Source organism: Pseudomonas sp. Pseusp10, assembly GCF_059492225.1.
This window is the reverse complement of record NZ_CP168528.1, coordinates 5,917,239-5,972,066: the sequence shown is the minus strand read 5'-3', so window position 1 is coordinate 5,972,066 and position 54,828 is coordinate 5,917,239. Positions and strand designations below refer to the sequence as shown.

Genomic DNA, 54,828 nt, shown 5'->3' with positions numbered 1-54,828 from the left:
GCCGATCTGCACACTGGCAGCACTCGTCCGCGTTGAGCCCTGTGCCTGCGCGGGGGTAAACTGCCCGCCCCGTGTAATGTCTGCGAGCTGGAGTCGGCAATGCGTAAAGATAAAAAACAAGTGATTGGTGACGAGATCGGCGATGAGCAGATCAAGTTGTTCCTCGATTTCGAGCCGGTCGATGCGACTTCTCCGTCCCTGCACAAACTGGTCAAGGCCTACCGTGGCCTGCGTATCGACGATTTTGAGCGTTTCCTGACGTTCTTTGTCGAAGCGGGTTACGACGTGAATGGCAAGGATGAGCACGGCAATGACTTCGTTGCCCTGATCAAGGATCAGCGCAACGCGCCGGATTACATCGAGCTGATCGAAAAAATTCGCGGTTAAGATCAAGAGATCGCAGCCTCGCTTCGCTCGACAGCTCCTACATTGGACCGCGTGTTCCTGTAGGAGCTGTCGAGCGAAGCGAGGCTGCGATCTTTCAAATGCATAAAAAAACGCCCCGCTCTCAGTAAGAACGGGGCGTTTTTCATGGCGCCGAATCAAGCGTAGCTTTCGGTCTCGCTGCTGGCTTCAACCAGTTCCAGGGCTACGTTGTTCTGCGTGTTGATCTTGCGATACAACACAGCGTCGGTTTCCAGAACCTTTTCTCGGGCCGGGAAGATTTCGGCCAGTTTGCTAGCCCATTCGCCTTTGGCTTTGCCCGGGAAGCATTTCTCGATCAGTTCCAGCATGATCGAAACGGTCACCGAGGCACCAGGCGAAGCGCCGAGCAGTGCCGCCAGGGAACCGTCCTTGGCCGCGACCAGTTCGGTACCAAATTGCAGGATGCCGCCTTTTTTCGGGTCTTTCTTGATGATCTGCACCCGTTGGCCGGCCACTTCCAGGCGCCAGTCTTCGGCTTTCGCCTCAGGATAGAAGCGACGCAGGGATTCCAGGCGCTGCTCCATCGACTGCATCACTTCGCTGACCAGGTACTTGGTCAGGTCCATGTTGTTTTTCGCCACGGCCAGCATCGGACCGATGTTGCCGGCACGAACCGACATCGGAAGGTCCATGAAGGAACCGTGCTTGAGGAACTTGGTGGTGAAGCCGGCGTAAGGTCCGAACAGCAGGGACTTCTTGCCATCGACCACGCGGGTGTCCAGGTGCGGCACGGACATTGGCGGCGAACCTACGGCAGCCTGGCTGTACACCTTGGCCTGGTGGTGCTTGACCACTTCCGGGTTGTCGCAGCGCAGCCACTGGCCGCTGATCGGGAAACCGCCGAAGCCTTTGCTCTCTTCGATGCCCGAGGCCTGCAGCAGCGGCAGCGCCGCGCCGCCAGCGCCCAGGAAGACAAACTTGGCGTCGACTTCACGGGTGTTGCCGCTGTTGACGTCTTTGATGCTGACGGTCCAGCCGCCATTGCTGCGCTTGAGGCCGGTCACGCGCTTGCAGTACTTGACCTGGGCATCGGGTGCGCTGGTCAGGTGCTTGAGCAACTGGTTGGTCAGGGCGCCGAAGTTGACGTCGGTGCCATTGATCACGCGGGTCGCGGCGAGGGTTTCGCCAGGATCGCGGCCAGGCATCATCAGCGGCATCCACTCGGCCATTTTGGCCTTGTCTTCGGTGTATTCCATGTCGGCGAAGGCGTGGTGCTTGCTCAGCACCTTGAAGCGTTCCTTGAGGAAGGACACGCCGCTGTCGCCCTGCACGAAACTCAGGTGTGGCACCGGGCTGATAAACGATTTGCACGAGCCGAATGTGCCTTTTTTGGTCAGGTACGACCAGAACTGCTTCGACACCTCAAACTGGGTGTTGATGTGCACGGCTTTCTTGATGTCGACGGTGCCATCGGCTGCCTGCGGCGTGTAGTTGAGCTCACACAGCCCGGCGTGACCGGTACCGGCGTTGTTCCACGGGTTGGAACTCTCCGCGGCACCGGAATCCATCAGCTCGACGACTTCCAGCTTGATCGCGGGGTCGAGCTCTTTGAGCAGTACCGCCAGGGTGGCACTCATGATGCCGGCCCCAACCAGTACTACGTCGACTGCTTCGTTATGCGCCATTTAACGCGTCTCCAAAATCTGCAGCACCAAATTGTCGGTATGGCTGCCAGGCGTTCCGGGGCGTGTCAGTGTTGCCCCAGGTACCCATGGCAGGATCGCCATGTCCGAATCTTCGCAATTTATCGCAACTTCGACGGACGCTACCTGCCGGGCCTATGAGCCATATGAACTCATTTCAGCTCGCGGGAGGCAATTCGACTTATGGTCGATACATCCGTTTGTGCAACCAAATCCGTAGCGGACAGGCTTCAGGCTCCGGTGTTCGAGGAATACTCGGTCCTGTGTCGTTGGGCTGTTGTAGACGCTAATGGTGCATGTTCAGACGCAAAACTATTCATTTGCTCGCCACACTCTTGTGAAGTTGTGAAAACCCGTTTTTTTCACGCTCTTTTGAAGACGTGAACCTCAAAAAGGGCTGTCCCAGCCTGGCACCGTGCCCGGATGGATTGCCGCCATGGGGATACAGGGCAGGCAAAACGGGCAAACAGCTCAGTGACCGAGCGTAATGACAGCTCTGCAGATTCGCGAAAAGTGGAGGTTTTGCTCAACAAAACAGCAAGCGCGCCAGCTTCACTCGATCTGTGTGGGCGGCTCTCTGTGGGCGGTGCGGGGTGTCAACACAAGCGCATTGACGATGCTGCGAGGCCCGATCAGGAGACGTCCTTATAATCGGGGGGAGATTGTATCTAAGAAACGCAGGGAAATGGTCGTGTTTAATGACTTTTATTAGGTGTTTGGTCAGGTCGTCATCATTTGCTGTGCACGCGAGCGTGGCTGATGCTGTTGCGAAACGATGCGGGCGTCGGCAGGCAACGGCTGATTCAGCCAGTTCAGGCGGATCTCTTCGATTTCAACCCAGCCATCGCCCATGGGCTGGAGGCTGCACTGCTTGAAGGCCTGGCAGTGGCCGTTGCAGTCGAGCAGGGCGAAGCAGCGATGCAGCGGGCGTGGCGCGAACAGAGAGATCAGATGGCGCATGGTGGAGTACCTTGTTGGTTTTCTGAAGAAAACGATAATCGCAAGCCATTACGTGCAAGTGTATGAGCGGTGACATCTGTGTGACAAGAACCTCCTTCCCGGGGGGCTTGTCAGATATTTCATCGTTCACTGTGCGGTGCTGGTTCCCCGCAGTAACGCACCGCTATACTGCCAGCCTGATTGTGCCTGATTCTGGAGAGAAGAGCATGTTGCAACGCCTGTTGTTCGGTTTGATTACTGTGACCAGTTTGACCCTGGTTGGCTGCGCCCACAGCCCGCAACAACTGAGCCCGGAACCCAAGCTGACCGCCCAGTTGGCCCCGGTCGGCCATGGCCAGCCTGTCGTGGTGCGTGTCGTGGACGGTCGTCCGTCGCCGACACTGGGCACCCGTGGTGGTCTGTATCCGGAGACCAGCGCGATTACCGTGCAGGGCGCGCAGATCCTGCCGAAGCTGCAGGCCCAGGCTGAAGCCGCCGTGCGTCTGTTGGGCTTTACCCCGACGAACAATGCCATGAATGCACCGCAACTGACCGTGACCCTGACAGAGTTGAAGTACCAGTCGCCCAAGGAAGGCCTGTACGTGACCGAAGCCACCATCGGCGCGACGTTCCGCTCCGATGTACAGAACGCCAACCGTCGCTACAGCGGCCGTTATGGTTCGTCCCTGGACCAGCGCTTCGGTATGGCGCCGAACCAGGAAACCAACACCAAGCTGGTCAGCGATGTGCTGAGCGATGCGTTGACCCGCCTGTTCAAGGACCCGACCGTGGGTCAGATTCTCGGCGAGTAATGCGAGCCCACTGTAGGAGCGAGCTTGCTCGCGATGGTCGTTAACGATTACGCGGGAAATCTGATTCCCCGCGGCGCCCTCAAGTCCATCGCGAGCAAGCTCGCTCCTACAGATCGGTATCAGGCGGCTTGCGAGTAAAAATCCAGCACGCTCACGCCCGTCAGCAAGTCCGCCTCCGGCAAATCCGCATGCTGGTGGCCACCGAGTGCGCAATACACCAGCCAATGGCGGTCCTGAACATTGAAGGCGAGGCTGCCGACGAGGGCTTGTTGTTCTTCGCTGGGGGTGATGAGGTAAAGACGATCCTGGTTTTCGGCGTGGAGCATGACGTAGTCCGTGTCGGTTTCGAGGTGCGCATGGTCGCCGATACAGATGACGAAGCCGTGACTCAGGACAGCCATTGATCAATTGCTTCGTTATTTGTCGGAAACTGAGGGCAGGCGCGAAAGCTTTCGGTAGAATCCGCGCCGCGGTCGCCGGTCCGGCACCTGCCACCTGTTTTACTTGAGGTATGTGATGTCGCTGCACTTGATGACGCTGTTTACCGCCCATCCCGCCAAATTGATCAATCTGCTGGCCTTGCTCTTTACCTTCCCGGGCGGCTGGTTGCTGCACTCCACCCGTCGTCGTGAACTGCGTGCGATGGCCAGTTTGCAGGCGCAGCGCCAGAGTAGCCCCAACGTAGAGCCTACCCTGGATTGGGCGACCTTGCGCATGAACCGGTTTTTCTACATCTTCGGTTTTGCCTGCTTGGGGATGGCGCTGCTGGTGTCGTGGATCAGCACTCAGGTTTGAATCTGAAGTAAACCCTGTGGCGAGGGGGCTTGCCCCCGTTCGGCTGCGTAGCAGTCGCAAGCTTATCAGGGCCGCTTCGCAGCCCAACGGGGGCAAGCCCCCTCGCCACAAGTCGGCGCCGTTTTTGCATTTGGTTGAAACCGCTTAAAGCGGTAAGCCAGCCTTCACCCGGTACTGATTGCGCACCGGCGTCGCATATTGCAACACCAGGAATGGACGATGCTCTTCCGGGCAGGCATCCAGGCGGCGTTGCCATTCTTCCTGGGCCTTGGCCAGCTCCTCGGCCGGGAACACGTCGGCGGCCTTCGGCACCTGCAACGCTGGATCAGCATCTTTCCACTGCGCGTAAGCCAGGTAGTGCACCGGGAACAAGCGGTATCCGCTGAGGATTTGCCTGTCCATCTCGACCGCCAATTGCTTGGTGTCTTCGAACAGTTCGGTGATCGGCGCGGCAAAGTTCACGTGCACCCGGCCCTTGTAGCCGGTGATGCCCTTGGCGATGCTCACGTCATCCTCGCCCGGTACCTTGGTGTAGCTGCCGGTAGTGGCGCGGATGTACAGCTCGCGGGCCTTGGCCTGATCGCACGGGTCGTATTCGTAGCTGATCGACACCGGTGTCAGGTTCAGCGACTGAATGACCTCGCCGAACGGCTCGTCCTTGCGGCTCATGTGGAACATCTTGAGGATCGCCGATTCGGTACGGTCGTCACCGTCCTTGGCGCGGCCCTCGGCCTGGGCAATCCAGATCGAGGCGCAATCGTTGCGGATCGAATGGTTGATGTACGCCGAAAGCAATTGATAGGCCGCCATTTTCTCCCGGCGACCGCTGATCGAGCGGTGCACGATGAAGCTCTTGTTCAGCCGCATCAGGTCGCTGACGAAAGGCTTTTGCAACAGGTTGTCGCCAATCGCGATGCGCGGGGTCGGCAGGCCGGCGTGGTACACGGCGTAGTTGACGAAGGCTGGGTCCATCACGATGTCGCGGTGGTTGGCGATGAACAGGTAGGCACTGCCGGACTTGAATTGCTCCACACCGGTATAAGTAACACCGTCGGTGGCGCGCTCAATGGTATGGTCGACGTAATGCTCGACTTTGTCTTGCAGCGTGGCCACGGAGTTAATGCCGGCAAACTCACGGCGCAGCCGATGGGCTATAAGAGGTTTGAGTGCCCAGCCTAAAGCGCCGGCGAAACGCGGGAAGCGGAAGTGGGTGAGGATATCTAGAAACGCCTTGTCGCCGAGCAGTCGTGCCAGCACTGCCGGGACTTCACTGTCGTCGTAAGGTCGGATGGCATCGAATTCGCCCATCATGCTCTCTTGTTAGAAACGGCTAGGGTAAGTAAAGGTTTTGATCGTAAACCGGCGGGGCACGGTCTGAAAAAGTAGCCAGACAAAAATAGCCCTGCAAATAGACCGGCGATTATACGCACAAGTCACTTGGGAGACCGCGATGCTGGAAAACGCACTGTATGAATGTCCGTATTGTGGTGAGGAAGTCGAGACGACGCTGGATTTGTCCGGTGGCGATCAGACCTACATTGAAGACTGCCAGGTGTGCTGCCGGCCAATAACCTTCGTATTGCAGGTTCATGGAGAGGAATGGCATCTCGAAGTGTTCAGTGAAAACGAATGAGGGGCGTGTATGCAGCGCATCTACGATCCGGAAAACCTGATGGAAGGCGAGTTGCTGCAAGGCATGCTCGCCAGCGAAGGTATCGAGGCGCATCTGGTGGGCCGTGATTTGCTCGGTGGCAGCGGCGAGTTGCCGATCTATGGCCTGCTCGGGCTGTCGGTCGATAACGACCAGGCCGAATACGCCCGCGAGCTGATCACCGCGTACAATGCCGCGCTGCCGCTGTCCGGTGATGAACCGGACAGCTTTCCCGGCACGCTGGTCTGTTAGGCTGGCGTTCGTTTGATCAAGAGCCGTGTTGCCCCATGTGTGGACGTTATGCCCTGTTTCGCTGGAATCCCGCCTTCGCGGCGCTGCCCGGTTTTCCCGCCGACCAGCAGGCGCAGTGGAACATTTCCCCCAATGATTCGGTGTTGATGCTGCGGGCCGGGCCTGACGGTCAACGCACGCTGGCCCGCGCCCGCTGGGGCCTGACGCCACCCTGGCTGACCGATCTGTCCCGCACCCCAGCCCATGCCCGCGCCGAAACCGTTGCCGAACAACCGATGTTCCGTGAAGCCCTGCGCTTGCGCCGCTGCCTGTTGCCGGCCAATGGTTTCTATGAATGGCGCGGCACGACGCGCAAGCGCCCGTACTGGCTGACACCGGGGGAGGGCTCGTCATTGTTTTTTGCGGCGATCTGGGAGGCCTATCCGGTTCAGGAGCAGGTTTGGCTGAGTACCGCCGTGATTACCCAGCCGGCGGCAAGCCAGCGGCGGCCGTTGATTCTTGATGAGGCGGGGCAGGCCGCGTGGCTGGACCCCGAGACGCCGTTGCATGCTTTGCAGGCATTGCTGGCCAGTGAACCTGCCGCGTTGCGCGAACGGGTGCTGGCCAACATGGTGAATGATCCGAAGCTCAATGGGCTGGAGTGTCTGACTCCGGGTTGAGTTATTGGGTGGCTGAACCGGCCCTATCGTCGGAGCGCCGCCCGGAGCAAGCTCGCTCCCACACTGGAACTCTGTCGTACACATATTCTGTGTTCACTGAAGATCAAATGTGGGAGCGAGCTTGCTCCGGGCGGCGCTCCGACGATGGGGGCTTCGGATCAGACCCTGAACTGATTGATCAACCGCCGCTGCTGTTCGGCCAGCTTGGTCAGATCTGCACTCGCCGCACTCGACTCATCCGCGCCGCCTGCCACTTCATTGGCCACCTGGCCGATATTGATCACATTACGGTTGATGTCGTCCGCCACCGCACTTTGTTCCTCGGCCGCGCTGGCAATCTGGGTGTTCATGTCGTTGATCACCGACACCGCCTGAGTGATGGTTTCCAGCGCTTCGGCAGCCTTGGCCGCGTGCTGCACGCTTTCATCCGTGCGGTTCTGGCTGTCTTCCATGACTCGCACCACATCCCGCGTGCCTTGCTGCAATTGCTGGATCATGGTCTGGATTTCTTCGGTGGCCTTTTGCGTTTTCTGCGCCAGGTTACGCACCTCGTCGGCCACCACGGCAAAACCACGGCCCTGCTCGCCGGCACGGGCAGCTTCGATGGCCGCGTTCAGGGCCAGCAGGTTGGTCTGCTCGGCGATTCCGCGGATGGCGGTGAGGATCGCGTTAATGTTTTCGCTGTCCTTGGCCAGGGTTTGCACCACACCGACGGCCCGGCCGATTTCCACGGCGAGGGCGCCAATCGAGTTCGACGTATCACGCACGATCTGCATGCCCTGGCTGGCGGCCTGATCGGCATGGCTGGCGGCCTGTGCGGCCTGAGTCGCGTTGCGTGCCACGTCCTGGGCGGTGGCGGTCATTTCCTGCACGGCGGTGGCCACTTGATCGATCTCGGCCATTTGTTTGTGTACACCGGTGTTGGTGCGGATGGCGATGTCGGCGGTGTGTTCCGACGAATCGCTGACGCTCTGCACCGATGTCACCACCTGGGTGATCATCGCCTGCAACTTGGCCAGGAAGGTGTTGAAGCCTTTGGCGATCGAACCCAGTTCATCGGCACGGTCGCTGGTCAGGCGCCGGGTCAGGTCACCTTCGCCCTGGGCGATATCGTCGAGCATGGCCACCATCTGCTTGAGCGGACGGGCGATACCGTGGCCCACCAGCCAGATCACCAGCAAACCGATACCGGCAATCACCAGGCCGACCATCGCCATGCCGAAGGTGTCGGATTTTCGCTGTGCGTTCAGGTCGGCCTGAAGTTTTTGCAGGTCGGCCATGACCGCATTCAGCGGCAATTGCAGCATCAGGGTCCAGCGGGCGTCGGTCTGGCCGATGCCGAAAGGCAGGTACAACTCGATCCGGCCCTGGGCCTTGTCGACGGTGTAGGTGACTTCGCCGCGCTTGAGGTTGGCCATGTTGGCAATCTGCTTGCTGTCGAGGATGTCGCTGACCTTCTCGCCGAATTTGCTCGGGTCCTTGGTATAGGCGACGATCCGGCCATTGCCACCGATCAGGGCCATTTCACCTGCGCCACCGTAGAGCTTCTGGTTGGCGCCCAGGAGCATTTCCTGAATGAAGTTGACCGACAGGTCGGCGCCGACGATGCCCTGGAAGGTGCCATTGAGCATGATCGGTTCAATAAAGGAGGCGAGCATGACGATTTTGTCGCCGACCTTATAGGGCGCCGGATCGATCACACAGGATTTTTTGGTTTCTTTCGAGCACAGGTAGTACTCGCTGGCGCGCACGCCGGTGGACAGGACTTTCTGGTCGTCGACGTCCACCAGTTTATCCAGGCCGAGACTGCCGTCTTCGTTGCGGAACCACCAGGGCAGGAAACGCCCGTTGCTGGCGTCGATGCCGACCACCTGGGTGCCGACGTAGGCCGCATCGTTGTGATCCAGTGCGTTTTTTTCCCAACCGATGTAGGTGCCGAGAATTTTCGGGTTCTTGACCACGTTTTCCTTGATCAGGCCGATCAATTGCTCGCGGCTGAGGCTCAGCGCAGGCTGGCCACCGGTACTCGGTGTGCCGATCAGGGCGTTGACCCGCACCAGTGCGCCGGCTATCAGCAGCGGTGCTTCGAGTTCACGCTGGATCTGGCTGACCTGGGTTTGCGCCAGGGACGTCAGGCGTTGTTCGATGACTTGTTCGAACTGCGCCTGGGTCCGTTCCTGGACCATGTCTTGCGTCCGGGCGCCGGAAAACAGCGCGTACACCACCAGCGCTGCCACGACACTGAGGACGATGGCGCCGGCGAGGGCCGCCACGGAAAACTGGATCGACTTGAATTTCATGGTGGCTCCGCACGCAAAAGGACGACTGCCCAGGTGTATCGGCAGGGTGTCGGGCAGGCATGAGCTCGGGTCGCTGAAATGATTGTTTTTGCGTGCCGGATGTCGCAAATGAATCAATGTGCGGCGTGATGGACTGCGGCTCGTCGCGAATTGTGAATTTTTTCCTGCATCGATGAGAGCTTTGTCCGAATTGTGCGTCTTACGTTTGTTGTATCTGGCGCCGATACATTTCCACGCCTAGGATACGCGGCATGTTTTCAGGGGTTTTTTTGATGAACAAGATTTTGGTTGTCAGTTCACTGAGCGCAGCGCTGCTGCTCACCGGTTGTCAGTCGGTCAACACCACCAGTGGTGGCGCTGTAGGCGTTGAGCGCAAGCAGTACATGTTCAGCATGTTGTCCTCGCAAGAGGTCGACCAGATGTACGCCCAGTCCTATCAGAAGACAGTGGGCGAAGCCTCCAGCAAAGGTGTGCTGGACAAGACCAGCAATGAAGCCCGGCGGGTTCAGGTGATTGCCGACCGGCTGATTGCCCAGGCGCCGACGTTTCGTCCGGACGCGGCTCAGTGGAAGTGGGAAGTCAACCTGATCAAGAGTGATGAACTCAACGCCAACTGCGGCCCAGGCGGCAAGATCATCTTTTACACCGGGCTGATCGACACCCTGAAACTGACCGACGATGAAATCGCCGCGATCATGGGCCATGAAATCGCCCACGCGCTGCGCGAGCACGGTCGTGAAGCGATGTCCAAGGCTTACGGCATCGAAATGGCCAAGCAGGGCGCCGGTGCCTTGTTGGGATTGGGGCAGGACACCATGGCCCTGGCCGATACCGTGGCCAACTACGGCATGACCTTGCCCAACAGTCGCGCCAATGAAAACGAAGCGGACCTGATCGGCCTGGAGCTGGCGGCCCGTGCTGGCTACAACCCGAATGCCGCAATCACCCTGTGGAACAAGATGAGCAAGGTCTCGGAAGGTGCGCCACCGGAGTTCATGAGCACTCACCCGGCATCGTCGAGTCGTATTGCGGCGCTGCAGGCGGCGATTCCGAAGGTCATGCCTTTGTACGAGCAGGCCAGGAAGTCCTGACTTCCATGCGGTGAGGCCGCTACTGCCATCGCGGGCAAGCTCGCTCCCACAGGGTTCGGCGTCGAGCACAAAACCAATGTGGGGGCGAGCTTGCTCGCGATGAACGATAACGCGGTCTATCGACCTAAACCGTCAAACCCACCCACTGCTCTGCATCGCCTTATACACCGCCACAATCGCCAGGATGAAGAACGCCGACGCCGCCAGTCGACGGATCAGGGTCAATGGCAATTTGTCTGCGGCAAAGTTACCGGCCAGAACTACCGGTACGTTGGCAATCAGCATGCCGGCCGTGGTGCCGATGATCACCAGCCACAACTCCGGATATTGTGCAGCCAGCATCACGGTCGCGATTTGCGTCTTGTCGCCGATTTCCGCCAGGAAGAACGCGATCAGCGTGGTCAGGAACGGCCCGAACTTGCGGGCGGTGCTGGCTTCGTCGTCATCCATCTTGTCCGGCACCAGGGTCCACAGTGCGGTCGCGGCGAAGCTCGCGGCGAGGATCCAGTGCAGCATCGTATCGGAGAAGAAACTGCCGACCCAGGCACCGACTGCACCGGCGGCCGCGTGGTTGGCCAGGGTCGCAGCGACGATACCGGCGATGATCGGCCAGGGCTTGCGGAAACGGGCAGCGAGAATGAGCGCGAGCAGTTGCGTCTTGTCGCCGATTTCGGCCAAGGCAACGATTGCGGTAGGTACGAGTAGTGAATCCAGCATCAGGGGTTTTCCTAAGGGGCGGGTCGACACGGCTATGACACGTACAGCCTTCCCGCCCCGGGTAAGGTGTGCGTGTCATAGGTCTTGTCAAACCCTGCGATCCATCTGATGTGGATGCTTGGGTCGCATGCGCCATGGTCTTTTGACCAAGTATGTTGACGCATGCCGGACGAGCGTGGCGCTCGTGGGAGACTACTCCCCTAGGACGGAGCGGATTCTGCCTAGGCAAAATCCTTTCGGCAAGCCTTCTTTTTCAAAGAGGTTTTAGCCGCGTTTTGCCCGATAGATTCTGAAACCCTGTCCTTCGGCCTTGATCGCACACACGCCAAGGTGCTCTTCGATCAGTGGCTGATACTTCAGGAAGCTATTCGCTACCAGGCGAAGTTCGCCGCCGTTTTTCAGATGTTTCGCTGCTTTTCGCAGCAGGTTCTCCGTTGCGAAGTAGTCGGTGTGCACGCCGACATGGAACGGCGGATTGCTCAGAATCGCACTCAAACCCATCGGGGCGGCATCGATTCCGTCACCGGTAATCACCTCGGCTTCCAGACCATTGGCAGCCAGGGTCAGGCGACTGCTGGCAGCGGCAAAGGCATCCACATCCAGCATCGTGACCTGATTGTGCGGGTAACGACGTTTTACTGCCGCGCCCAAGACCCCTGCGCCGCAACCGAAATCGAGCAAGTGACCGCTGGGCAGTTTGTCCAGGTGTTCCAGCAGCAGCGCGCTGCCGCGATCCAGGCGACCATGGCTGAATACCCCCGGCAGGCTGATGACCTTCAACGGGCCTTCGGCCAGCGGCAGTTCGTAGGTCTGCGCCAGGCTTTCCAGCGGCCTGGCTTCAGGCGCGTTGGCCACGGTGACCAGCCAGAGCTGGCAGTGTCGCGCACTGTCGAGTTTGCGTGGCTTGCCGAACGGGTTGAGTTGTTTGGCGGCACCTTCGATGCCGCTTTTTTTCTCGCCGACCAGGTACAGCTCGCGACCGGCCAGCCGCGAGGCGAGGGCGTTGAGAATGTAATCGGTCAGGTCCTTGGCCTTGGGCAGAAAGACCACGGCGGTATCGAAGCCGCGCTCTGGCGCATTCACACCAAAATGACTGCGCTCGGCGAAGCGGGCGTCCAGCGCGGCCTGATTGCCGGCGTGCCAGCACCAGCCATGAGCTTCGGGCAGACGGCCCAGCAAGTCGTCGGCGGGCAAACCGGCCAACAGCACCGAACCCTGGAATAACTCGGCCTGACGAAGCAGTACTTCACTGCGCGGATCCATAACTGCTCCCGTGGAAAAAAGTGCCGCAGTTTATCAACTGACGACTCGCAGCGCCTTACCGCTGAAGTATCCCAGTGCGTTTTCGGTCAATTGACCGACGATCCGCTGGCGCGCTTCACGGCTGCCCCAGGCGTTGTGCGGGGTGACGATCAGGCGCGGAATATCCTGGGCCAGCAGCGGATTGCCGTTGATGGGAGGTTCGACGCTCAGCACGTCAGTGGCGGCGCCGCCCAAATGCCCGTTGCGCAAGGCGTCGGCCAGCGCCTGTTCGTCGATCAGGCCGCCGCGGGCGGTGTTGACCACGAATGCGCCGGGCTTCATTGAGGCCAGTTCACGGGCACCGATGAAGTGGCGGGTGTGTTCGTTGAGCGGGCAGTGCAGGGTCAGGGCATCGACTTGCGGTAGCAGTTCATTCAGTGGCAGGCGGTCCGGCCGGGCAGGGCGTCCGGGAATTTGCCCCAGCACAACGCGCATGCCGAAGGCTTCGGCCAGCCGTGCGACCGCGCCGCCCAATTCGCCATGACCCAGCAGGCCAAGGGTTTTGCCTTCGAGTTCGACAATCGGGTAATCCAGCAAACAGAACTGTTTGGCCTGCTGCCATCGGCCTTCGCCGACGGCTTTTTGATAATCGGCCAGGCGCGTGGCCAGGTTGAGCAGCAGCATGATCGTGTGCTGCGCCACCGATGGTGTGCCGTAGCCCTGGCAGTTGCATACGGTAATTCCATGGGCGCGGGCGGCGGTGAGGTCGACGTTGTTGGTGCCGGTGGCGGTGATCAGGATCAGCTTGAGATCAGGGCTGGCAGCCATGGCGGCGGCATCGATCAGGATCTTGTTACTGATGGCAACGGTGGCGCCCTTGAGGTGTTCGATGACTTGATCGGGCAAGGTCTGGGCGAACAGCTGCAAATCGCTGAAACAACTGCGCAGCGGGTTGAGGTCAAGGTCGCCGAGGTCCAGGGACGGGTGGTCGAGGAAAACGGCGCGGCGAGTGTTCGTCATCAACTGTACCTTTTGTGCATTGAACTGAAGGCGTAATCTGCCGAGCCTACCAGATGAAATAAATAGATACGCTTGGCCTGAAGGAGCCCCCATGTACTGGACAGAGTTCTTGACCGTTGCCCTGATTCACCTGCTGGCCGTGGCCAGCCCCGGCCCGGACTTTGCCGTCGTGGTGCGTGAGAGTGTTACTCACGGTCGCCGCGCAGGCACCTGGACCGCGCTGGGTGTGGGGACGGCGATTTTTCTGCACGTGGGCTATTCCCTGCTGGGGATCGGCCTGATCGTGTCCCAGTCGATCGTGCTGTTCAATGCCTTGAAATGGGCCGCTGCCGCTTACCTGCTGTACATCGGTTACAAGGCACTGCGTGCGCAACCGGCCAAGCCCGTGGCGGACGATCTGCCCAAGGAAGCCGGCGAGCGCACGGCCCGTGGTGCCTTCACCTCAGGTTTCGTCACAAACGGCCTCAACCCGAAAGCCACGCTGTTCTTCCTCTCGCTGTTCACCGTGGTCATCAACCCGCACACGCCACTGGCCGTGCAGGCCGGTTACGGGGTTTACCTGGCGGCGGCGACAGCGGTCTGGTTCTGCCTGGTAGCGTTGTTGTTCAGCCAGCAACGCGTACGCGCTGGCTTCGCCCGTATGGGGCACTGGTTCGACCGGACCATGGGCGCGGTGTTGATTGCGATTGGCGTGAAGCTGGCTTTTACCGAGATGCATTGATCAGATACTTATTGCTGTAGGAGCGAGCTTGCTCGCGATGCTCGTCAACGATAACTCTTGATATCTGACTCCCCCCGCGGTAATCCCGGGTTCATCGCGAGCAATCGAGCGTCGACCGGCTGCTCCTGCAGATGATCAAACCTCACGAATGATAGCGTAACGCTAGTATCTGCAGGGTTCTGCAAATCATTCCTTTGGCTGATTTGGCTGGCGTTCAAGGGCACTACAGTGCGTACTTTCAGTCACGACCGTGCAGTCAGATTAAAGGGATTATTATGTTGCAGACTCGCGTTATCCCCCCGGCCGAAGGCGCTTACCAGTACCCGCTGTTGATCAAACGGCTGCTGATGTCCGGTGCCCGTTATGAGAAAACCCGCGAGATCATCTACCGCGACAAGTTGCGCTATAGCTACCCGACCCTGATCGAACGGGTGGCCCGCCTGGCCAATGTGCTGATAGCGGCCGGGGTCAAGCCCGGGGATGCCGTGGGTGTGATGGACTGGGACAGCCATCGTTACCTGGAATGCATGTTCGCCATTCCGATGATCGGCGCGGTGATCCACACCATCAACGTGCGGCTGTCGCCGGAACAGATCCTCTACACCATGAACCACGCCGAGGACCGCTTTGTGCTGGTCAACAGCGAGTTCGTCGGCCTCTACAAGGCAATCGAGGGGCAACTGACCACGGTCGAGAAAACCCTGCTGCTGACTGACCTGCCGGAAAAAACCGCGGACCTGCCGAACCTCGTCGGCGAATACGAACAACTGCTGGCCGCGGCGAGCCCGCAGTACGACTTCGAGGATTTCGACGAAAACTCGGTCGCGACCACGTTCTATACCACCGGCACCACCGGCAACCCAAAGGGCGTGTACTTCACCCATCGGCAACTGGTGCTGCACACCATGGGCGTGTCGACCATCATGGGCGCAATCGATAGCGTGCGCCTGCTGGGCACCAACGACGTGTACATGCCGATCACCCCGATGTTCCACGTGCACGCCTGGGGCTTGCCGTATGTGGCGACCATGCTCGGGCTCAAGCAGGTGTATCCCGGCCGCTATGACCCGGAATACCTGGTGGAGTTGTGGCGCAAGGAGAAGGTCACGTTCTCCCATTGCGTACCGACCATTTTGCAGATGGTCCTCAATGCCAAGGCCGCGCAGAACGTTGACTTCGGCGGCTGGAAAATCGTTATCGGCGGCAGTGCTCTGAACCGCACGCTGTACGAGGCGGCCAAGGCCAAAGGCATTCAGTTGACCGCGGCGTACGGCATGTCGGAAACCGGGCCGCTGGTGTCGTGCGCGCACCTCAACGACGAATTGATGGCCGGTACCGAAGACGAACGCACCACCTACCGGATCAAGGCCGGCGTGCCGGGGCCGCTGGTGGAGGCGGCGATCGTCGACACCGAGGGCAACTTCCTGCCTGCCGACGGCGAGACCCAGGGCGAACTGGTGTTACGCGCACCATGGCTGACCGAGGGGTATTTCAACGAGCCGCAGAAGGGCGCCGAACTCTGGACCGGAGGCTGGCTGCACACCGGTGACGTGGCGACCCTGGACAGCATGGGGGTGATCGACATTCGTGACCGGATCAAGGACGTGATCAAGACCGGTGGCGAGTGGATCTCCTCCCTGGACCTGGAAGACCTGATCAGCCGTCATGTGGCGGTACGCGAAGTAGCAGTGGTGGGGATCCCCGATCCGCAGTGGGGCGAACGGCCGTTTGCCCTGTTGGTGCTCCGTGAGGGACATGCGATCGGGGCGCGGGAACTCAAGGAGCACCTCAAGCCGTTTGTGGAGCTGGGACACTTGAGCAAGTGGGCGATTCCGAGCCAGATCGCCCTTGTTACTGAAATTCCCAAGACCAGTGTTGGCAAACTCGACAAGAAGCGCATTCGTGTCGACATCAGCGAATGGCAAGCCACCAACAGCACCTTCCTCTCGACGCTTTAAGCGCCTCTCGGCGTGCCCGAAAGGGCACGCCAGCCCCACCAAGCAAGCGCTTGGCTTGTCAAATCGAAATTTTCAGCCATTCTTGCCGTGCCGACAGGCGTTGGACTGGCGAAAGGACTGTTCCAGAGTGGCTGGCAGCTGCAAATCACACTTTAGAGGGATCAAGCAAAACTACCTGCTGGCTATAGTCCGCTCAAGGATTTTTAAGAACGGGGCAACCGCACGAACCGGGGCGATGCAACTTTGGATTGACTTTGGGATGCCATGGCTCCCGGTTATCCACAACGTTTTTAGAAGTGCTCATGCCATAAAAATAAAATGCACATGGAGTAGCGTCGATGACATCAGTAAACCAGTTCTGGCGCCGGGCGAAACTGCCCCTGGCTGTCAGTCTTGCCTCTACGCTCGCCGGGCCAGCATTCGGCGTCAGTTTCAACGTTGGTGAAATCGAAGGTCAGTTCGACTCATCCCTGTCGATTGGTGCCAGTTGGTCTACTCAGCAGCCGAACAAGAACCTCATCGGCGTCAACAACGGTGGCAAGGGGCTGTCCCAGACCTCTGATGACGGTCACCTGAACTTCAAGAGCGGGGAAACCTTCTCGAAGATCTTCAAGGGCATCCATGACCTTGAACTGAAATACGGCGATACCGGTGTTTTCGTCCGAGGCAAATACTGGTACGACTTTGAACTGAAAGACGAAAGCCGTCCGTTCAAGGACATCAGTGACGACGGCCGCAAGGAAGGCGCCAAGTCCGCTGGCACTCAACTCCTCGACGCCTTCGTCTACCACAACTACTCCATCGCCGATCAGCCAGGTTCCGTGCGCCTGGGCAAGCAGGTCGTGAGCTGGGGTGAAAGTACCTTCATCGGTGGCGGCATCAACTCGATCAACCCGATCGACGTGTCCGCATTCCGTCGTCCGGGTGCCGAGATCAAGGAAGGCCTGATCCCGGTCAACATGTTCTATGTGTCCCAGAGCCTGACCGAAAACCTCTCGGCCGAAGCGTTCTACCAAATTGAATGGGACCAGACCGTCGTCGACAACTGCGGCACGTTCTTCTCCCAGCCAGACATCGTTGCCGACGGTTGCGACAACAACCTGCGCGTGCTGAACAAGCGTTCGCAAATTCCGGCCATTGCCCTGGGGCCTTTGGCCGCCAACGGCGTCGACGTCAACGAAGAAGGTGTTCTGGTGCGTCGTGGCGGCGATCGTGATGCCCGCGACAGCGGTCAGTGGGGGGCGTCCTTCAAGTACATGTTCGATCCGCTGGACACCGAGTTCGGCGCCTACTTCATGAACTACCACAGCCGTGCACCGATCTTCAGCGCCACCGGTGCGCCGCAGTCGGTCTACAACACGGCCAGAGCACTGCCCGGCCCGTTCGCGGCACTCGGGCCACTGCTGGTGGCAGGTAATTCGCAATACTTCATCGAATACCCCGAGGACATTCGCCTGTATGGCTTGAGTTTCTCCACCACCCTGCCTACCGGTACGGCGTGGAGCGGTGAGATCAGCTACCGTCCGAACGCTCCGGTGCAGCTCAACTCCACCGACATCCTGTTCGCTGGTGTGCGTCCTTTGGGCAATAACAACCCGAATAACCCATTGACCAATGCATCGTTGCTGACCGGTGTGCCGGGTCAGGACCTGCACGGTTATCGTCGCAAGGAAATCACCCAGTTCCAGACCACCCTGACGCACTTCTTCGACCAGGTCATGGGCGCCAGCCGTCTGACCCTGGTGGGTGAAGTGGGCGTGACCCACGTTGGCGGCCTGGAAAGCACTTCCGACGTTCGTTATGGCCGCGATCCGGTCTACGGCCCGGGTGAGTTGCCAGCCTCTGGCGCGCTTGATACCTGTGTGGCGCTCAACACCAGCACCATCAACGGTGCCGGTCCGGGTACTCCGACCAACAACCGCAGTCGCAACTGCACCAACGAAGGCTTCACCACCCCGACCTCGTGGGGCTACCGCGGTCGCGCCATCTGGGAATACAACGACGTGTTTGCCGGTGTGAACCTCAAGCCGAACGTTGCCTGGTCCCATGACGTGAGCGGTTATTCCCCTGGCCCTGGCGGCAACTTCGAGGAGGGCCGCAAGGCGGTGAGCCTGGGTGTCGACGCCGAGTACCAGAACACCTACACCGCGAGCCTGGCTTACACCAACTTCTTCGACGGCAAGTACACCACCGTGGATGATCGCGACTTCGTTGCGCTCAGCGTCGGCGTGAACTTCTAAGCACTGCATTTTCTGGACGAACGCACATATGAAAATAACAAAGAGTCTGTTCCACGCCGGTGTTCTGGGCCTTTCGCTGCTGGCGACCAGCGTCATCGCGGCGGTTCCCCAAGCCGAGGCCGACAAGCTGGGCAAGAGCCTGACCCCGATGGGCGCCGAAATGGCGGGTAACGCCGACGGTTCGATTCCGGCTTGGAAACCGATGCCGAAAAACGCCGGTTCGGTCGACAGCAAAGGCTTCCTGTCCGATCCGTACGCCAGCGAGAAGCCGCTGTTCACCATCACGGCGCAGAACGTCGACCAGTACAAGGACAAGCTTGCCCCGGGCCAGTACGCGATGTTCAAGCGCTACCCGGAAACCTTCAAGATGCCGGTGTACCCGTCCCACCGCGGTGCCACCGTACCGGATGACGTGTTCGCCGCCATCAAGCGCAACGCCACCAACACCAACCTGGTGTCCGGCGGCAACGGTCTGGAGAACTTCGAAACGGCCGTGCCGTTCCCGATTCCAAAAAGCGGCGTGGAAGTTATCTGGAACCACATCACCCGCTATCGCGGGGGCAGCGTGACCCGTCTGGTGACCCAGGCCACACCACAGCCGAACGGTTCGTTCAGCCTGGTGTACTTCGAGGACCAGTTCGTGTTCCGCGATAAAATGAAGGATTACGACTCGAAAAATCCGGGCAACATCCTTTTCTACTTCAAGCAGAAAGTGACCGCGCCGGCACGTCTGGCCGGTGGTGTACTGCTGGTTCACGAAACCCTCGACCAGGTCAAGGAACCGCGCTCGGCGTGGGTTTACAACGCCGGTCAGCGTCGTGTGCGCCGTGCACCGCAAGTGTCCTATGACGGCCCGGGTACTGCCGCCGACGGCCTGCGTACTTCCGACAACCTGGACATGTACAACGGTGCACCGGATCGTTACGACTGGAAGCTCGAAGGCAAGAAAGAGATGTACATCGCCTCCGATGCCTACAAGCTCGACGATCCGAAGCTCAAGTACGCCGACATCATCAAGGCCGGTCACATCAACCAGGACCTGGCTCGTTACGAGTTGCGTCGTGTGTGGCATGTGGTTGCAACCCTGAAGGAAGGTCAGCGTCACATCTACGCCAAGCGTGACTTCTACATTGACGAAGACACCTGGCAAGCTGCGGTGATCGATCACTACGACGGTCGCGGTCAACTGTGGCGCGTCGCCGAGGCGCATGCCGAGAACTACTACGACAAGCAAGTGCCGTGGTATGCCCTCGAAGCCCTGTATGACCTGCAATCGGGTCGTTACCTGGCGTTGGGCATGAAGAACGAAGAGAAGTCGGCCTATGACTTCGGCTTCACTGCCACCACCAGCGACTTCACCCCGGCAGCCTTGCGTCAGGATGGTGTTCGCTGACGTGAACTGAATAGAGGCCGCACCCTCTGAAAACGCTCCGACTGGTTCGGGGCGTTTTTTTTTGCTTGTAGACTTTTTGTAGCCATTTGTAGCAATTACCTTCATTCCCTATCCGTTTACGGCTAGTCTGCGGACATCTGCAACGCCGCCACCCGCAATTCAAACAAGAGCCGGCTATGACTGATTTGTCTACACCCCCAGGTTCTGCAAACGTTGCTGTCGCGACACTCGACGGGCGCTTCTTCCGCCCGCCGTTGCCCGACGGCCATGTGCTGCGCCCACGTTTGTGCGAGCGCCTGAGTGCCGGGCTCGGTGGCAGGTTATTGCTGGTCAGCGCACCGGCAGGGTTCGGCAAGAGTTCGTTGGCGGTGGAGTTTTGTCAGGGGTTGCCGGCGCACTGGCAAAGTCTCTGGCTGGGGTTGAGCCCGCGAGACAGCGACCCTGGACGTTTTCTCGAGCGCCTGCTGGAAGGCCTTCAGGACTATTTCCCGCACTTGGGCAGACAATCCCTCGGTCTATTGAAAATGCGCCAGCGCCATCAGCCGTTCGCGTTCGAAGAATGGCTGGACGGCCTGCTCGACGAATTGGCCGAGCACCTGTCCACGGCGTCACCATTGCTGCTGGTGCTGGATGATTACCATCTGGCCCAGGGGCCGGTGCTGGACCGTTGCCTGCAATTTTTCCTCAATCATCTTCCCGATGGCTTGCTGGTGATGGTCACCAGTCGCCAACGTCCCGACTGGCACCTGGCGCGGCTGCGGCTGTCGCGGCAACTGCTTGAGTTACATGAGCAGGATTTACGCCTGACCCACGACGAGGCCTTGAGCCTGCTCGATCGGCACAGCAGTTCCTTGCGCGGTGAGGCACTGGAAAACCTGATCCAGCGCAGCGAAGGTTGGGTCGCGGGGTTGCGTTTCTGGCTACTGGCCGCCTCGGAGGCGGGTACCGATGGCGCGTTGCCGCAATCGTTGCACGGTGGGGAAGGGCTGATCCGCGATTATCTACTCGAAGAGGTCATCGATTGTCTGCCCGCCGAGGTTCAGTCATTCCTCTATGACACGGCGCCCCAGGAACGTTTTTGCAGCGAACTGTGCGATGCCGTTCGCGACGCCCATGACAGCGGGGAGATCCTGCGCTTCCTGTTGGCTCACCAGGTTTTCCTGGTGCCGCTGGACGAGCATGGCCATTGGTATCGTTACCACCACCTGTTTTCCGATCTGTTGCGCACGCGGCCGACTACCCAGTCGATGGTGCCGGCCGCCAGCCTGCACCTGCGTGCCTGCCGCTGGTTCAATGCCCAGGGACTGCTCGATGAGGCCGTGGAGCAGGCCTTGCGCGCCGGTCACCTGGACGTCGCGGCGAACCTGGTGCAGAACCTCTCCGAAGAGCAACTGCTGGCCGAGCAGAACGTCGGCATGTTGCTGCGCTGGAAAATGGACTTGCCTGACAGCTTGCTGATCAGCACGCCGCGGCTGATCGTGCTCTATAGCTGGGCGTTGGGGATGGCTTGCCAACTGGATGCCGCCGAGGAACTGGCCAGCCATTTGAGCCGCTTCCTGCCTGCGCCGTCGGCCACCGCCCAGAAGTCCATGCTGGCTCAATGGCTGGCGTTGAGCGGCATCATTGCCCGCGGGCGTGGCAACCGCGAACTGACGCTGCGGTACTGCCGCGAAGCGTTGGAAAGTCTTCCGTCCAAGCGTTACGGCCAGCGCCTGATGTGCCTCTCGACCCTGTCCAACCTGGCCATTGCCGACGGTGATTTGTGGCGGGCGCGGGGGCTCAACCGCGAATCGCTGGAGCTGGCGCAACGGGTTGGCAACCCGTTGTTCGAAGCGCTGGCGCACTACGACCGCGCCCGGGTTCTGCAAGCGCGCGGGGAAATCTGTCGGGCGCTGGAAGAGGTCCGTCAGGGATTGCAGCGCCTGCAGAGCTTGTCTGCGCAACGGCTGTATGCGGTTCGCGCCCGGCTGACCTTGTACGAAGGCTTTTTGCTGGCCCTGCGCATGCAGCCGCAAGCGGCTCGGGTGCGATTGCAGGCCGGTTTGAGCGAGGCGCGCGCCTGTCGTGACATCAGCGTGCTCATCGGCCACTGCGTGATTGCCAGGCTGGAAGGCAGCAGCGGCGAGTTCGCCAAGGCCTTTGCCGAACTGGCCGAAGCCGAACGGCTGATGCACATCTGGGACGTGCCACCGATCTACTACCTGGCCATGATTACCCTGGTCAAATGTGAACTCTGGCTGGCCCAGGGGCGCACCGATCTGGCCGAAGCCTGGCTGGCACGTCTGGGGCAGACCTATAACGGCGAAAACGGGGCCGCACCACCGGAATTCCACCCGCAACTGCCGCTGCACATCGAATTGCAACAAGCCTTGCTGGAAGTCATCCAGGGTCAACCGATGCTGGCCGAAGGACGTTTGAATGCGCTGCTTGAACATGGCCAGCAAAGCGGTCGACAGATGCTCAGTGCTATGGCGCTGACCCAGAAAGTGGCGTTATTGCTGGGCTGTGGGCGGGAACCGGAAGCACGCAAGGCACTGGCTCAAGCGTTGGACGCCGCTGGCGGAGGAGTGCTGCAACCCTTCGAGTGCTTGCTGGCCGAGCACCCGGACTGGCTGCGTGGGCAACTTCAACTCTGCCCGTCAACCCCGGTTTCCCTGAGCCTCAGTGAAAAACTGCCGGCATTGGCTGGCCGTCCCGGGCTGGAGTCCTGCGCGGCAGCGGAGCAGCTCAGCACGCGGGAAATGGCGGTCCTGCGATTGATCGCCCAGGGTTGTTCGAACCAGGAAATCAGCGATCGGCTGTTTATCTCATTGCACACGGTGAAGACCCACGCCAGCCACATCAACAGCAAGCTCGGGGTCGAGCGACGCACGCAGGCCGTGGCGCGGGCCAAGGAGTTGGGGGTATTGGGTTAAGTATTTTTCACGTTGCATATCACGGCCATTGGCTGGATGCTCAATTGTGCGAAAATCGCTCGTCCCCGTTTATCGAGCAGGCCCCGATGTCCCAGCAACCCACCCTTATCCGCGAAACCTTCCCCGTCGGCCCATTGCAGTGCAACTGCACGATCATCGGCGATCCGGTGACGAAAAAGGCCATCGTCGTCGATCCGGGTGGCAATCATGAGCTGATCCTGGCGCGGCTCGATGCCTTGGGGCTGAAAGTGGTCAGCATCATTCACACCCACGCCCACCTCGATCATTTCCTGGCCTCCGGTCAACTCAAGGAGAAAACCGGCGCGACTCTGCATTTGCACAAGGAAGACCAGTTTCTGTGGGACAACCTGGAAATGCAGTGCCAGATGTTCGGCGTCCCTTATACCCCGGTGCCATCCCCGGACCGCTGGCTGGCCGATGATGAAGAACTGGCCTGCGGCTGCGGCGTGGCGCTGCACACGCCGGGCCATACACCGGGTTCCATGAGCTTTTGGTTTTCAGAGGCTAAGCTGCTGATTGCCGGGGATACGCTGTTTCGTCGCGGCGTCGGGCGCACGGATTTGTGGGGTGGCGACCAGGCGACCATCGTGCGCTCGATCAAACAGCGGCTGTACACCCTCGACGAAGACGCGACCGTGGTGGCCGGGCATGGTCCGGACACCCGTCTTGGCGACGAGATGCGCGAGAATCCGTTTGTTCGGGGCTGATTTGTAACTGTCGGAATTTTTACTCATTAACATGATCCAACGTCCGCAAAGGCTGATGCCTTGGTCCGTTGCACCACAGAATGCAAAAAAAGTAGGAGCTTTACATGTTCACCACGCGTCGTTTGATTATTGTCGCTACGGCTGTGGCCGTTTTGTCCGGTTGTGCATCGCCTAACCCTTACGGCGGTCAGGGCCAGGCTCAGGGCCAGGCGGATAGCGGCTCTGAAGGCATGAGCAAGACCGCGAAATACGGTGGCCTCGGCGCTCTGGCCGGTGCGCTGGCCGGTGCTGCCATCAACCACGATAACCGTGGCAAGGGCGCGCTGATCGGTGCGGCAGTGGTCGGTGCTTCCGCCGCAGGCTACGGCTACTATGCTGATCAGCAAGAGAAAAAGCTGCGCGCCAGCATGGCCAACACCGGTGTTGAAGTGCAGCGCCAGGGCGACCAGATCAAGCTGATCATGCCGGGCAACATTACATTCGCTACCGATTCGGCGAACATTGCTCCAAGTTTCTATCAGCCATTGAACAACCTGGCGGGCTCGCTGAAAGAGTTCAACCAGAACCAGATCGAGATCGTCGGCTATACCGACAGCACCGGCAGCCGCCAGCACAACATGGACCTGTCCCAGCGTCGTGCCCAGAGCGTGGCAACCTACCTGACCTCGCAAGGTGTCAGCGGTGCCAACCTGAGCGCTCGCGGTGCCGGCCCGGATGGCCCGGTTGCCAGCAACGCCGACGTCAATGGCCGGGCGCAGAACCGCCGTGTAGAGGTCAACCTCAAGGCGATTCCGGGCCAGCAGTACGGTGCCCAGCAGCAAGGTACGGTCCAGCAGTACCCTTGATCATCTGATTGAACCCCAGGTGTAGAAAAGCCCGCCCGATCTTCTATGGATCGGGCGGGCTTTTTTGTCGTCAGTTCCGGCCCCATCGCGAGCAAGCTCGCTCCCACAGGGTGCTGGGTCGACCACGGATATTGTGGGAGCGGGCTTGCCCGCGAAGGGGGCAGTGCGCGCACCGGAGATACAGGATCAGAAACAAAAAAGCCCCCGGACAAGTGAATGTCCGGGGGCTTTATTACTATGCGGGTCTGATTACTTCTTCAGGCCATAATGCTCATCGAGCATGCCCGGCGCATTCGGGGCTTTCGGTGCGTAGTCGCGAGGCGGCTCCTGATCGCGCGGTGGTGTCAGGCGTTCACGGGGTGCCTGCGCCGCATCGGCGTGCAGGGAGGCCAGCAGGCGTTGGCGAGTCTGTTCGTCCAAGGCCAGGCGGTTGGCGCCCTCGGCGAGATGGTCCTGCACTTCCTGATAGCTCTGAGTCAGTTTCTTGACCAGTGTCGCGGTGCTGTTGAAGTGGGTCACCACCTCGTTCTGATAACTGTCGAAACGTTCCTGAATATCGTCCAGCTGACGCTGCGTACGGCTGGGCGCGGCGTTCGGTGCAACGCGAGCGATCAGGAACCCAATGGCGACACCCACAACCAGGGCAAGAGTCGGTAACAACCAAACTAAGAGCGAGTGTTCCACGAGTCCTTCCTCTATAAACGGCTTTGCTTTACGTTAACGGCTCGAACCTGCGCTGTATACCGCGATTCACTCGCAATAGACAGCCACAGACAATTTGCTAGACGAGTCGACCCGATTCGAGGTCACGGAGTTCCTTCCTTGCTTATGCGTGAAACCCCTGTAGTGATTGATGGCCCGGTCGGCCAACTGGAAGCACTGCTTCTGGAAAACAACAGCCTGGACAACGAGCAGCCGCGCGGCCTGGCGCTGATCTGCCATCCGAACCCGGTGCAGGGCGGCACCATGCTCAACAAAGTGGTTTCGACCCTGCAGCGCACTGCGCGTGATGCCGGTTTGATCACCCTGCGTTTCAACTACCGTGGTGTCGGCGCCAGCGAAGGCACCCACGACATGGGTACCGGTGAAGTCGATGATGCCCAGGCTGTCGCCGAATGGTTTCGCGCAAGACATCCGGAGTTGCCGCTGACCCTGTTCGGTTTTTCCTTCGGCGGTTTTGTTGCAGCAAGTCTCGGCGGACGCCTTGAGGCCAAGGGCGAGCAAATCAAGCACCTGTTCATGGTCGCGCCGGCGGTCATGCGCCTCGGCGATCAGGATCAACTGCCGCAACAGGGCGAACTGACCCTGATTCAGCCGGAAACCGACGAAGTGATCGATCCACAAGTCGTTTACCAATGGTCCGACAAGCTCGAACGTCCCCATGAGCTGCTGAAAGTGGCAGAATGCGGACACTTTTTTCATGGCAAGCTGACCGATCTCAAGGATCTGATCCTGCCGCGTCTCTCGAATTGATTGCAGTCTGACAAGCGATTACCCATGACGACTCGTACCCGTATCCTCACCGGCATCACCACCACCGGCACGCCGCACCTGGGCAACTACGCTGGCGCCATCCGCCCGGCGATCGTCGCCAGCCGTGACAGCAATGCCGATTCGTTCTACTTCCTGGCTGACTACCACGCCCTGATCAAGTGCGATGACCCGCAGCGCATCCAGCGCTCGCGTCTGGAAATCGCTGCGACCTGGTTGGCCGGTGGCCTGGATGTCGACCGCGTGACCTTCTATCGCCAGTCCGACATCCCGGAAATCCCGGAACTGACCTGGCTGCTGACCTGCGTTGCCGCCAAGGGCCTGCTCAATCGCGCCCATGCCTACAAGGCTTCGGTGGACAAGAACGTCGAGACCGGTGAGGACCCGGACGCCGGCATTACCATGGGCCTGTACAGCTACCCGGTGCTGATGGCCGCGGACATCCTGATGTTCAACGCGCACAAGGTGCCGGTCGGTCGTGACCAGATCCAGCACGTGGAAATGGCGCGGGATATCGGTCAGCGCTTCAACCATCTGTTTGGTCAGGGCAAAGAGTTCTTCACCATGCCCGAGGCGTTGATCGAAGAGAGCGTCGCCACGTTGCCGGGCCTGGATGGCCGCAAAATGTCGAAGAGCTACGACAACACCATTCCGCTGTTCAGCAGCGCCAAAGAGATGAAGGACGCGATTTCGCGGATCGTCACTGACTCCCGCGCGCCGGGCGAAGCGAAAGATCCGGATAACTCGCACCTGTTCACCTTGTTCCAGGCGTTCGCCACCCCGGCGCAGGCCGACGAGTTCCGCAGCGAACTGTTGCAGGGCCTGGGTTGGGGCGAGGCGAAGAATCGTTTGTTCAAGCTGCTGGACAGTGAACTGGGCGAGTCCCGTGAGCGCTACAACCAGCTGATCGAGCGCCCGGCGGATCTGGAAGACATCCTGCAACACGGCGCGAAAAAGGCCCGTGCGGTGGCGACGCCGTTCCTCAACGAACTGCGTGAAGCGGTGGGCCTGCGCTCCTTCGTTGCCCAGACCCAGGTGGCGACGACCATCAAGAAAAAAGCCGCGAAAGCTGCGCGTTTTGTCAGCTTCCGTGAAGACGACGGCAGTTTCCGCTTCCGTCTGCTGGCGGCCGACGGCGAGCAACTGCTGCTGTCGCGCAACTTCGCCGACGGTAAAACCGCAGGCCAGGTGACCAAGCAACTGCAATCGGGTCAGCCATTGGACGTGCGTAACGAAGACTTGAGCTTCAGCGTCTGGCTGGAAGGCGAGTGCGTTGCCGACAGCCCGGCCTTTGCTGACAGCGCCGCCCGCGATGCTGCCATCGAGACCCTGCGAGTTGCCCTGACGCCGGTTCAGGAATAAATCAGCGGCTTGGCCCGACCAAGGGCCGATTGCCATTCCTCCGGGCCGTCGCTACAGTGTCGGCCCGTTTTTGTTGCCTTGCTAACGAATTATGACGCCCCTAGAACGATATCAAGCTGATCTGAAACGCCCGGAATTCTTCCATGACGCCGCGCAGGAAACTGCCGTGCGTCATTTGCAGCGCCTGTACGACGACCTGGTCGCAGCCGAGCAAAACAAGCCGGGCCTGCTGGGCAAGTTGTTTGGCAAGAAGGATCAGACCCCGGTCAAGGGCCTGTATTTCTGGGGCGGCGTAGGTCGCGGCAAGACTTACCTGGTGGACACCTTCTTCGAAGCGCTGCCCTTCAAGGAAAAGTCCCGTACGCACTTCCACCGCTTCATGAAGCGCGTGCACGAAGAGATGAAAACCCTGGGCGGCGAGAAAAACCCGCTGACTATCATCGCCAAGCGTTTCGCCACCGAAGCCCGGGTAATCTGCTTCGATGAATTCTTCGTTTCCGACATCACCGACGCCATGATCCTTGGCACCCTGATGGAAGAACTGTTCAAGAACGGCGTGACCCTGGTTGCGACGTCGAACATCGTGCCGGACGGCCTGTACAAGGACGGCCTGCAACGCGCGCGCTTCCTGCCGGCCATTGCGCTGATCAAGCAGAACACCGAGATCGTCAACGTCGACAGCGGCGTCGACTATCGTCTGCGTCACCTCGAACAAGCCGAGCTGTTCCACTATCCACTCGACGAAGCCGCCAACGAAAGCCTGCGCAAGAGCTTCCGTGCGTTGACACCGGAATGCACGGCGGCGGTCGAAAATGACGTGCTGATGATCGAGAACCGTGAAATACGCGCCCTGCGCACCTGCGATGACGTGGCCTGGTTCAACTTCCGCGAACTGTGCGACGGCCCGCGCAGCCAGAATGACTACATCGAACTGGGCAAGATCTTCCACGCCGTGCTGCTCAGCGATGTTGAGCAGATGAGCGTCACCACCGACGACATCGCCCGACGCTTCATCAACATGGTCGACGAGTTCTACGACCGTAACGTGAAGCTGATCATTTCTGCCGAAGTCGAATTGAAGGATCTGTACACCGGCGGTCGCTTGAATTTCGAGTTCCAGCGAACCCTCAGCCGACTGCTGGAAATGCAATCCCACGAATTCCTGTCCCGGGCGCACAAGCCATAAGACAAATTGGAAAATAAAAAAGGCCTGCGATTGCAGGTCTTTTTTGTCAGCGCAAATCCTCTGCCCACAGATTTTTACATTGTTTTGAAGTCAAATGTCTTCGTTGAGATACTGCGCAAGCTCGTGCTGCCGTTGGCAACCAAGCAGCAGCCAAAGCAGAATTCTGGCTTTTCGCGGACATAGAAAGCCCGCCATCGATGCCCCCTTGCGCATCAAGTCCATCTCACCACCGCCAAAACCGTAAGAGGCACGTGCGGTGGTGCCGGAGCCGGTTCGGGTCGCAATGATCACGGGGATTTGTTCGGCAATATGTTCGATCATTGTCGCCCAGCGTTGCGAGATGTGGCCGGCGCCGAAACCGCCGATCACCAGCCCGTCGTAATCGAGTGCGAGAATATTTTCCAGTAGCAGGGTGTCGGCCGAAAGTGAGGCCTCAAACAGCGCAACCTTCTGTGTGGTCTGTTGCGGCAACGGTAACACCGTGCGCGGCCCCGGCGGGCGCAGGTAGTGAACACGGTCTTCCAACAGTAGGCCCGCGGGCCCCACGACCGGAGAGGAAAACGCCTGCAATGCCAGCGAATCGGTTTTACGTACGCTGCACGCTTGATGAATCTGTCCGTTCATCACGACCTGGACACCGCGCTGCCGGCTGTTCTGCGCCAAGGCAACGCGACATGCATCCATCAGATTGGCCGGCCCATCGGCACCTGGCTGCGCTGCGGAACGCATGGCACCGGTCAGCACCAAGGGGGTGTCGTAGGGCCACAGGTAATCCAAAAACACCGCGACTTCTTCGAGGGTGTCGGTACCCTGGGTAATTACGACCCCGACAGCGCCCTGTTTGACCTGAAACTCAGCCCAGGACAATACGTTCAGCAAAAACTCGAAATCCAGGGACGCACTGGGCAGCAGGCCAAGGGTCTCGACGGTGACTCCGGCCAGTGTCGTCAGTTCCGGTATGGAAGTCAGCAGGGCTTCGCCGCTGACGGTAGGGATGACACCTTCACCGGCATTGCTCGCTTGCATGCTTACTGTGCCGCCAAGTGCCGCGATGGACAGTTTGGGCAGGTCCATGGGATACCTCGCTTGTTTGTAATGAAAAGTGGCTGTATCCGCTTTTGAGGCCGCGATACAGCCGAATGGCTGGAGCATTAATCAGCGATCAGAAAACCGATCAGCGGCACGATCAGCAGTGTGCTGATGGCCATCGACAGTACATTGGCGATGTAGGCGTGCATGTCGACCGGTAATTTCCTGGCAATCACACAGGCCAGCGGTGGTGCGAGCAATGCCCCCAGCAGTGCACTTGAGACGATAATCTGCCAGCTGCCGCCATACGCCAGTATCGCCGCGGGCACCACTGAAACCAGCGGGATGTAAGTGGGATACCAGCCGCGCAACATCCATTGTTGACGCCAGATCAGCACGCCGATGGCCGAGGCCAATGCCTGCGCGCCGATGATGTGCAGCAACAGGCCCGATCCGTACGCGGGGCTTGAAGGGTTCAAGCTGTACGCCAGCAATGCACCCAGTATCAGGCCAAGGCTGGCCAGCTCATTGCCGAAGAACGGTGCTTCGGAAAAGTCCGCCAGAATCCGGCGCAGGCTCCAGGTAACGCCATAGTCGGGCGCCTTGGCGGGGGCGATCGAGGCGGGTGGCGCTTCCGACGACCTGGATTTCACCAGGTTCGGCCAATAGCGGCAGAACAGAAACGCCAGGACGCTGGCAACCGCCATGCCCAGTACATTGCCAATCACAGCAGGCAAGGCCAGCGGTTGGCACACGTAGTTGACGATCAGCAGGCACATCGGTGTGACGAGTACGGCGCCCATGAGTGCGCCGTTGATCGTGACCCTCCAGCCTCCGCCAAACATCAGCACCATCGCCGCTGGTAGCGAGACGAATGCTACGAATGTGGGCTGCCAGGTTGTGGCTGTCACCGTCCAGCCCCACAGCAGATTGCTCAGCAGCAGCCCGAGCAACGAACTGGTGACCAGCCAGGGCCAAAGTCCTGTTCCATAGGAGATGGCAAACCCTTGCCAGGATTTCCCCGTTCGATTCGCCCAGTAAGCCAGATAAGCGCCCGCCAGCAGGCCGATCGAGGCGAACTCGTGCTTGTAGAAAGCCACCTCGCTGATGTCACCTAACACCCAACGCAACCAAGCACTCGGTTCGGGTAGCAGCGATACCATGTCGCCGTACCCGGGCCAATTCGCTCCCCAGAAAGTCCGGTTGCTGAAAGAAAGCCAGACAATCAGCAGTGTCGTGCCGATCATTAGCAGGACGACGGCTGTATCAATCGGCGATTTGCGCGATGGTTGGTTTTTATCGGTTGTAACTTCCATGCGATAGGCCTCCTGATCAACGTGGGAGGCAAGGGTGTTGGGTGTAGCCGAGCATCTGATCGTAAAGATCGGCTCGGCGATCGCGATGCAGATCGTTCAGGTTGTTCCAGATGGGCGCACTGCGGGAGCTGCTCAGGTCAACATCGGCAAACAGGATTTCCTGCCTGTCTGCCGAAGCCACGGCGCCTATCGGCCAGCCGTTGGTTCCGGCAATCAACGAGCAACCCAGGTAGCGCGCGCCGCGCTCCTCGCCGATCCGGCTGGCGGCAGCGATAAACACGTTGTTGACGTGAGCGGCGGTCATCGTCAGATACGACGCCATGCACTTACCGGCATCGTCGAACAGCGGCGGCGGTGTCCAGACCCAGTTGTTCAGGCTGCAAATGATGTCTGCGCCTTGCTGGGCGAGGATCCGTGGCACCTCCGGGAACCAGATGTCCCAGCAGATCAACAGCCCGATGCGGCCGATCGGTGTGTCGAAAACCGGGAAACCCAGGTCGCCTGGGGTGAACCAGAGCTTCTCCAGATTCCACAAATGGGCTTTGCGGTACTTGCCGATAAAACCGTCTGGTCCCACCAGAACGCCGGTGTTGAAGAGTCGCATGCCATCGCGTTCGGCCAGACCGGCCACGAGGTAAACGTTGTGTTCTCGGGCGAAGTCGATCCAGCACTGCACGCTTGGCCCGTCGGGAACCGCCTCGGCATGGGCGAAGGCATCCTGTCGATTGCTGAAGAAATAGCCGGTATTGGAAAGCTCGGGCAGAACGATGAGATTCGCACCGCCGTTTACCGCTTCAAGCGCCAATTCCAGGCTGCGACGCAGATTACCTACACATTTCTCGATGCCGACTTGTGGATCGAATTGCACGACTGCTACACGAACAGGGCTTGTTGGCTCAGTCATTCCGTCGTTCCTCTTTTTATTGTTTTTCAAGCTGTTAAATGGCGTGTGTATAAGAGGGGAATCAGGAATGGGGTGTAAGTCAGCTACTTCCGTTTAGGTCGTAGTCCTTGTCCTAAAATGGATCAGAGTGATATTTGATGGCAGTGGGCAGCCGGTGCGAGGGGTAGAGCCATGTATTGCGTGCATGGCTCTGGAACGGGGGGGATCAGATTTTGAGTTGGTAGTGCGGGTAGTCGCTCAAGGAAAATCCGCCATTGAAGGTCGCGGCGGTTTTGTTGCAGATATGAATTACCGCATCGACAGCACCGCGAAAACATGGCTCCGTCCAACCGGCATCGACGGAAAATGACTCGCCGGACAAATACAAGCCTGATACATGAGCAAGGTCTCGGTTGTACTTCATCAGGGTGACGGCATCGTAGTAGGTGCCCGGTCGGTAAAGCTTGGCACAGCCCAGCGCATTTTCATCAGTGATCCAACGCTGAACCACCGCTTGATCAATGCTGATGTAGGGAGAGATTTTTTCCTGGATGTTGGAAGAGTTCATGAGTATGCGATCCAGCTCTTCGGCGCATTTTGATACCAACTCCGTATCGCTGAATGCGGCGAGCTTGGTTGCGTCATCTTCCCAGGTGTAACTCAGCAGGATGCAGTCATAGCTGTAATTTTCGTTGTAGCGGTAGGTATAGACATCGTGGATAAAACTGTCGGTTACGATGGCTTGCGGGATGTTTTTGTTTTTCGAGAGAAATGATTTTTTCAGTGGTGCAAACACTTTGCAGCTAGTTTCCCAGTGTGCGGTTTTGTAGGCGTTAATCGTCTCGAAAGGAAGCATCTCCCGGGTGAAATTTTCGAGCTTGATACGAGTTTCAATCAGCCAGGAGGGTAGTGTCATGATGACCGAGTCAAAGTCATCAAATTGTTCCTGGATTTGCTCGGGTTGACTGTGTTTTCAGTTGTAATAGACGCGTATTTTTTGATTGGTCAGCTTTTCCAGTTTTGTGACGGATGAGTCGGTGAGAAGCCCATTGCTTCTTTCGAGGCAATGTTCGTAGATGGACTTTCCGGTTTCGTCGGTTTTCATAAACAGCAGGCATTCGTCCAAAGCGGCGAGGCCAATGTAGCGGGGCCTGTCGAAACTCTGCCCCATTGAGTCAAAAACGGCTTCGCTATTCAGGTAGGGCGAATCCAGTGGATCGCCGTTTGAGTCCACTCGACCATGGATCAGTTGCAATTGGCTGCTGAAGCCGAAAATCGCGGTACGCAGAGGGTAGAGGCAGCAGACGTCGTAAAAAGCTCCCCAGCTACCGTCACCTATACCTATCGCGTAAAAAATTGCGGACTCTTGCGCAGACATTCCCATTCCGCCGAAATCCCCGGGTGAGCGGGCATCCCAAGCTTTCAGTGCTGGCATGCTGACCAGATCGCGGAACGAGACACTCTCGTATTTTTCAACGATAGAAGCCCATATGGCTTCCCATTCCTGGCTCGCATAGAGCTCAGCAACGTGGCGGGTCATACGATCGGCAAAGGCTTTCCACTTGGAATAAACCTCTTGCAATTCATCGCCGGGAGGTGGTGTGACGCCGTCTTCGTTTTTCCATATCAACATTTGCGGCGCCGATCCGCCGCCCATGCTGCCCTCCCGGAGATAGATGCCTGTCGAGTTAACCCATTGGCTACCGGGGTTGGCGAAGTCTGAAAACGCCAATTCAAATTGATTGGCGTAGTAAGCCATCAGCGACCGACCTCCTGTCGGTGGCTCATCCGCCCGGTTGAAGAAGGGCATGCGCATGGCGCCCATTTCAAACGGCGTATGGCTTGCTGCCGCGTTTCGGCTACCGGGAACGGTCAGATGCCTGCCGCCGATGCGTCTGGATTGTTCGATGAGAGTGATATGGGTAAAACCGCAGCGATAGAGTTCTCTGGCGGCGGTCAGGCCGGTGACGCCGGCGCCGATAATGCAGATTTTATGTTGCGGGTCAGTTGCCCTGGCGATGCCGTTTTCCTGTTCTACCAGCGCACGATAGTCAAAGCACAAATCCGGCGGATTGGGAAAGCGAGCCGCCCATTTGTTTTTAGCCGAGCGCTTTGTTCGGACGGCCTCCTTGGCGATGTATGAAAGGGTAGTTGTAGCTTGATCCGATAGTCATGGTTGATCTTCCCTGATGGTGTTTGCAGGGAAGATGTTGAAGTTTTTTAAGGGGCTGCGTCTGTGGGCAGGGTTGGGTTCTCCGGCGCTCTGTATTCTGCTTTTTGCGTAGGAAAATGCACAGCGAAAGAACTGCGTGGCCGGAGCAAGATTCAATGTGGAAGCGAGTAGGCCCGCTCCCACATTGGGTTTGTGTTGGGCCTGGATCTACGCAGCTTGCTGAAACTGCTGCCGGTACTGGTTCGGCGACAACTCCGTGTGTTGGCGGAACAACCGGGCGAAGAAGCTCGCATCGTCGTAACCGACTTCGTAACTGATGGTCTTGATGCTCTTGCGACTGCCGGACAGCAAGCCCTTTGCGGTTTCGATGCGCAGGCGTTGCAGGTAATGCAGCGGTTTGTCACCGGTGGCGGTCTGGAAGCGGCGCATGAAGTTGCGGATGCTCATGCCGTGTTCGCGGGCGACGTCTTCGAAACGGAACTTGTCGGCAAAGTGTTCTTCGAGCCAGTGCTGGATCTGCAGGATGATCACGTCCTGATGCAGCTTCTGCCCGCCAAAACCGATGCGTCCTGGCGAGTAACTGCGCTGTACCTCATACAGAATGTCCCGCGCTACGGCCTGGGACACATTGGAACCACAGAAGCGCTCGATCAGGTAAATGTACAGGTCGCATGCCGACGTGGTGCCGCCGGCGCAGTACAGGTTATCGGCATCAGTCAGGTGCTTGTCCTGATTGAGTTGAACCTGGGGGAAGCGTTCGGCGAAGGCATTGAAGAAGCGCCAGTAGGTGGTCGCCTCCTTGCCATTGAGCAGCCCGGCTTCGGCCAGCCAGAAAACGCCGGTCGCCTCGCCGCACAGTACGGCGCCGCGCGCATGTTGCTGGCGCAGCCAAGGCAGGACTTGCGGGTAACGTTTGCAAAGGCTGTCGAAATCGTCCCAGAACGCAGGAAGAACGATGATGTCGGCGTTTTCCAGTCCGCCATCCACCGGAATCAACACATCGCTGAAGGTGCTGACCGGTTTGCCATCGGGGCTGACCAGGCGGGTTTCGAACGCCGGTGTCAGGCCCTGGCCCAGCTGTTTGCCGTAGCGCAGGCTGGCGAGATGGAAGAAATCCTTGGCTTGCAGGAGAGTGGAAGCGAAAACCCGGTCAATGGCCAGGATGCTGACGCGCCGCAGGGGCGTGGAGGCTTGGTTAGACATAATTCAACTTTATTTTTATAGGGGGAAGTGGTCACCAGACGGCTGGATCGTCTTATTTTTTGTCGGATGTGTCCAGTGTCCTGTATCGGAAGCGAGGCATAGTCTCTGAAGGTCAACTCCTTCTAAAAGCAAAGAAAAGGTGCCGCATGATCCCCAGAACCCTGTTCAGTTCCGAGCACGAGCTTTTCCGCGACAGCGTGCGAACGTTCCTCGAAAAGGAGGCGGTGCCGTTCCATGGTCAATGGGAAAAACAAGGCTATATCGACCGCAAACTGTGGAGCAAGGCAGGGGAGGCAGGGATGCTCTGCTCGCACCTGCCGGAAGAGTACGGCGGCCTGGGGGCGGACTTTCTCTACAGCGCGGTGGTGATCGAGGAAGTGGGGCGACTTGGCCTGACCGGCATCGGTTTTTCCCTGCATTCGGACATCGTGGCGCCGTACATCCTGCATTACGGCAGTGAAGCGCTGAAGCAGAAATACCTGCCGAAACTGGTGTCCGGCGAGATGGTTACCGCAATCGCCATGACTGAACCGGGCGCCGGTTCCGATCTGCAAGGGGTAAAAACCACGGCCGTGCTCGATGGCGATGAGTACGTGATCAACGGCTCCAAGACCTTTATCACCAACGGCTACCTGGCCGATCTGGTGATCGTCGTCGCCAAGACCGATCCGAAGGCCGGCGCGAAGGGCACCAGTCTGTTTCTGGTGGAAGCCAATACGCCAGGTTTCGACAAGGGCAAGCGCCTGGAGAAGGTAGGGATGAAAGCCCAGGATACCTCGGAGCTGTTCTTCCAGGACGTTCGTGTGCCCAAGGAAAACCTGCTGGGCCAGGCCGGGATGGGGTTTGCCTACCTGATGCAGGAGTTGCCCCAGGAGCGCCTTACCGTGGCCGTTGGCGGGCTGGCTTCAGCTGAAGCGGCGCTGCAATGGACGCTGGACTACACCCGCGAGCGCAAGGCATTTGGCAAGTCGATCGCGGATTTCCAGAACACCCGGTTCAAACTGGCGGAGATGGCCACGGAAATCCAGATCGGCCGGGTCTTCGTCGACCGCTGCCTGGAACTGCACCTGCAAGGCAAGCTCGACGTGCCGACGGCGGCTATGGCCAAGTACTGGGGCACTGACCTGCAATGCAAGGTGCTCGATGAATGCGTGCAGTTGCACGGTGGCTACGGGTTCATGTGGGAGTACCCGATTGCCCGGGCGTGGGCGGATGCGCGGGTGCAGCGGATCTATGCCGGGACGAACGAGATCATGAAGGAGATCATTGCACGGTCGCTTTGATCTGAGTTGGGCAGGCCAGACGCTATCGCGGGCAAGCCCGCTCCCACAGGTACAGCGTAGTCCTTGTGGGAGCGGGCTTGCTCGCGAAGGCTTTTTAACTGTCGATCAAGGCGCAGGATTCGGGTGATCCTTGTGAATCGCCTCGATCCCCTCCAGCACTTCTTCCGACAACTTCAAGTCGAAACTGGCGATGTTGCTTTCCAGTTGCTCCATTGTGGTCGCGCCAATGATGTTGCTGGTCACGAACGGCTGCTGCGTCACGAACGCCAGGGCCATTTGCGCCGGGTCCAGGCCGTGCTCGCGAGCCAGAGCCACGTAACGGCTGCAGGCAGCTTCAGACTGTGGGTTGAAGTAGCGACTGAAGCGGCTGTAGAGGCTCAGGCGAGCTTTTGGCGGGCGGGCGCCACCTTCGTACTTGCCGGACAGGAAACCGAACGCCAGCGGCGAGTAGGCGAGCAGGCCGCATTGCTCGCGGATGGCAATTTCCGCCAGGCCGACTTCAAAACTGCGGTTGAGCAGGTTGTACGGGTTCTGGATCGACACGGCGCGCGGCCAGCCTCGGGCTTCGGCCAGGGCCAGGAAGCGCATGGTGCCCCACGGCGTCTCGTTGGACAGGCCGATGTGGCGGATCTTGCCGGCCTTCACCTGTTCGTCGAGCGCTTCGAAGGTGTCTTCCAGCGGGGTCAGGTTGGCTTCGATCTTGTGCTTGTAGCCCAGTTGTCCAAAGAAGTTGGTGCTCCGTTCCGGCCAGTGCAACTGGTACAGGTCGATGTAATCGGTCTGCAGGCGCTTGAGGCTGGCGTCCACGGCTTCGGTGATGTGCTGACGATTGTGCCGAAGGTTCTTGTCGCGGATGTAGTCGATGGTGTTGCCGGGGCCGGCGATCTTGCTGGCCAGGATCCAGTCGGCGCGGTCGCCGCGGCTTTTGAAGTAATTGCCGATGTAGAGTTCGGTGGTGGCGTAGGTTTCGGCCTTGGGCGGCACCGGGTACATCTCGGCGGTGTCGATGAAGTTGATCCCGGCGCTCTTGGCCCGCTCAATCTGGGCGAAGGCGTCTGCCTCGCTGTTTTGCTCGCCCCAGGTCATGGTTCCGAGGCAGAGGGCACTCACGTTCAGATTGGTTCGGCCTAGCTGGCGATAGTCCATCGGGTGCTCCTTGGGCAAAACAATCATAAAAGCAGGTTGAATTATTTTTCGCAATCTGCATAATTGCGCACCTCTTTCTGCAGTGGAAGTGATGCGCCGCCGCCGAAGAATCTTGCCGTTGAACGGACGCGCCGACCCGAGCCCCCGAAAGCGTCTGTATCCGGCTGCCTTTGACTTGTCAAAGTACGCACTATTCAGTAAGATCCGCCGTCTAATTTACAGGGCGGCCCCTGAGGCTATAAAGAATGAAAACTTTTACTGCTAAACCGGAAACAGTAAAGCGCGACTGGTTTGTCGTCGACGCTGCTGGTCAGACCCTGGGTCGTCTGGCCACCGAAATCGCGAGCCGTCTGCGTGGCAAGCACAAGCCTGAGTACACTCCTCACGTTGACACCGGCGACTACATCGTCGTAATCAACGCTGAGCAGATCCGTGTTACCGGTGCTAAAACCACTGACAAAATGTACTACTCCCACTCCGGTTTCCCGGGCGGCATCAAGTCGATCAACTTTGAAAAGCTGATCGCCAAGGCCCCTGAGCGCGTGATCGAGACCGCGGTCAAAGGCATGCTGCCTAAGAACCCGCTGGGTCGCGACATGTACCGTAAGCTGAAAGTCTATGCGGGCGCTGCACACCCTCATACTGCTCAGCAGCCCCAAGAACTGAAGATTTAACGGAATAGTTCATTATGTCGGCGACTCAAAATTACGGCACTGGCCGTCGCAAGACCGCAACCGCACGCGTTTTCCTGCGTCCGGGTACTGGTAACATCTCCATCAACAATCGTTCGCTGGATAATTTCTTCGGCCGCGAAACTGCCCGCATGGTAGTTCGTCAGCCGCTGGAATTGACTGAGACTGTCGAGAAGTTCGACATCTACGTCACCGTGATCGGCGGTGGTGTAAGTGGTCAGGCTGGCGCAATCCGCCACGGCATCACTCGCGCTCTGATGGACTACGACGAGACTCTGCGCAGCGCCCTGCGTAAAGCCGGCTTCGTAACCCGCGATGCTCGTGAAGTTGAACGTAAGAAAGTCGGTCTGCGTAAAGCGCGTAAGCGTCCGCAGTACTCGAAGCGTTAATTCGCTTTCACGTTCAAAAAAGAACGCCCAGATTCCTCACGGAGCTGGGCGTTTTTTTGTGCCTGCGATTTATCGAAGAATTGCGCTGTGACAACTTGCCACATCCGTAGACGCCCTATACTACAAGGCTTGGGGGTGATGGGTTCCGGTAATTACCTTGTCAGAATTGGGGCTTTTCATTACCATTCGGCAAAATTTTTATAAGTACACAGATTTACTTAGTAGACGCCTGATTTAACAGGCCACAAAGCTGATGGGAGAGGACTGAATGAGCAATGACGGCGTGAATGCAGGCCGGCGTCGCTTCTTGGTAGCAGCCACATCCGTGGTGGGTGCTGCAGGAGCGGTGGGGGCTGCGGTCCCGTTCGTGGGGTCATGGTTTCCCAGTGCCAAGGCGAAAGCCGCAGGTGCACCGGTGAAAGTGAATGTCAGCAAAATCGAGCCAGGCCAGCAGATGATTGCTGAGTGGCGCGGCCAGCCGGTGTTCATCGTCCGCCGTACACCGGAAATCCTGGGGAATCTGAAGAAGATCGAGGGCCAGCTCGTTGACCCGACCTCCAAGAACTCGACACAACCGACTTACGTTGATCCGCAAACCCGTTCGATCAAGCCTGAGGTTCTGCTGCTGATCGGTATCTGCACGCACCTGGGTTGCTCGCCGACCTTCCGTCCTGAAGTGGCACCTGCGGATCTGGGTAAAGACTGGGTAGGCGGTTATTTCTGCCCTTGCCACGGTTCCCACTACGATCTGGCTGGCCGCGTCTACAAGTCGCAACCTGCGCCTTTGAACCTGCCAGTTCCCCCGCATTCCTATGAGACCGACGACATCATTGTCATTGGCGTCGATACGGAGAAAGCGTGATGAGCAAGTTCATGGATTGGGTTGACGCGCGCTTTCCCGCCACCAAGATGTGGGAAGACCATCTCAGCAAGTATTACGCTCCGAAAAACTTCAACTTCTTCTACTTTTTTGGCTCCCTGGCGCTGCTCGTTCTGGTCAACCAGATCGTTACCGGTGTCTGGCTGACCATGAGCTACAACCCGTCGGCGGAAGAGGCGTTTGCCTCCGTCGAATACATCATGCGTGACGTCGAGTACGGCTCGATCCTGCGTCTGCTGCACTCCACCGGCGCTTCGGCGTTCTTCATCGTGGTCTATCTGCACATGTTCCGTGGCCTGCTCTACGGTTCGTACCAGAAGCCGCGTGAACTGGTGTGGGTCTTCGGCATGCTGATCTACCTGGCGCTGATGGCTGAAGCCTTCATGGGTTACCTGCTGCCGTGGGGCCAGATGTCCTACTGGGGTGCCCAGGTAATCATTTCGCTGTTTGGTGCGATTCCGGTCATCGGCAACGACCTGACCCAGTGGATTCGTGGTGACTATCTGATTTCCGGTATTACCCTGAACCGCTTCTTCGCCTTGCACGTGGTTGCCCTGCCGATCGTTATCCTGGGTCTGGTGGTGCTGCACATCCTGGCGTTGCACGAAGTCGGTTCGAACAACCCGGACGGCGTGGACATCAAGAAACACAAGGACGAAAACGGCATACCGCTGGACGGCATTGCCTTCCACCCGTACTACACCGTGAAAGATATCGTCGGTGTGGTGGTGTTCCTGTTCATCTTCTGCTCGATCGTGTTCTTCTTCCCGGAAATGGGCGGTTACTTCCTCGAAAAGCCGAACTTTGAAGTGGCGAACGCCTTCAAGACTCCAGAGCACATCGCTCCGGTCTGGTACTTCACCCCGTTCTACGCCATCTTGCGCGCGGTTCCGGACAAGCTCTTCGGTGTGATCGCCATGGGCGCGGCCATTGCTGTGCTGTTCGTCCTGCCATGGCTGGACCGTAGCCCGGTCAAGTCGATGCGCTACAAAGGCTGGCTGAGCAAGATCTGGCTCTGGGTGTTCTGCATCGCGTTCGTGATCCTGGGTGTGCTGGGCGTATTGGCCCCAACCCCTGAGCGTACGTTGGTGTCGCAGGTATGTACCTTCCTGTACTTCGCCTACTTCATTCTGATGCCGTTCTACACCCGGCTCGAGAAGACCAAACCGGTTCCGGAAAGGGTGACTGGCTGATGAAAAGACTATTTGCTGTATTGATGCTTGCTGCGCTGCCAGTGTTCGCTTTCGCAGCTGAACACGGTGGTCCTGAGCTTGAAAAAGTCGACATCGACGTTTCCGATAAAGCAGCCATGCAGGACGGCGCGCGTACGTTCGCCAACTACTGCATGGGTTGCCACAGTGCCAAGTTCCAACGCTATGAGCGTGTTGCCGACGACCTGGGTATTCCCCATGAGTTGATGCTGGAAAAGCTGGTGTTCACGGGTGCCAAGATCGGCGACCACATGAGCATCGGCATGCAGCCGGCGGACGCCAAGGCCTGGTTCGGTGCGGCGCCACCGGATCTGACTCTGGTTGCCCGTGTTCGCGGCACCGACTGGCTCTATGGCTACCTGAGATCGTTCTACGAAGATCCTTCGCGCCCGTGGGGTGTGAACAACAAGGTCTTCCCGAACGTGGGCATGCCTAACGTCCTGGCCGGCCTGCAAGGTCGCCAGGTAGTGGGATGCAAACAGGTTCAGATCGTCGAAGGTGGCAAGAAGCAATATGATCCGCTGACCGGTACGCCGTTGACTCATGAGGCGTGCGATCAGTTGACCATCGTGCCGAAAAGCGGTGCCCTGACTGAAGAGCAGTTCGATGAGAAGGTCAAGAATCTGGTAACCTTCCTGGCTTACTCGGCTAACCCGGTTAAGCTGCAACATCAGCGCATTGGTACGTACGTATTGTTGTACCTGGCATTCTTCTTCGTCTTCGCTTACCTGCTCAAGCGCGAATACTGGAAAGACGTGCACTGATAAAGCTTCAAGCTATTGCTGTTAATCGCGCGCGCCCAAGGGCGCCTCTGAAGATGTAGCGAACCTGGTGGTCCAGTCGTTACGGGAGGCGCCCTCTGGGCGCGCTCGTTTTTCCGCTTTCGATAATTTTTACAAGCGAGGAGGATCGCCATGGGCGTGACCAATCGGTTGGCCTGTTACTCCGACCCCGCCGACCACTATTCCCACCGAGTGCGCATCGTACTGGCAGAGAAGGGTGTCAGCGCCGAGATCATTTACGTGGAAGCTGGACGCCAGCCACCTAAACTGATTGAGGTGAACCCTTACGGCAGCTTGCCCACCCTGGTCGATCGTGACCTGGCGTTGTGGGAGTCGACTGTGGTGATGGAATATCTGGATGAGCGTTACCCGCACCCGCCGCTACTGCCGGTTTATCCCGTGGCGCGTGCCAACAGTCGCCTGCTGATACATCGCATTCAGCGAGACTGGTGTGGTCTGGTGGACCTGATTCTGGATTCGCGGACCAAGGAAGCGGCCCGTGCCGTGGCTCGGAAGGAGTTGCGCGAAAGCCTGACGGGCGTGTCGCCACTGTTTGCCGACAAGCCGTTTTTCCTCAGTGAGGAACAAAGTCTGGTGGACTGCTGCCTACTACCAATACTCTGGAGATTGCCGATCCTGGGTATAGAACTGCCGCGGCCGGCCAAGCCGCTGCTTGATTATATGGAGCGCCAGTTTGCGCGTGAGGCTTTCCAGGCGAGTCTGTCTGGTGTCGAACGCGACATGCGCTAAGGCTTAAGGAGCCGCTATGAACTCCAGTCGACCTTATCTGGTCCGCGCGCTCTATGAGTGGATTGTGGACAACGATTGCACCCCGCACATGCTGGTTAATTCCGAGTATCCGTCGGTGCAGGTGCCTCAGGGTTTTGCCAGTGACGGACAGATCGTCCTGAACGTATCGCCACAGGCCGTGCGCCACTTGCACATGGACAACGAGGCGGTCAGTTTCGAGGGGCGCTTTGGTGGCGTGCCGCACACCTTGTACGTGCCTATTGCGTCGATCCTGGGTATCTACGCCCGGGAGAACGGCCAGGGCATGGTGTTTGATCTGGAATCGCCGATGGGCGAGGACGAAGAGATCGAACCGGATGACGATCTTCCACCACCCGACAGTGAGCCGCCGCGTCCAAGCGGTCGACCCAGTCTGAAAGTGGTCAAGTAATAAAAAAGGCGATCCGCAAGGATCGCCTTTTTTATTACGTTGTAGGAGCGAGCTTGCTCGCGAAAAACCTGAAAGCCCTGCGGGTTGTCAGGATTGCCGCGTCATCGTTCACGTCCATCGCAAGCAAGCTCGCTCCTACAAGATGTGGATCAGTCGATGTACTCAAACAACTTCACGATCTTCTGCACGCCGGAAACGCCTTGCACCAGGTTGGTCGCCTGCGCAGCTTCCTGTTTGGTCAGCAGGCCCAGCATGTAGACGATGCCGTTTTCAGTGACGACCTTGATGCGCGAGCCGGGGATGTTCGCATCGGCAAGCATCTGGGTCTTGATCTTGGTGGTCAGCCAGGTGTCGTTCTGGCGTGCCAGCAACGAGGAGGGTGGCAGGATTTGCAGTTCGTTGTGCACCTGCTTCACGCGCTGAACAGCGGCAGCGGCCTGTTCGGCCTTGGCCTTGAGGTCTGCGCGTGGCGTTTGCCCGGCGAGCAGCACTACGCCGTTGAAGCTGGTGACAACGATGTGTGAGTCTTTATCCAGGGCCGGGTCGGCCTTGGCGACGTTCACGCCAACCTTGGTGTCGATCAGGGAATCGTCGATCTTGCTGCCCAGCGTGCGAGTGCCGCGGTCATCTTCAATCGGTGCCTCACGGCTGGCAGTCACTACCGAGGTGCAGCCGCTGATGCCGAGGCACAGGGTCAAGGCCAGTAGGCCAAGGCGATTAGGGGTCATTCTTCACTCCCGAACAATTGGCTGTCGATCAAGTCGCAAAGGCAATGGATCGCCAGCAGGTGGACTTCTTGAATACGAGCGGTGACGTTGGCCGGAACGCGAATTTCGACGTCCTCGGGTAACAGCAGCGACGCCATGCCGCCGCCATCACGCCCCGTTAATGCTACGACAATCATTTCGCGATCATGTGCGGCCTGGATCGCTTGAATTATGTTGGCCGAGTTGCCGCTGGTGGAGATAGCCAGCAACACATCGCCCGGTTGGCCGAGTGCACGGATCTGCTTGGAGAAGATTTCGTTGTAGCTGTAGTCGTTGGCGATCGAGGTGATCGTCGAGCTGTCGGTCGTCAGGGCGATGGCCGGCAGGCTCGGGCGCTCGCGCTCAAAGCGATTGAGCAGCTCGGACGAGAAGTGCTGGGCATCACCGGCAGAGCCGCCGTTGCCACAGGAAAGCATTTTGCCTTCGTTGAGCAGGGCGTTGACCATGACCTGGCTGGCTTGCTCGATGTGCGGTGCAAGTACTTCCATCGCCTGTTGCTTGGTGTCGATACTGGCCTGAAAAAGCTGGCGAATTCGGGATTGCATGTCCATCTGTGTGACCTTAATTAGCGCGGCTGTTCGGCACGTGAATGTGCAGCCCGCAAAGCAAAGAGCAAAAGTGTTGGGTGATAGTGTCCGGTTCGCAATGCCGGCGATCAGCCGTCGAAGGCATTCTGTAGCCAGTTCAACTGATCGAGGTTGCTGTCGATGGCAATCACGTCGAAGCGGCAAGGGGAATTGGCCCAGCGCGACTCGCACTGAAGAAAATACTGCGCGGCGAAAATCAGTTTTTGCCGTTTGCGCTCATCGATGCTATCGAGTGCGCCACCCCATTGAGTGTTTTTTCTGTAGCGGACTTCAACGAATACTACTGTATCGCCATCTAGCATGACCAGATCAAGCTCGCCGCGTTTACACAACCAGTTCTGCGCCAGCAGGCGCAGACCCTGTTGTTGAAGATGCTCGAGCGCATGGCGCTCGGCATCCTTGCCGCTTTGCTGGCGTGACCTGTCAGGCATCAGCGAGCGGTGTCCGGCAGGCGCTGAACCTGGCCATTGGCGAACTCGGCCCATGGCAACTGGCGCACGACCCGCTGGCTCTGAGACATGCCAAGGCTGCCCGACTCACCGTCGATGCGGCTGTCCGGCAGAGACTTGAGCTGGCCCAGACGCGGCGCCAGTCGATAGGCGTCCACGCCCATGGCATACAGGCGCCCCAGGCTGCCGGCGGCTTGAGGCCATTGGGCAGTGACCTGGCGGCGCAGTGGATCATTGGCGTCCAGCAACCATGGCGTCTCGCAGAAGCGAATGCCATTCATGTCGTTGTACTGGTTGACGTCACCGCTGGCGCTGAACACGTGAGAGGTGGCGTAGACCGGCACATCGCCTGCGTACTGGAAGTTCAGGGTCGGTTTGATCTGCTGGGCCTGCTGCGGCGTTGCGGCGAGGAAAATGAACTCGATGTCTTGGCGGCGCGATGGCTGGGCGGCTACTTGAGAGCCAACCGTGCTTTGCAGGCTCTTGGCGCGGCCTTCGCTCTGACGCAGCTGGAACATGTCGGCAATCTGCTGAGCCAACTGGACCGGTTGATCGACGCGTTCGGTGGCGACGATGGTGCCGCCATTGGCTTGCCAATCCTGGCTGAACGCCTTGAGCACGCGGTCGCCCCATTCACCTTTCGGCACCATGATGGCTGCGCGATGCAGGCCGTCGGCGCGAGCGCGGCGCGACACTTCGCGGGCTTCGTCTTCAGCGGCAAGACCGAACTGGAACAGCTGCGCCGGGCCTTGATCGCCCTCGCTGTAGTTCAGCGCCAAGGTGGTGATCGGCAATTGCGGGCGAGAGCTCAACTGTTTCACCAGCGGCTTCTCCAGCGGGCCGACGACCAGTTGCACACCATCGGCCTGGGCCTTGCGGTAGAACTCGTCCATGGAGGTCAGGCGCGAGCTGTCATAAAACTCGATGGCAGGTGGTTTCTGCCCGGCCTGCTGTGCCTGATAGTGAGCGGCCATGAAGCCGTCGCGCAGTGCTTTGCCGACCGAGGCCAACTGGCCGTCCTGAGGCAGCAGCAGGGCGATCTTGTTCAGGGGCTGGCTGGCCAGTTCCTTGAGCTGGGTCAGTGGCTGCGGCAATTGAATGGCTGCCGGGTGTTTCGGATTCTTCGCGCGCCAGTTGTCGATGGCGGCTTGTTGCTGCTCCAGGGTGCCGGCGGATTTCACTGCCAGCGCCAGGGCCATCCAGCCGCCGAGATCGTCGGTGGTGTTTGGCTGCAACTGATCGGTCGGCAGCGAAGCGATCAGGGTCCAGATGGCTTCGTGGTTTTTGCTCGCAGCTTCACCTTTCAGCATCGGGGCGATGAAAATGCGCTCCCGAGCAGCGGCAAGGGTCTGGCCGTCGGCCTCGAGAGCCCGGGCGTGAACGGTTCCGGTGCGGACCTGTTGTTCGGCGGGCAGTTCGCTCAAGCGTTGCATGCTCGGATGGCTCAAGGCGGTCAGCGCGGCCTTGGGCTGGTTGCGGGTCATGGCCAATTCAGCCGCCAGGGTGCTGGCGAAAATCTGTTGGCCCGGCTTGAGTTGCTCGATGGGGACCTGTTGCAGGATTTGCGCGGACTGGCCGGCATTGCCCTGGTGATAGGCCAGGTCGGCAGCGCTCAAGCGCAGCAGGGCCGCATCTTCCGGTGACTTGCTTTGGGCAGCCTTCTCAAGCAACTGCTCGATACTGGCGTCCGGTGTCCGTGGAAGTTCGCCAAGGCTGGAGGAGGGCGAGCTGGCGCAAGCCGCTAGCAAGGCAGCGAGGCAGATGGCAGATAACAGCCGCAGGCAAGCGATCATGTAAGCGTTCCTGATACTCGATCAAATTAGCGTGGAATTGTACCCAAGCACTGGCCGGGGCGCGATGTTACTGGCGTGAATCGGTCAATTTAGCTGGTGTAAATGTTGCGCCAGCGCACAATCGGTCGCCGATGCCGCGTTTGCTTGCGCGTATCGCGAGCCTCGCTACGCGCTACAATGGCGACTTTTACCGATCATGAGGTGTGCGCTTTGACTGCTCCAGGTGCTTTGAATTCCGCTGCTGGCTCGCTTTATGTGGTGGCGACGCCCATCGGCAACCTGGATGACATCAGTGCGCGGGCGCTGAAGATTCTGCGGGAAGTGGCCTTGATCGCGGCGGAAGACACCCGCCATTCCCAGCGCTTGATGCAACACTTCGGCATTGCGACGCCATTGGCGGCCTGCCATGAACACAACGAGCGGGATGAAGGCAGTCGCTTTATCACTCGCCTGCTTGCCGGTGACAGCGTGGCGTTGATCTCCGATGCCGGGACGCCGCTGATTTCCGATCCGGGTTATCACCTGGTGCGGCAGGCCCGGGCTGCGGGGATCAATGTGGTGCCGGTTCCGGGTGCCTGCGCGTTGATTGCGGCGTTATCGGCGGCGGGGCTGCCTTCCGACCGTTTCATTTTCGAAGGTTTTCTGCCGGCCAAGGCTGTGGGCCGGCGAGCGCGCCTCGAGCAGGTAAAGGAAGAACCTCGCACTTTGATCTTCTATGAGGCTCCGCATCGCATCCTTGAATGCCTGCAAGACATGGAGCTGGTGTTCGGCCCCGAGCGCCTGGCGCTACTTGCCCGTGAGCTGACCAAGACGTTTGAAACCCTCAAGGGGCTGCCGCTGGCGGAGTTGCGCGAGTTTGTCGAGTCGGACAGCAATCAGCAGCGCGGCGAGTGCGTGGTGTTGGTGGCGGGCTGGTCCGCTCCCGAGGAGGAGGGTGCCGTCAGCAGTGAGGCGATGCGCATCCTCAACCTGCTGCTCGAAGAAATGCCGCTCAAGCGTGCGGCGGCGTTGGCCGCGCAAATCACCGGCGAGCGAAAGAATGTGCTGTACCAGATCGCGCTGGATCAGCAGAAGGGCGAGTAAAACCCGACGCACAGGCGTGCTCAAAGGCGCTTAGCGCTTGTTCTTCGGGCGCTCTGCCGGTAACCTTCGCAGCGGAGAGTCGATCGGACAGTCGCTGCCCTCTATGAAAATTAGGGGGGGGAGGAAAGTCCGGGCTCCATAGGGCGAAGTGCCAGGTAATGCCTGGGAGGCGTGAGCCTACGGAAAGTGCCACAGAAAATAACCGCCTAAGCGCTTCGGCGCCGGTAAGGGTGAAAAGGTGCGGTAAGAGCGCACCGCACGTCTGGCAACAGTTCGTGGCTAGGTAAACCCCACTTGGAGCAAGACCAAATAGGGTCCCAAGGCGTGGCCCGCGCTGGGACCGGGTAGGTTGCTAAAGATGTCCAGTGATGGCCATCGTAGACGAATGACTGTTCAAGACAGAACCCGGCTTACAGATCGACTCTCCACCTTTTTCTCCCCTCTGCTTAAATCATTGAGCAAGGGGATGGTGATAGCAATTTCCCTCCTTGCACAAACGTCGGGAGAAGCGGTTTTGTGATATCGATTAGCCCGCGCCTGTAGGAATCGCATAAACTCCACGCAGCACCGGTTTCCCTCCTTGCACATTCATCCGCAGAACCACTTTTGTAATACCAAAAAAATCTTACTCTTAATAAATTACTTTAACTTCCGAACGCAGCCTCCTGTGCTGATTCAAGTTATCGGACAGTTTCATCTGCCGGATTCTCGTTGCTCCTCCTTCAATGCTCCTAAATCTCAGTTCTGTAAGGGTTTTCCTTTAACCCGCGCCTTGACGGTGTGGTGGGCGCATTCCTATAGTGTGCACAAGTGGCGGAAAGTGGCATGAAGTGGGTTTTTTGAACTCAAAACGCTAGAATTTGGAGAAACGCTGACGTGTTTCGCGGAGCCAACGCTATCAGTCTCGATGCAAAGGGCCGTCTCGCCATGCCGAGCCGGTACCGTGACGAGCTCGTTTCGCGTAGTTCCGGTCAGTTGATCGTCACGATTGATGCCGTTGATCCATGTTTGTGTGTTTACCCGCTCGATGAGTGGGAAATTATTGAAACCAAACTGCGCGCACTGCCTTCGCTTCGTGAAGAGAACCGCCGCCTGCAACGTTTACTGATTGGTAATGCCGTCGACCTCGAGCTCGATGGCAGTGGTCGTTTTCTGGTTCCGCCGCGTCTTCGTGAATATGCCAAGTTGGATAAACACGCGATGTTGGTAGGCCAACTGAACAAGTTCCAATTGTGGGACGAGGATGCCTGGAACGCGGTTTCTGCCGCTGACCTGGCTGCCATTCAACAACCGGGCGCTATGCCTGATGAACTGCGTGATTTGATCCTGTGACTATTGATAGCGGCTTTAACCACATCACCGTACTGCTTGACGAAGCCGTCGAGGCTCTCGCCGTACGTCCTGATGGCTGCTATCTGGACGGCACGTTCGGGCGCGGCGGGCACAGCCGGTTGATCCTCAGTCAGCTCGGTCCCGATGGTCGGTTGCTCGGATTCGATAAAGATCCACAAGCGATTGCCACCGGGCAGACGCTAGCGGCCGAAGACGGCCGCTTTGTCGTTGTGCAGCGCAGCTTTGCCGAACTCGGTGCCGAAGTGGCCGAGCGTGGGATGAACGGCAAGGTCAGCGGTGTGTTGCTCGATCTGGGCGTGTCTTCGCCGCAACTTGACGATCCTGAGCGCGGCTTCAGTTTCCTCAACGATGGTCCGCTGGACATGCGCATGGATCCGTCCCGCGGAATCAGCGCTGCCGAATTCGTCAACACCGCTCCCGTGGAAGAAATCGCCCGGGTGTTCAAGGAATACGGCGAAGAGCGTTTTTCCGGTCGCATGGCCCGTGCCGTGGTCGAGCGCCGCGACATCAAGCCATTCGAGCGCACCGGTGACCTGGCCGAAGTCCTGAAAGTCGCCAACCCGGCATGGGAAAAGGGCAAGAACCCTGCAACCCGTGCATTCCAGGGGTTGCGTATTCACGTCAACAACGAACTGGGTGATCTGGAAACCGGCCTCGAAGCCGCACTGGATTGCCTGGAAGTGGGCGGTCGCCTGGTGGTGATCAGCTTCCACTCGCTGGAAGACCGTATCGTCAAACTGTTCATGCGCAAGCTGGTGAAAGGCGAAGCCGATAACCTGCCGCGCAACCTGCCGGTTCGGCATGTCGCCTTCGAACCGAAAATCAAAGTCCATGGCAAAGCGCAGACGGCCTCTGACGCCGAACTCAAAGCCAACCCACGTTCCCGTAGCGCTGTCATGCGTGTGGCGGAGAAGCTGCGGTGAGCAAGCTTTTCGCCAAGCCACTGCCCGGCGGAAGCTTCTTCATGCTGCTGCTGTTTGTTGGCGTGCTCGTGTCGGCTATCGGCGTTTCTTACAGCGCGCACTGGAATCGCCAGTTGCTGAACTCGCTGTACAACGAGTTGAGCGTGCGCGACAAGGCCCAGGCCGAGTGGGGCCGGTTGATTCTGGAGCAGAGCACCTGGACGGCCCATAGCCGTATCGAAGTGCTGGCTACCGAACAATTGAAAATGCACATACCCGGTGCTGCTGACGTGAAGATGGTGGCGCCATGATGAAACTCGAAGGCGCACTCTTTCCTTGGCGGTTCCGCGTGGTGCTGGGGTTGCTCGGCATCATGGTAGCCGCGATTGCCTGGCGCATCATCGACCTGCAGGTGGTTGACCGTGACTTCCTCAAAGGTCAGGGCGATGCGCGCAGCGTCCGTCATATTCCGATTCCGGCTCACCGTGGTCTGATCACCGACCGTAACGGCGAGCCTTTGGCCGTCAGTACCCCGGTGACTACGCTGTGGGCCAACGCCAAGGAAATGCAGCTGGAAAAAGACAAGTGGCCAGCACTGGCCGCCGCGCTGGGGCAAGATCCCAAAGCCCTGACCGAGCGTCTTGAAGCCCAGGCCAACAAAGAATTCATTTACCTGGTGCGCGGGCTGACGCCTGAGCAGGGTCAGGCCGTGCTCGACCTGAAGGTACCGGGTGTCTACGGCATTGAGGAGTTCCGGCGCTTTTATCCTGCCGGCGAAGTCACCGCCCATATGGTCGGGTTTACCGACATCGACGATCACGGTCGTGAAGGCGTCGAACTGGCCTACGACGAGTGGCTGGCCGGGGTCCCCGGCAAGCGTCAGGTGATCAAGGACCGGCGCGGCCGGTTGATCAAGGATGTCCAGGTCACCAAAAACGCCAAGGCCGGCAAGCCCTTGGCGTTGTCCATTGACCTGCGCCTGCAATACCTGGCCAACCGCGAATTGCGCAACGCGATCATCGAGAACGGCGCCAAGGCAGGCAGCCTGGTGATCATGGACGTGAAGACCGGCGAGATTCTCGCAATGGTCAACCAGCCGACCTACAACCCGAACAACCGTCGCAATCTGCAACCGGCGATGATGCGTAACCGCGCGATGATCGACGTGTTCGAACCGGGTTCGACCATGAAAGCGATTTCCATGAGCGCCGCGATTGAAACCGGGCGCTGGAAGCCGAGCGATACCGTCGAGGTGTACCCGGGCAGCTTGCAGATTGGTAAATACACCATCAAGGACGTGTCCAAGACCGAAGGTCCGGTGCTCGACCTGACTGGCATTCTGATCAATTCCAGTAACGTCGGGATGAGTAAGGTCGCATTCGACATCGGCGGTGAAACCATTTTCCGTCTGGCACAGAAGGTCGGCCTCGGTCAGGACACTGGCCTGGGCTTCCCGGGCGAGCGCGTCGGCAACCTGCCGAACTACCGCGAATGGCGCAAGGCAGAAACCGCCACGCTGTCCTACGGCTACGGTATTTCCGTGACTGCGATCCAGTTGGTCCACGCCTTCTCGGCCCTGGCCAACAACGGCCGCCTCGCGCCGCTGACCCTGATCAAGACCGACAAGGCGCCGCAAACCACCCAGGTGTTGCCGGAGGCGGTCGCGAAAACCATGCAAGGCATGCTGCAACAAGTAATCGAGGCCCCACGCGGTGTGTTCCGCGCGCAAGTGCCGGCGTATCACGTGGGCGGCAAGTCAGGTACTGCACGTAAAACGTCGGTCGGCACCAAGGGTTACGCCGAGAACTCGTACCGCTCGTTGTTCGCCGGTTTCGGCCCGATGAGTGATCCGCGCTACGCCATAGTGGTCGTAATCGATGAGCCGACCAAGGCCGGTTACTTCGGCGGCCTGGTTTCCGCGCCGGTGTTCAGTCGCGTGATGTCGGGCACCCTGCGCCTGATGAACATTACGCCGGACAACCTGCCACCCACTCAACAAGCGAACGCAACACCGGTCGTTCCGCTGAAAGCTAACGGAGGGCGCGGCTGATGTCTCTGAGCCTGAACAAAATATTCCCCCACGCCGGCCACGATCTGCTGATTCGCGAACTCGCCCTGGACAGCCGCAATGTGCGCGCGGGCGATCTGTTCCTCGCCGTGCCGGGCGGGAAATTCGATGGGCGCGCGCATATTGCCGACGCCTTGCAACGCGGCGCTGCTGCGGTGGCCTATGAAGTAGAAGGCGCCACAGTCCTGCCGATCACTGAAGTGCCGTTGATTCCGGTCAAAGGTCTGGCCGCGCAACTGTCGGACATCGCCGGGCGTTTTTATGGCGAGCCGAGCCATCACCTGAACCTGGTGGGCGTGACCGGCACCAACGGCAAGACCAGCGTGACGCAATTGGTCGCCCAGGCACTGGACCTGCTCGGCCAGCACTGCGGCCTGGTCGGCACGCTCGGTTCCGGTTTTTACGGCGCGCTGGAAAGCGGTCTGCACACAACGCCGAACCCGATTGCCGTGCAAGCGACCCTGGCGGACCTGAAAAAGGCCGGGGCCAAAGCCGTGGCGATGGAGGTTTCTTCCCATGGCCTGGACCAGGGCCGAGTGACCGCTTTGGCCTTCGATGTGGCGGTGATGACTAACCTGTCCCGCGATCACCTGGATTACCACGGCACCATGCAGGCTTACGGCGAAGCCAAGGCCCGGCTGTTTGCCTGGAATGATTTGAAATGCCGCGTGGTCAACCTCGACGACGATTTTGGCCGGCAACTGGCGACTGATGAGGGTGAGTCGCGGCTGATCACTTACAGCCTGGAAGACTCGCGCGCTTACCTGTATTGCCGCGAGGCGCAGTTCAATGACGAAGGCGTGCGTGCCACGCTGGTTACGCCGCAAGGCGAGCACCATTTGCGCAGCACCTTGCTCGGCCGTTTCAACCTGAGCAACGTGTTGGCTGCGGTCGGGGCGTTGCTCGGCCTGGACTATGCGTTGGACGAAATCCTCCAGGTGCTGCCGAAGCTTGAAGGCCCCGCCGGTCGCATGCAGCGCCTGGGTGGCGGTACTCAGCCATTGGTGGTGGTCGATTACGCCCACACCCCGGATGCCCTGGAAAAAGTACTGCTGGCCCTGCGTCCACACGCCAAGGGCCGGTTGCTGTGCCTGTTTGGCTGTGGCGGTGACCGTGATCGCGGCAAGCGTCCGTTGATGGCCGAAGTGGTCGAGCGCCTGGCCGATGGCGTGCTGGTGACCGATGACAACCCGCGTACGGAAGATCCGTCAGTGATTTTCGATGATATCCGTGCCGGTTTCGCGGCTGTGGATAAAGTGGAGTTCGTTGCCGGTCGTGGTCAGGCGATTGCCCGTTTGATCGCCAGCGCTTCGGTGGACGACGTGATTGTCCTGGCCGGCAAAGGTCACGAGGACTATCAGGAAATCAACGGCGAGCGTCACGCCTTCTCCGATCTGGTCGAGGCCGATCATGCCTTGACCGCGTGGGAGGTGGCCCATGCTTAAGGCCTTGAAGCTGAGCGAACTGACCGGCGTGCTCAATGCTCGCCTGGTATCCGCCGATGCCAGTTTCGACGGTGTCAGCATCGACAGTCGTGCGATCAAGCCGGGTCAGCTGTTTATTGCCCTGACCGGGCCACGTTTCGATGGTCATGATTATCTGAATGACGTGGCAGCCAAAGGCGCCGTCGCAGCGCTGGTCGAACGTGAAGTCGTCGACAGTACGCTGCCGCAACTGCTGGTCAAGGACACCCGTCTGGCACTGGGACAACTGGGTGCGTTGAATCGTGCCGCGTTCACCCAACCCGTTGCCGCCGTGACCGGCTCCAGCGGCAAGACCACGGTCAAGGAAATGCTGGCGAGCATCCTGCGCACGCGTGGCGCAGTGCTGGCGACCCGTGGCAACCTGAACAACGACCTCGGCGCACCGCTGACATTGATCGAGCTGGCGCCGGAACACACTGCGGCCGTGATCGAACTGGGCGCCTCGCGCCTGGGTGAAATTGCCTACACCGTCGGCCTGACCAAGCCGCACGTGGCCATTCTCAATAACGCCGGGACCGCCCACGTCGGTGAGTTCGGCGGCCCGGAAAAGATCGTCGAGGCCAAGGGCGAGATTATCGAAGGGCTGGATGCCGATGGTGTCGCCGTTCTCAATCTCGACGACAAGGCATTCGGAATCTGGAAGGCACGCGCCGGTGATCGCAAAGTGCTGACGTTTGCGTTGAGCAACACCAGCGCCGATTTCTACGCCAGTGACCTGGCCACTGATGCCCGCGGTTGCCCGGCGTTCAACCTGCACAGCCCTGAAGGTGTGGAGCGCGTTCAACTGAACCTGCTCGGCACCCATAACGTCGCCAATGCCATGGCCGCCGCCGCTGCCGCTCATGCCCTGGGTGTGTCGCTGTTCGGAATCGCCACCGGCCTTGGCGCGGTGCAACCGGTCAAGGGTCGAACCGTCGCGCAATTGGCCAGCAATGGCATGCGCGTGATCGATGACACTTACAACGCTAACCCCACCTCCATGTGCGCTGCCGTTGATATACTGGCCGGCTTTTCCGGTCGCACCGTCCTGGTGCTCGGGGATATCGGCGAGTTGGGCGAGTGGGCGGAGCAGGGGCACCGCGACGTGGGCGAGTACGCCCGTGGCAAGGTTTCTGCGCTGTACGCCGTCGGGCCAATGATGGCTCATGCGGTGAACGCATTCGGCCCACAGGCTTTTCATTTCAGCACGCAGGCTGAACTGATCAAGGCCCTGGGCGCCGAGCAAGACACAAACACCACCATTTTGATCAAGGGGTCGCGCAGCGCTGCGATGGAAAACGTCGTCGCCGCTTTGTGCGGGTCCAGTCTGGAGAAACATTAATGCTGCTGCTGCTAGCGGAGTATCTGCAACAGTTCTACAAAGGCTTCGCGGTCTTCCAGTACCTGACCCTGCGCGGGATTCTCGGTGTACTGACCGCGCTGGTTTTGTCGCTGTGCTATGGCCCATGGATGATCCGCACGTTGCAGAACCGTCAGATCGGTCAATCCGTTCGCAATGACGGCCCGCAGTCGCACCTGTCAAAGTCGGGTACGCCCACCATGGGCGGCGCGCTGATTCTGTCGTCCATCGGTGTCAGCACCCTGCTTTGGGCTGACCTGAGCAACCGTTACGTCTGGGTCGTACTGCTGGTGACCTTGCTGTTCGGCGCCATCGGCTGGGTCGACGACTACCGCAAGGTGATCGAGAAGAACTCCCGTGGCCTGCCAAGCCGCTGGAAGTACTTCTGGCAGTCGGTATTTGGCCTGGGCGCGGCGATCTTTCTGTATGTGACAGCCGCCACTCCGGTGG

Annotated in this window: 52 protein-coding genes, 1 other RNA gene, 2 pseudogenes and 1 riboswitch (2 of these 56 running past the window's edge); of the genes and pseudogenes, 35 read left to right on the top strand and 20 right to left on the bottom strand. The window is 59.2% G+C overall.

The annotated features are described in order from the left end of the window. Positions 1 to 36, top strand: the 3' end of a protein-coding gene (locus tag ACEN8Z_RS27100; RefSeq protein WP_007981334.1) for a hypothetical protein. It extends 450 nt beyond the left edge of the window; only the last 36 of its 486 coding nucleotides appear in the window; the start codon falls outside the window, past its left edge; it ends in the stop codon at positions 34 to 36. A gap of 63 nt (positions 37 to 99) precedes the next feature. Beyond that, positions 100 to 387, top strand: a complete 288-nt coding sequence (locus ACEN8Z_RS27095; protein ID WP_085724022.1) for a PA4642 family protein — start codon at positions 100 to 102, stop codon at positions 385 to 387. A 155-nt stretch (positions 388 to 542) separates the two neighbouring features. On the opposite strand, the gene mqo is transcribed toward ACEN8Z_RS27095, so the two are convergent. Both mqo and ACEN8Z_RS27085 read right to left on the bottom strand, forming a co-directional pair. Continuing rightward, on the bottom strand, positions 543 to 2,051 hold the full coding sequence (gene mqo, locus ACEN8Z_RS27090; RefSeq protein ID WP_495596231.1) for a malate dehydrogenase (quinone): 1,509 nt from the start codon (positions 2,049 to 2,051) through the stop codon (positions 543 to 545). A 738-nt stretch (positions 2,052 to 2,789) separates the two neighbouring features. After that, a complete protein-coding gene (locus ACEN8Z_RS27085; RefSeq protein ID WP_495596230.1) occupies positions 2,790 to 3,029 on the bottom strand; it encodes a hypothetical protein in 240 nt (79 codons plus the stop codon). Positions 3,030 to 3,235: 206 nt separating this feature from the next. Here ACEN8Z_RS27085 and ACEN8Z_RS27080 point away from each other — a divergent pair, with 206 nt between their 5' ends. Continuing rightward, positions 3,236 to 3,820, top strand: a complete 585-nt coding sequence (locus tag ACEN8Z_RS27080) for a YajG family lipoprotein (protein WP_007981326.1) — start codon at positions 3,236 to 3,238, stop codon at positions 3,818 to 3,820. A gap of 119 nt (positions 3,821 to 3,939) precedes the next feature. Here the strand turns inward: ACEN8Z_RS27080 and ACEN8Z_RS27075 are convergent, their stop codons facing one another. Next, positions 3,940 to 4,146, bottom strand: a complete 207-nt coding sequence (locus tag ACEN8Z_RS27075) for a hypothetical protein (RefSeq protein ID WP_033052291.1) — start codon at positions 4,144 to 4,146, stop codon at positions 3,940 to 3,942. 190 nt (positions 4,147 to 4,336) lie between these two features. On the opposite strand from ACEN8Z_RS27075, the gene ACEN8Z_RS27070 reads away from it, so the two are divergent. Next, a complete protein-coding gene (locus ACEN8Z_RS27070; RefSeq protein ID WP_495596229.1) occupies positions 4,337 to 4,615 on the top strand; it encodes a hypothetical protein in 279 nt (92 codons plus the stop codon). Between the two features lie 144 nt (positions 4,616 to 4,759). Here the strand turns inward: ACEN8Z_RS27070 and ACEN8Z_RS27065 are convergent, their stop codons facing one another. Further along, complete coding sequence (locus tag ACEN8Z_RS27065; protein ID WP_495596228.1) at positions 4,760 to 5,926, bottom strand: 1-acyl-sn-glycerol-3-phosphate acyltransferase; 1,167 nt, start codon at positions 5,924 to 5,926, stop codon at positions 4,760 to 4,762. Between the two features lie 139 nt (positions 5,927 to 6,065). Between ACEN8Z_RS27065 and ACEN8Z_RS27060 the strand changes: the two genes are divergently transcribed. From ACEN8Z_RS27060 to ACEN8Z_RS27050, 3 genes are read left to right on the top strand one after another with little or no spacing between them, the layout of a single operon-like run. After that, positions 6,066 to 6,248, top strand: coding sequence for a CPXCG motif-containing cysteine-rich protein (locus ACEN8Z_RS27060; protein ID WP_085715945.1), 183 nt, complete (start codon positions 6,066 to 6,068; stop codon positions 6,246 to 6,248). Positions 6,249 to 6,257: 9 nt separating this feature from the next. Next, positions 6,258 to 6,518 (top strand): putative signal transducing protein, encoded by a 261-nt coding sequence (locus ACEN8Z_RS27055; protein ID WP_007997086.1) that lies wholly within the window; start codon positions 6,258 to 6,260, stop codon positions 6,516 to 6,518. Between the two features lie 35 nt (positions 6,519 to 6,553). After that, positions 6,554 to 7,177, top strand: coding sequence for an SOS response-associated peptidase (locus ACEN8Z_RS27050; protein WP_495596227.1), 624 nt, complete (start codon positions 6,554 to 6,556; stop codon positions 7,175 to 7,177). Between the two features lie 158 nt (positions 7,178 to 7,335). On the opposite strand, the gene ACEN8Z_RS27045 is transcribed toward ACEN8Z_RS27050, so the two are convergent. Both ACEN8Z_RS27045 and ACEN8Z_RS27040 read right to left on the bottom strand, forming a co-directional pair. Further along, the gene (locus ACEN8Z_RS27045; protein WP_413787378.1) at positions 7,336 to 8,079 is read right to left on the bottom strand and encodes a methyl-accepting chemotaxis protein; all 744 of its coding nucleotides are present in this window, start codon (positions 8,077 to 8,079) and stop codon (positions 7,336 to 7,338) included. A gap of 111 nt (positions 8,080 to 8,190) precedes the next feature. Then, positions 8,191 to 8,388 (bottom strand): annotated as a pseudogene (locus ACEN8Z_RS27040) (HAMP domain-containing protein); the annotation flags it as partial. A gap of 1,361 nt (positions 8,389 to 9,749) precedes the next feature. On the opposite strand from ACEN8Z_RS27040, the gene ACEN8Z_RS27035 reads away from it, so the two are divergent. Next, a complete protein-coding gene (locus tag ACEN8Z_RS27035; RefSeq protein ID WP_495596226.1) occupies positions 9,750 to 10,568 on the top strand; it encodes a M48 family metallopeptidase in 819 nt (272 codons plus the stop codon). Positions 10,569 to 10,700: 132 nt separating this feature from the next. Here the strand turns inward: ACEN8Z_RS27035 and ACEN8Z_RS27030 are convergent, their stop codons facing one another. The 3 genes from ACEN8Z_RS27030 to ACEN8Z_RS27020 all read right to left on the bottom strand — a co-directional run bounded on the left by ACEN8Z_RS27030 (position 10,701) and on the right by ACEN8Z_RS27020 (position 13,547). Further along, positions 10,701 to 11,285, bottom strand: a complete 585-nt coding sequence (locus ACEN8Z_RS27030; protein WP_007972537.1) for a TMEM165/GDT1 family protein — start codon at positions 11,283 to 11,285, stop codon at positions 10,701 to 10,703. A gap of 89 nt (positions 11,286 to 11,374) precedes the next feature. Next, positions 11,375 to 11,499: riboswitch (yybP-ykoY riboswitch) on the bottom strand. Between the two features lie 50 nt (positions 11,500 to 11,549). Continuing rightward, positions 11,550 to 12,548: a methyltransferase gene (locus ACEN8Z_RS27025; RefSeq protein WP_495596225.1), complete on the bottom strand. Its 999-nt coding sequence runs from the start codon at positions 12,546 to 12,548 to the stop codon at positions 11,550 to 11,552. A 33-nt stretch (positions 12,549 to 12,581) separates the two neighbouring features. Next, positions 12,582 to 13,547 carry a 2-hydroxyacid dehydrogenase gene (locus ACEN8Z_RS27020; protein ID WP_495596224.1) on the bottom strand — a complete coding sequence of 322 codons (966 nt, stop codon included), beginning with the start codon at positions 13,545 to 13,547 and terminating at the stop codon, positions 12,582 to 12,584. Between the two features lie 91 nt (positions 13,548 to 13,638). On the opposite strand from ACEN8Z_RS27020, the gene ACEN8Z_RS27015 reads away from it, so the two are divergent. The 7 genes from ACEN8Z_RS27015 to ACEN8Z_RS26985 all read left to right on the top strand — a co-directional run bounded on the left by ACEN8Z_RS27015 (position 13,639) and on the right by ACEN8Z_RS26985 (position 24,347). Then, complete coding sequence (locus ACEN8Z_RS27015) at positions 13,639 to 14,268, top strand: LysE family translocator (RefSeq protein ID WP_495596223.1); 630 nt, start codon at positions 13,639 to 13,641, stop codon at positions 14,266 to 14,268. Between the two features lie 275 nt (positions 14,269 to 14,543). Then, positions 14,544 to 16,226 (top strand): fatty acid--CoA ligase, encoded by a 1,683-nt coding sequence (locus ACEN8Z_RS27010; RefSeq protein ID WP_495596222.1) that lies wholly within the window; start codon positions 14,544 to 14,546, stop codon positions 16,224 to 16,226. A 338-nt stretch (positions 16,227 to 16,564) separates the two neighbouring features. Next, on the top strand, positions 16,565 to 18,466 hold the full coding sequence (locus ACEN8Z_RS27005; RefSeq protein WP_495596221.1) for a DUF1302 domain-containing protein: 1,902 nt from the start codon (positions 16,565 to 16,567) through the stop codon (positions 18,464 to 18,466). A gap of 28 nt (positions 18,467 to 18,494) precedes the next feature. Further along, entirely contained in the window at positions 18,495 to 19,859 is a 1,365-nt protein-coding gene (locus ACEN8Z_RS27000; protein WP_495596220.1) for a DUF1329 domain-containing protein, read from the top strand. A gap of 176 nt (positions 19,860 to 20,035) precedes the next feature. Then, positions 20,036 to 22,774, top strand: coding sequence for a winged helix-turn-helix domain-containing protein (locus ACEN8Z_RS26995; protein WP_495596219.1), 2,739 nt, complete (start codon positions 20,036 to 20,038; stop codon positions 22,772 to 22,774). 86 nt (positions 22,775 to 22,860) lie between these two features. After that, complete coding sequence (locus tag ACEN8Z_RS26990) at positions 22,861 to 23,502, top strand: MBL fold metallo-hydrolase (RefSeq protein ID WP_108228478.1); 642 nt, start codon at positions 22,861 to 22,863, stop codon at positions 23,500 to 23,502. A gap of 104 nt (positions 23,503 to 23,606) precedes the next feature. Then, positions 23,607 to 24,347 (top strand): YiaD family glycine zipper/OmpA-like lipoprotein, encoded by a 741-nt coding sequence (locus ACEN8Z_RS26985; protein ID WP_495596218.1) that lies wholly within the window; start codon positions 23,607 to 23,609, stop codon positions 24,345 to 24,347. A 249-nt stretch (positions 24,348 to 24,596) separates the two neighbouring features. Here the strand turns inward: ACEN8Z_RS26985 and ACEN8Z_RS26980 are convergent, their stop codons facing one another. Further along, on the bottom strand, positions 24,597 to 25,031 hold the full coding sequence (locus ACEN8Z_RS26980) for a Z-ring associated ZapG family protein (RefSeq protein ID WP_007998221.1): 435 nt from the start codon (positions 25,029 to 25,031) through the stop codon (positions 24,597 to 24,599). Between the two features lie 144 nt (positions 25,032 to 25,175). Between ACEN8Z_RS26980 and ACEN8Z_RS26975 the strand changes: the two genes are divergently transcribed. From ACEN8Z_RS26975 to zapE, 3 genes are all read left to right on the top strand, one after another. After that, complete coding sequence (locus ACEN8Z_RS26975; protein WP_108228480.1) at positions 25,176 to 25,820, top strand: alpha/beta hydrolase; 645 nt, start codon at positions 25,176 to 25,178, stop codon at positions 25,818 to 25,820. A gap of 24 nt (positions 25,821 to 25,844) precedes the next feature. Continuing rightward, complete coding sequence (locus tag ACEN8Z_RS26970; RefSeq protein WP_495596217.1) at positions 25,845 to 27,200, top strand: tryptophan--tRNA ligase; 1,356 nt, start codon at positions 25,845 to 25,847, stop codon at positions 27,198 to 27,200. Between the two features lie 91 nt (positions 27,201 to 27,291). Next, positions 27,292 to 28,386 (top strand): cell division protein ZapE, encoded by a 1,095-nt coding sequence (gene zapE / locus ACEN8Z_RS26965; protein ID WP_007998226.1) that lies wholly within the window; start codon positions 27,292 to 27,294, stop codon positions 28,384 to 28,386. Positions 28,387 to 28,476: 90 nt separating this feature from the next. On the opposite strand, the gene ACEN8Z_RS26960 is transcribed toward zapE, so the two are convergent. The 5 genes and pseudogenes from ACEN8Z_RS26960 to ACEN8Z_RS26940 all read right to left on the bottom strand — a co-directional run bounded on the left by ACEN8Z_RS26960 (position 28,477) and on the right by ACEN8Z_RS26940 (position 34,990). Then, on the bottom strand, positions 28,477 to 29,460 hold the full coding sequence (locus ACEN8Z_RS26960) for an asparaginase (protein WP_495596216.1): 984 nt from the start codon (positions 29,458 to 29,460) through the stop codon (positions 28,477 to 28,479). A gap of 77 nt (positions 29,461 to 29,537) precedes the next feature. Next, on the bottom strand, positions 29,538 to 30,731 hold the full coding sequence (locus tag ACEN8Z_RS26955; RefSeq protein ID WP_495596215.1) for a hypothetical protein: 1,194 nt from the start codon (positions 30,729 to 30,731) through the stop codon (positions 29,538 to 29,540). A 16-nt stretch (positions 30,732 to 30,747) separates the two neighbouring features. Continuing rightward, the gene (locus tag ACEN8Z_RS26950; protein ID WP_495596214.1) at positions 30,748 to 31,635 is read right to left on the bottom strand and encodes a nitrilase family protein; all 888 of its coding nucleotides are present in this window, start codon (positions 31,633 to 31,635) and stop codon (positions 30,748 to 30,750) included. 205 nt (positions 31,636 to 31,840) lie between these two features. Further along, positions 31,841 to 33,788, bottom strand: a pseudogene (locus ACEN8Z_RS26945) (flavin monoamine oxidase family protein). Positions 33,789 to 33,994: 206 nt separating this feature from the next. Continuing rightward, positions 33,995 to 34,990, bottom strand: a complete 996-nt coding sequence (locus tag ACEN8Z_RS26940; protein WP_495596213.1) for a GlxA family transcriptional regulator — start codon at positions 34,988 to 34,990, stop codon at positions 33,995 to 33,997. Between the two features lie 146 nt (positions 34,991 to 35,136). Between ACEN8Z_RS26940 and ACEN8Z_RS26935 the strand changes: the two genes are divergently transcribed. Next, positions 35,137 to 36,273, top strand: a complete 1,137-nt coding sequence (locus ACEN8Z_RS26935; protein WP_495596212.1) for an acyl-CoA dehydrogenase family protein — start codon at positions 35,137 to 35,139, stop codon at positions 36,271 to 36,273. Between the two features lie 105 nt (positions 36,274 to 36,378). Here the strand turns inward: ACEN8Z_RS26935 and ACEN8Z_RS26930 are convergent, their stop codons facing one another. Further along, complete coding sequence (locus ACEN8Z_RS26930) at positions 36,379 to 37,419, bottom strand: NADP(H)-dependent aldo-keto reductase (protein ID WP_495596211.1); 1,041 nt, start codon at positions 37,417 to 37,419, stop codon at positions 36,379 to 36,381. Between the two features lie 245 nt (positions 37,420 to 37,664). On the opposite strand from ACEN8Z_RS26930, the gene rplM reads away from it, so the two are divergent. From rplM to ACEN8Z_RS26895, 7 genes are all read left to right on the top strand, one after another. Then, entirely contained in the window at positions 37,665 to 38,093 is a 429-nt protein-coding gene (rplM, locus tag ACEN8Z_RS26925) for a 50S ribosomal protein L13 (RefSeq protein ID WP_003228062.1), read from the top strand. A gap of 14 nt (positions 38,094 to 38,107) precedes the next feature. Next, positions 38,108 to 38,500: a 30S ribosomal protein S9 gene (gene rpsI / locus ACEN8Z_RS26920; RefSeq protein WP_003228056.1), complete on the top strand. Its 393-nt coding sequence runs from the start codon at positions 38,108 to 38,110 to the stop codon at positions 38,498 to 38,500. A gap of 268 nt (positions 38,501 to 38,768) precedes the next feature. Continuing rightward, on the top strand, positions 38,769 to 39,362 hold the full coding sequence (petA, locus tag ACEN8Z_RS26915) for a ubiquinol-cytochrome c reductase iron-sulfur subunit (protein WP_277531659.1): 594 nt from the start codon (positions 38,769 to 38,771) through the stop codon (positions 39,360 to 39,362). After that, positions 39,362 to 40,573, top strand: coding sequence for a cytochrome b (locus ACEN8Z_RS26910; RefSeq protein WP_204932056.1), 1,212 nt, complete (start codon positions 39,362 to 39,364; stop codon positions 40,571 to 40,573). Before petA ends, ACEN8Z_RS26910 begins: the two co-directional genes overlap by 1 nt. After that, a complete protein-coding gene (locus ACEN8Z_RS26905; RefSeq protein WP_495596210.1) occupies positions 40,573 to 41,355 on the top strand; it encodes a cytochrome c1 in 783 nt (260 codons plus the stop codon). Before ACEN8Z_RS26910 ends, ACEN8Z_RS26905 begins: the two co-directional genes overlap by 1 nt. A gap of 150 nt (positions 41,356 to 41,505) precedes the next feature. Continuing rightward, a complete protein-coding gene (locus ACEN8Z_RS26900; protein ID WP_007972581.1) occupies positions 41,506 to 42,123 on the top strand; it encodes a glutathione S-transferase N-terminal domain-containing protein in 618 nt (205 codons plus the stop codon). A gap of 16 nt (positions 42,124 to 42,139) precedes the next feature. Then, positions 42,140 to 42,553: a ClpXP protease specificity-enhancing factor gene (locus ACEN8Z_RS26895; RefSeq protein ID WP_085715923.1), complete on the top strand. Its 414-nt coding sequence runs from the start codon at positions 42,140 to 42,142 to the stop codon at positions 42,551 to 42,553. Between the two features lie 149 nt (positions 42,554 to 42,702). Here ACEN8Z_RS26895 and ACEN8Z_RS26890 read toward each other — a convergent pair whose 3' ends face one another. From ACEN8Z_RS26890 to ACEN8Z_RS26875, 4 genes are all read right to left on the bottom strand, one after another. Next, positions 42,703 to 43,281, bottom strand: coding sequence for a BON domain-containing protein (locus ACEN8Z_RS26890; RefSeq protein WP_007989868.1), 579 nt, complete (start codon positions 43,279 to 43,281; stop codon positions 42,703 to 42,705). Further along, positions 43,278 to 43,871: a phosphoheptose isomerase gene (locus ACEN8Z_RS26885; RefSeq protein WP_007972584.1), complete on the bottom strand. Its 594-nt coding sequence runs from the start codon at positions 43,869 to 43,871 to the stop codon at positions 43,278 to 43,280. The genes ACEN8Z_RS26890 and ACEN8Z_RS26885 overlap by 4 nt, the downstream gene beginning before the upstream one ends. A gap of 104 nt (positions 43,872 to 43,975) precedes the next feature. Beyond that, positions 43,976 to 44,338: a YraN family protein gene (locus tag ACEN8Z_RS26880; RefSeq protein WP_111279712.1), complete on the bottom strand. Its 363-nt coding sequence runs from the start codon at positions 44,336 to 44,338 to the stop codon at positions 43,976 to 43,978. Further along, a complete protein-coding gene (locus ACEN8Z_RS26875) occupies positions 44,338 to 46,149 on the bottom strand; it encodes a penicillin-binding protein activator (protein WP_495596209.1) in 1,812 nt (603 codons plus the stop codon). Before ACEN8Z_RS26875 ends, ACEN8Z_RS26880 begins: the two co-directional genes overlap by 1 nt. A 177-nt stretch (positions 46,150 to 46,326) precedes the next feature. Between ACEN8Z_RS26875 and rsmI the strand changes: the two genes are divergently transcribed. The 9 genes from rsmI to mraY form a co-directional block, all read left to right on the top strand. Beyond that, positions 46,327 to 47,232, top strand: a complete 906-nt coding sequence (rsmI, locus tag ACEN8Z_RS26870) for a 16S rRNA (cytidine(1402)-2'-O)-methyltransferase (RefSeq protein ID WP_495596208.1) — start codon at positions 46,327 to 46,329, stop codon at positions 47,230 to 47,232. Positions 47,233 to 47,307: 75 nt separating this feature from the next. Then, positions 47,308 to 47,661, top strand: an RNA gene (gene rnpB, locus ACEN8Z_RS26865) — RNase P RNA component class A. A gap of 447 nt (positions 47,662 to 48,108) precedes the next feature. After that, positions 48,109 to 48,564: a division/cell wall cluster transcriptional repressor MraZ gene (gene mraZ, locus ACEN8Z_RS26860; protein ID WP_007989875.1), complete on the top strand. Its 456-nt coding sequence runs from the start codon at positions 48,109 to 48,111 to the stop codon at positions 48,562 to 48,564. Continuing rightward, positions 48,561 to 49,508, top strand: coding sequence for a 16S rRNA (cytosine(1402)-N(4))-methyltransferase RsmH (gene rsmH, locus ACEN8Z_RS26855; RefSeq protein ID WP_007989877.1), 948 nt, complete (start codon positions 48,561 to 48,563; stop codon positions 49,506 to 49,508). Before mraZ ends, rsmH begins: the two co-directional genes overlap by 4 nt. Further along, positions 49,505 to 49,798, top strand: a complete 294-nt coding sequence (gene ftsL / locus ACEN8Z_RS26850) for a cell division protein FtsL (protein ID WP_007998257.1) — start codon at positions 49,505 to 49,507, stop codon at positions 49,796 to 49,798. The genes rsmH and ftsL overlap by 4 nt, the downstream gene beginning before the upstream one ends. Then, positions 49,798 to 51,537, top strand: coding sequence for a peptidoglycan D,D-transpeptidase FtsI family protein (locus tag ACEN8Z_RS26845; RefSeq protein ID WP_177318981.1), 1,740 nt, complete (start codon positions 49,798 to 49,800; stop codon positions 51,535 to 51,537). Before ftsL ends, ACEN8Z_RS26845 begins: the two co-directional genes overlap by 1 nt. Beyond that, positions 51,537 to 53,000, top strand: a complete 1,464-nt coding sequence (locus ACEN8Z_RS26840; protein WP_495596207.1) for a UDP-N-acetylmuramoyl-L-alanyl-D-glutamate--2,6-diaminopimelate ligase — start codon at positions 51,537 to 51,539, stop codon at positions 52,998 to 53,000. The genes ACEN8Z_RS26845 and ACEN8Z_RS26840 overlap by 1 nt, the downstream gene beginning before the upstream one ends. Then, positions 52,993 to 54,360: a UDP-N-acetylmuramoyl-tripeptide--D-alanyl-D-alanine ligase gene (locus tag ACEN8Z_RS26835; RefSeq protein ID WP_495596206.1), complete on the top strand. Its 1,368-nt coding sequence runs from the start codon at positions 52,993 to 52,995 to the stop codon at positions 54,358 to 54,360. The genes ACEN8Z_RS26840 and ACEN8Z_RS26835 overlap by 8 nt, the downstream gene beginning before the upstream one ends. Continuing rightward, positions 54,360 to 54,828: the start of a phospho-N-acetylmuramoyl-pentapeptide-transferase gene (gene mraY, locus ACEN8Z_RS26830; RefSeq protein ID WP_007998264.1), read on the top strand. 614 nt of this gene lie beyond the right edge of the window; the window shows 469 of its 1,083 coding nt (coding positions 1–469); it begins with the start codon at positions 54,360 to 54,362; the stop codon falls past the right edge of the window. Before ACEN8Z_RS26835 ends, mraY begins: the two co-directional genes overlap by 1 nt.

What these genes read in the sequence shown, in the direction of transcription:
- ACEN8Z_RS27095 (WP_085724022.1), top strand. Translation starts at nt 100, where the DNA reads ATGCGTAAAGATAAAAAACAAGTGATTGGTGACGAGATCGGCGATGAG.
- mqo (WP_495596231.1), bottom strand. Translation starts at nt 2,051, where the DNA reads ATGGCGCATAACGAAGCAGTCGACGTAGTACTGGTTGGGGCCGGCATC.
- ACEN8Z_RS27085 (WP_495596230.1), bottom strand. Translation starts at nt 3,029, where the DNA reads ATGCGCCATCTGATCTCTCTGTTCGCGCCACGCCCGCTGCATCGCTGC.
- ACEN8Z_RS27080 (WP_007981326.1), top strand. Translation starts at nt 3,236, where the DNA reads ATGTTGCAACGCCTGTTGTTCGGTTTGATTACTGTGACCAGTTTGACC.
- ACEN8Z_RS27075 (WP_033052291.1), bottom strand. Translation starts at nt 4,146, where the DNA reads ATGCTCCACGCCGAAAACCAGGATCGTCTTTACCTCATCACCCCCAGC.
- ACEN8Z_RS27070 (WP_495596229.1), top strand. Translation starts at nt 4,337, where the DNA reads ATGTCGCTGCACTTGATGACGCTGTTTACCGCCCATCCCGCCAAATTG.
- ACEN8Z_RS27065 (WP_495596228.1), bottom strand. Translation starts at nt 5,926, where the DNA reads ATGATGGGCGAATTCGATGCCATCCGACCTTACGACGACAGTGAAGTC.
- ACEN8Z_RS27060 (WP_085715945.1), top strand. Translation starts at nt 6,066, where the DNA reads ATGCTGGAAAACGCACTGTATGAATGTCCGTATTGTGGTGAGGAAGTC.
- ACEN8Z_RS27055 (WP_007997086.1), top strand. Translation starts at nt 6,258, where the DNA reads ATGCAGCGCATCTACGATCCGGAAAACCTGATGGAAGGCGAGTTGCTG.
- ACEN8Z_RS27050 (WP_495596227.1), top strand. Translation starts at nt 6,554, where the DNA reads ATGTGTGGACGTTATGCCCTGTTTCGCTGGAATCCCGCCTTCGCGGCG.
- ACEN8Z_RS27045 (WP_413787378.1), bottom strand. Translation starts at nt 8,079, where the DNA reads ATGGCCGAGATCGATCAAGTGGCCACCGCCGTGCAGGAAATGACCGCC.
- ACEN8Z_RS27035 (WP_495596226.1), top strand. Translation starts at nt 9,750, where the DNA reads ATGAACAAGATTTTGGTTGTCAGTTCACTGAGCGCAGCGCTGCTGCTC.
- ACEN8Z_RS27030 (WP_007972537.1), bottom strand. Translation starts at nt 11,285, where the DNA reads ATGCTGGATTCACTACTCGTACCTACCGCAATCGTTGCCTTGGCCGAA.
- ACEN8Z_RS27025 (WP_495596225.1), bottom strand. Translation starts at nt 12,548, where the DNA reads ATGGATCCGCGCAGTGAAGTACTGCTTCGTCAGGCCGAGTTATTCCAG.
- ACEN8Z_RS27020 (WP_495596224.1), bottom strand. Translation starts at nt 13,547, where the DNA reads ATGACGAACACTCGCCGCGCCGTTTTCCTCGACCACCCGTCCCTGGAC.
- ACEN8Z_RS27015 (WP_495596223.1), top strand. Translation starts at nt 13,639, where the DNA reads ATGTACTGGACAGAGTTCTTGACCGTTGCCCTGATTCACCTGCTGGCC.
- ACEN8Z_RS27010 (WP_495596222.1), top strand. Translation starts at nt 14,544, where the DNA reads ATGTTGCAGACTCGCGTTATCCCCCCGGCCGAAGGCGCTTACCAGTAC.
- ACEN8Z_RS27005 (WP_495596221.1), top strand. Translation starts at nt 16,565, where the DNA reads ATGACATCAGTAAACCAGTTCTGGCGCCGGGCGAAACTGCCCCTGGCT.
- ACEN8Z_RS27000 (WP_495596220.1), top strand. Translation starts at nt 18,495, where the DNA reads ATGAAAATAACAAAGAGTCTGTTCCACGCCGGTGTTCTGGGCCTTTCG.
- ACEN8Z_RS26995 (WP_495596219.1), top strand. Translation starts at nt 20,036, where the DNA reads ATGACTGATTTGTCTACACCCCCAGGTTCTGCAAACGTTGCTGTCGCG.
- ACEN8Z_RS26990 (WP_108228478.1), top strand. Translation starts at nt 22,861, where the DNA reads ATGTCCCAGCAACCCACCCTTATCCGCGAAACCTTCCCCGTCGGCCCA.
- ACEN8Z_RS26985 (WP_495596218.1), top strand. Translation starts at nt 23,607, where the DNA reads ATGTTCACCACGCGTCGTTTGATTATTGTCGCTACGGCTGTGGCCGTT.
- ACEN8Z_RS26975 (WP_108228480.1), top strand. Translation starts at nt 25,176, where the DNA reads ATGCGTGAAACCCCTGTAGTGATTGATGGCCCGGTCGGCCAACTGGAA.
- ACEN8Z_RS26970 (WP_495596217.1), top strand. Translation starts at nt 25,845, where the DNA reads ATGACGACTCGTACCCGTATCCTCACCGGCATCACCACCACCGGCACG.
- zapE (WP_007998226.1), top strand. Translation starts at nt 27,292, where the DNA reads ATGACGCCCCTAGAACGATATCAAGCTGATCTGAAACGCCCGGAATTC.
- ACEN8Z_RS26960 (WP_495596216.1), bottom strand. Translation starts at nt 29,460, where the DNA reads ATGGACCTGCCCAAACTGTCCATCGCGGCACTTGGCGGCACAGTAAGC.
- ACEN8Z_RS26955 (WP_495596215.1), bottom strand. Translation starts at nt 30,731, where the DNA reads ATGGAAGTTACAACCGATAAAAACCAACCATCGCGCAAATCGCCGATT.
- ACEN8Z_RS26950 (WP_495596214.1), bottom strand. Translation starts at nt 31,635, where the DNA reads ATGACTGAGCCAACAAGCCCTGTTCGTGTAGCAGTCGTGCAATTCGAT.
- ACEN8Z_RS26940 (WP_495596213.1), bottom strand. Translation starts at nt 34,990, where the DNA reads ATGTCTAACCAAGCCTCCACGCCCCTGCGGCGCGTCAGCATCCTGGCC.
- ACEN8Z_RS26935 (WP_495596212.1), top strand. Translation starts at nt 35,137, where the DNA reads ATGATCCCCAGAACCCTGTTCAGTTCCGAGCACGAGCTTTTCCGCGAC.
- ACEN8Z_RS26930 (WP_495596211.1), bottom strand. Translation starts at nt 37,419, where the DNA reads ATGGACTATCGCCAGCTAGGCCGAACCAATCTGAACGTGAGTGCCCTC.
- rplM (WP_003228062.1), top strand. Translation starts at nt 37,665, where the DNA reads ATGAAAACTTTTACTGCTAAACCGGAAACAGTAAAGCGCGACTGGTTT.
- rpsI (WP_003228056.1), top strand. Translation starts at nt 38,108, where the DNA reads ATGTCGGCGACTCAAAATTACGGCACTGGCCGTCGCAAGACCGCAACC.
- petA (WP_277531659.1), top strand. Translation starts at nt 38,769, where the DNA reads ATGAGCAATGACGGCGTGAATGCAGGCCGGCGTCGCTTCTTGGTAGCA.
- ACEN8Z_RS26910 (WP_204932056.1), top strand. Translation starts at nt 39,362, where the DNA reads ATGAGCAAGTTCATGGATTGGGTTGACGCGCGCTTTCCCGCCACCAAG.
- ACEN8Z_RS26905 (WP_495596210.1), top strand. Translation starts at nt 40,573, where the DNA reads ATGAAAAGACTATTTGCTGTATTGATGCTTGCTGCGCTGCCAGTGTTC.
- ACEN8Z_RS26900 (WP_007972581.1), top strand. Translation starts at nt 41,506, where the DNA reads ATGGGCGTGACCAATCGGTTGGCCTGTTACTCCGACCCCGCCGACCAC.
- ACEN8Z_RS26895 (WP_085715923.1), top strand. Translation starts at nt 42,140, where the DNA reads ATGAACTCCAGTCGACCTTATCTGGTCCGCGCGCTCTATGAGTGGATT.
- ACEN8Z_RS26890 (WP_007989868.1), bottom strand. Translation starts at nt 43,281, where the DNA reads ATGACCCCTAATCGCCTTGGCCTACTGGCCTTGACCCTGTGCCTCGGC.
- ACEN8Z_RS26885 (WP_007972584.1), bottom strand. Translation starts at nt 43,871, where the DNA reads ATGGACATGCAATCCCGAATTCGCCAGCTTTTTCAGGCCAGTATCGAC.
- ACEN8Z_RS26880 (WP_111279712.1), bottom strand. Translation starts at nt 44,338, where the DNA reads ATGCCTGACAGGTCACGCCAGCAAAGCGGCAAGGATGCCGAGCGCCAT.
- ACEN8Z_RS26875 (WP_495596209.1), bottom strand. Translation starts at nt 46,149, where the DNA reads ATGATCGCTTGCCTGCGGCTGTTATCTGCCATCTGCCTCGCTGCCTTG.
- rsmI (WP_495596208.1), top strand. Translation starts at nt 46,327, where the DNA reads ATGGCGACTTTTACCGATCATGAGGTGTGCGCTTTGACTGCTCCAGGT.
- ACEN8Z_RS26845 (WP_177318981.1), top strand. Translation starts at nt 49,798, where the DNA reads ATGAAACTCGAAGGCGCACTCTTTCCTTGGCGGTTCCGCGTGGTGCTG.
- ACEN8Z_RS26840 (WP_495596207.1), top strand. Translation starts at nt 51,537, where the DNA reads ATGTCTCTGAGCCTGAACAAAATATTCCCCCACGCCGGCCACGATCTG.
- ACEN8Z_RS26835 (WP_495596206.1), top strand. Translation starts at nt 52,993, where the DNA reads ATGCTTAAGGCCTTGAAGCTGAGCGAACTGACCGGCGTGCTCAATGCT.